At 32.8% G+C, this 57,671-nt stretch carries 58 protein-coding genes, 4 pseudogenes, 1 riboswitch and 1 other annotated feature (1 of these 64 only partly in view); of the genes and pseudogenes, 35 read left to right on the top strand and 27 right to left on the bottom strand.

Going from position 1 to position 57,671, the window contains the following annotated elements:
• On the bottom strand, positions 1 to 1,669 hold the 5' portion of the coding sequence (locus tag HMPREF2576_RS09290; protein WP_070856523.1) for a DUF2309 domain-containing protein. It extends 893 nt beyond the left edge of the window; only the first 1,669 of its 2,562 coding nucleotides appear in the window; the start codon lies at positions 1,667 to 1,669; the stop codon falls past the left edge of the window.
• Between the two features lie 17 nt (positions 1,670 to 1,686).
• On the bottom strand, positions 1,687 to 3,183 hold the full coding sequence (locus HMPREF2576_RS09285; protein WP_070856521.1) for an NADH dehydrogenase subunit 5: 1,497 nt from the start codon (positions 3,181 to 3,183) through the stop codon (positions 1,687 to 1,689).
• Positions 3,184 to 3,778: 595 nt separating this feature from the next.
• Here HMPREF2576_RS09285 and HMPREF2576_RS12690 point away from each other — a divergent pair.
• The 3 genes from HMPREF2576_RS12690 to HMPREF2576_RS11900 all read left to right on the top strand — a co-directional run bounded on the left by HMPREF2576_RS12690 (position 3,779) and on the right by HMPREF2576_RS11900 (position 4,517).
• Complete coding sequence (locus tag HMPREF2576_RS12690) at positions 3,779 to 3,847, top strand: alpha-1/alpha-2 family phenol-soluble modulin (RefSeq protein ID WP_096824640.1); 69 nt, start codon at positions 3,779 to 3,781, stop codon at positions 3,845 to 3,847.
• A gap of 90 nt (positions 3,848 to 3,937) precedes the next feature.
• Positions 3,938 to 4,009, top strand: coding sequence for a phenol-soluble modulin PSM-delta (locus HMPREF2576_RS12195; RefSeq protein WP_087587975.1), 72 nt, complete (start codon positions 3,938 to 3,940; stop codon positions 4,007 to 4,009).
• 244 nt (positions 4,010 to 4,253) lie between these two features.
• Positions 4,254 to 4,517 carry a hypothetical protein gene (locus HMPREF2576_RS11900; protein WP_001832458.1) on the top strand — a complete coding sequence of 88 codons (264 nt, stop codon included), beginning with the start codon at positions 4,254 to 4,256 and terminating at the stop codon, positions 4,515 to 4,517.
• Between the two features lie 238 nt (positions 4,518 to 4,755).
• On the opposite strand, the gene HMPREF2576_RS09280 is transcribed toward HMPREF2576_RS11900, so the two are convergent.
• The 4 genes and pseudogenes from HMPREF2576_RS09280 to HMPREF2576_RS09265 form a co-directional block, all read right to left on the bottom strand.
• The gene (locus HMPREF2576_RS09280) at positions 4,756 to 5,958 is read right to left on the bottom strand and encodes a GTP-binding protein (protein ID WP_001829405.1); all 1,203 of its coding nucleotides are present in this window, start codon (positions 5,956 to 5,958) and stop codon (positions 4,756 to 4,758) included.
• Between the two features lie 170 nt (positions 5,959 to 6,128).
• On the bottom strand, positions 6,129 to 6,512 hold the full coding sequence (locus HMPREF2576_RS09275) for a VOC family protein (RefSeq protein ID WP_001829355.1): 384 nt from the start codon (positions 6,510 to 6,512) through the stop codon (positions 6,129 to 6,131).
• A 514-nt stretch (positions 6,513 to 7,026) separates the two neighbouring features.
• Positions 7,027 to 8,055, bottom strand: a complete 1,029-nt coding sequence (locus HMPREF2576_RS09270; RefSeq protein WP_002500289.1) for a PTS sugar transporter subunit IIC — start codon at positions 8,053 to 8,055, stop codon at positions 7,027 to 7,029.
• A gap of 305 nt (positions 8,056 to 8,360) precedes the next feature.
• Positions 8,361 to 8,825: pseudogene (locus HMPREF2576_RS09265) on the bottom strand (flavodoxin family protein); the annotation flags it as partial.
• A gap of 560 nt (positions 8,826 to 9,385) precedes the next feature.
• On the opposite strand from HMPREF2576_RS09265, the gene HMPREF2576_RS09260 reads away from it, so the two are divergent.
• The 6 genes from HMPREF2576_RS09260 (at position 9,386) to HMPREF2576_RS09235 (ending at position 12,831) form a co-directional block, all read left to right on the top strand.
• Positions 9,386 to 10,003 carry a DUF4352 domain-containing protein gene (locus tag HMPREF2576_RS09260; protein WP_001829359.1) on the top strand — a complete coding sequence of 206 codons (618 nt, stop codon included), beginning with the start codon at positions 9,386 to 9,388 and terminating at the stop codon, positions 10,001 to 10,003.
• A gap of 109 nt (positions 10,004 to 10,112) precedes the next feature.
• Positions 10,113 to 10,667, top strand: coding sequence for a hypothetical protein (locus HMPREF2576_RS09255; RefSeq protein ID WP_001829365.1), 555 nt, complete (start codon positions 10,113 to 10,115; stop codon positions 10,665 to 10,667).
• 77 nt (positions 10,668 to 10,744) lie between these two features.
• A complete protein-coding gene (locus HMPREF2576_RS12685; protein WP_002437147.1) occupies positions 10,745 to 10,972 on the top strand; it encodes a hypothetical protein in 228 nt (75 codons plus the stop codon).
• A 155-nt stretch (positions 10,973 to 11,127) separates the two neighbouring features.
• Complete coding sequence (locus HMPREF2576_RS12680) at positions 11,128 to 11,376, top strand: hypothetical protein (RefSeq protein ID WP_001829342.1); 249 nt, start codon at positions 11,128 to 11,130, stop codon at positions 11,374 to 11,376.
• Complete coding sequence (locus HMPREF2576_RS12675; protein ID WP_001829376.1) at positions 11,339 to 11,923, top strand: tyrosine-type recombinase/integrase; 585 nt, start codon at positions 11,339 to 11,341, stop codon at positions 11,921 to 11,923. Before HMPREF2576_RS12680 ends, HMPREF2576_RS12675 begins: the two co-directional genes overlap by 38 nt.
• Before the next feature lie 2 nt (positions 11,924 to 11,925).
• Positions 11,926 to 12,831, top strand: coding sequence for an Abi family protein (locus tag HMPREF2576_RS09235; RefSeq protein WP_002437151.1), 906 nt, complete (start codon positions 11,926 to 11,928; stop codon positions 12,829 to 12,831).
• Between the two features lie 240 nt (positions 12,832 to 13,071).
• Here the strand turns inward: HMPREF2576_RS09235 and guaA are convergent, their stop codons facing one another.
• The 4 genes from guaA to xpt form a co-directional block, all read right to left on the bottom strand.
• Positions 13,072 to 14,613 (bottom strand): glutamine-hydrolyzing GMP synthase, encoded by a 1,542-nt coding sequence (gene guaA, locus HMPREF2576_RS09230; RefSeq protein WP_001829351.1) that lies wholly within the window; start codon positions 14,611 to 14,613, stop codon positions 13,072 to 13,074.
• A gap of 166 nt (positions 14,614 to 14,779) precedes the next feature.
• A complete protein-coding gene (guaB, locus tag HMPREF2576_RS09225) occupies positions 14,780 to 16,246 on the bottom strand; it encodes an IMP dehydrogenase (protein ID WP_001829407.1) in 1,467 nt (488 codons plus the stop codon).
• A gap of 37 nt (positions 16,247 to 16,283) precedes the next feature.
• Positions 16,284 to 17,552, bottom strand: coding sequence for a xanthine permease PbuX (gene pbuX, locus HMPREF2576_RS09220; RefSeq protein WP_002455896.1), 1,269 nt, complete (start codon positions 17,550 to 17,552; stop codon positions 16,284 to 16,286).
• Positions 17,552 to 18,130 (bottom strand): xanthine phosphoribosyltransferase, encoded by a 579-nt coding sequence (gene xpt, locus HMPREF2576_RS09215; protein ID WP_001829410.1) that lies wholly within the window; start codon positions 18,128 to 18,130, stop codon positions 17,552 to 17,554. Before xpt ends, pbuX begins: the two co-directional genes overlap by 1 nt.
• Positions 18,131 to 18,412: 282 nt before the next feature.
• A riboswitch (purine riboswitch) is annotated at positions 18,413 to 18,515 on the bottom strand.
• Positions 18,516 to 18,726: 211 nt separating this feature from the next.
• Between xpt and HMPREF2576_RS09210 the strand changes: the two genes are divergently transcribed.
• The 4 genes from HMPREF2576_RS09210 (at position 18,727) to HMPREF2576_RS09195 (ending at position 22,652) form a co-directional block, all read left to right on the top strand.
• Entirely contained in the window at positions 18,727 to 19,134 is a 408-nt protein-coding gene (locus HMPREF2576_RS09210) for a YflT domain-containing protein (RefSeq protein ID WP_001829411.1), read from the top strand.
• A 127-nt stretch (positions 19,135 to 19,261) separates the two neighbouring features.
• Entirely contained in the window at positions 19,262 to 19,927 is a 666-nt protein-coding gene (locus tag HMPREF2576_RS09205) for a hypothetical protein (protein WP_001829400.1), read from the top strand.
• 125 nt (positions 19,928 to 20,052) lie between these two features.
• Positions 20,053 to 20,955, top strand: a complete 903-nt coding sequence (locus HMPREF2576_RS09200; RefSeq protein WP_001829387.1) for a hypothetical protein — start codon at positions 20,053 to 20,055, stop codon at positions 20,953 to 20,955.
• A gap of 308 nt (positions 20,956 to 21,263) precedes the next feature.
• A complete protein-coding gene (locus tag HMPREF2576_RS09195) occupies positions 21,264 to 22,652 on the top strand; it encodes an L-cystine transporter (protein ID WP_001829358.1) in 1,389 nt (462 codons plus the stop codon).
• Positions 22,653 to 22,775: 123 nt separating this feature from the next.
• Here the strand turns inward: HMPREF2576_RS09195 and HMPREF2576_RS09190 are convergent, their stop codons facing one another.
• Positions 22,776 to 23,531, bottom strand: a complete 756-nt coding sequence (locus HMPREF2576_RS09190; protein WP_001829361.1) for an NADPH-dependent oxidoreductase — start codon at positions 23,529 to 23,531, stop codon at positions 22,776 to 22,778.
• Between the two features lie 140 nt (positions 23,532 to 23,671).
• Here HMPREF2576_RS09190 and HMPREF2576_RS09185 point away from each other — a divergent pair, with 140 nt between their 5' ends.
• From HMPREF2576_RS09185 to HMPREF2576_RS09165, 5 genes are all read left to right on the top strand, one after another.
• The gene (locus HMPREF2576_RS09185; RefSeq protein ID WP_002455900.1) at positions 23,672 to 24,451 is read left to right on the top strand and encodes a 2-keto-4-pentenoate hydratase; all 780 of its coding nucleotides are present in this window, start codon (positions 23,672 to 23,674) and stop codon (positions 24,449 to 24,451) included.
• Between the two features lie 444 nt (positions 24,452 to 24,895).
• Positions 24,896 to 25,465 carry an alkyl hydroperoxide reductase subunit C gene (gene ahpC / locus HMPREF2576_RS09180; protein ID WP_002455901.1) on the top strand — a complete coding sequence of 190 codons (570 nt, stop codon included), beginning with the start codon at positions 24,896 to 24,898 and terminating at the stop codon, positions 25,463 to 25,465.
• Between the two features lie 14 nt (positions 25,466 to 25,479).
• Positions 25,480 to 27,003: an alkyl hydroperoxide reductase subunit F gene (gene ahpF, locus HMPREF2576_RS09175; RefSeq protein ID WP_001829382.1), complete on the top strand. Its 1,524-nt coding sequence runs from the start codon at positions 25,480 to 25,482 to the stop codon at positions 27,001 to 27,003.
• 259 nt (positions 27,004 to 27,262) lie between these two features.
• On the top strand, positions 27,263 to 27,886 hold the full coding sequence (locus tag HMPREF2576_RS09170; protein WP_002437175.1) for an NDxxF motif lipoprotein: 624 nt from the start codon (positions 27,263 to 27,265) through the stop codon (positions 27,884 to 27,886).
• A gap of 219 nt (positions 27,887 to 28,105) precedes the next feature.
• On the top strand, positions 28,106 to 28,483 hold the full coding sequence (locus tag HMPREF2576_RS09165; RefSeq protein ID WP_002485221.1) for a hypothetical protein: 378 nt from the start codon (positions 28,106 to 28,108) through the stop codon (positions 28,481 to 28,483).
• 359 nt (positions 28,484 to 28,842) lie between these two features.
• Here the strand turns inward: HMPREF2576_RS09165 and HMPREF2576_RS09160 are convergent, their stop codons facing one another.
• Together HMPREF2576_RS09160 and HMPREF2576_RS09155 are read right to left on the bottom strand one after the other, a co-directional pair.
• On the bottom strand, positions 28,843 to 29,433 hold the full coding sequence (locus tag HMPREF2576_RS09160) for a histidine phosphatase family protein (RefSeq protein ID WP_002485681.1): 591 nt from the start codon (positions 29,431 to 29,433) through the stop codon (positions 28,843 to 28,845).
• A 20-nt stretch (positions 29,434 to 29,453) separates the two neighbouring features.
• On the bottom strand, positions 29,454 to 30,086 hold the full coding sequence (locus HMPREF2576_RS09155) for a LysE family translocator (protein WP_001830914.1): 633 nt from the start codon (positions 30,084 to 30,086) through the stop codon (positions 29,454 to 29,456).
• 162 nt (positions 30,087 to 30,248) lie between these two features.
• On the opposite strand from HMPREF2576_RS09155, the pseudogene HMPREF2576_RS12670 reads away from it, so the two are divergent.
• Positions 30,249 to 30,338 (top strand): annotated as a pseudogene (locus HMPREF2576_RS12670) (hypothetical protein); the annotation flags it as partial.
• Between the two features lie 219 nt (positions 30,339 to 30,557).
• Here HMPREF2576_RS12670 and HMPREF2576_RS09150 read toward each other — a convergent pair.
• Positions 30,558 to 30,812 carry a GlsB/YeaQ/YmgE family stress response membrane protein gene (locus HMPREF2576_RS09150; RefSeq protein WP_001832461.1) on the bottom strand — a complete coding sequence of 85 codons (255 nt, stop codon included), beginning with the start codon at positions 30,810 to 30,812 and terminating at the stop codon, positions 30,558 to 30,560.
• Positions 30,813 to 31,033: 221 nt separating this feature from the next.
• Between HMPREF2576_RS09150 and HMPREF2576_RS09145 the strand changes: the two genes are divergently transcribed.
• On the top strand, positions 31,034 to 31,294 hold the full coding sequence (locus HMPREF2576_RS09145; protein ID WP_001830921.1) for a hypothetical protein: 261 nt from the start codon (positions 31,034 to 31,036) through the stop codon (positions 31,292 to 31,294).
• A 113-nt stretch (positions 31,295 to 31,407) separates the two neighbouring features.
• Positions 31,408 to 31,580: pseudogene (locus tag HMPREF2576_RS12550) on the top strand (XRE family transcriptional regulator); the annotation flags it as partial.
• Positions 31,581 to 31,763: 183 nt separating this feature from the next.
• On the opposite strand, the gene rpsR reads toward HMPREF2576_RS12550, so the two are convergent.
• The 3 genes from rpsR to rpsF are packed head-to-tail and all read right to left on the bottom strand — an operon-like array spanning position 31,764 to position 32,879.
• Positions 31,764 to 32,006: a 30S ribosomal protein S18 gene (gene rpsR / locus HMPREF2576_RS09140; protein ID WP_001831354.1), complete on the bottom strand. Its 243-nt coding sequence runs from the start codon at positions 32,004 to 32,006 to the stop codon at positions 31,764 to 31,766.
• 44 nt (positions 32,007 to 32,050) lie between these two features.
• Positions 32,051 to 32,560 (bottom strand): single-stranded DNA-binding protein, encoded by a 510-nt coding sequence (ssb, locus tag HMPREF2576_RS09135; protein WP_001831333.1) that lies wholly within the window; start codon positions 32,558 to 32,560, stop codon positions 32,051 to 32,053.
• 22 nt (positions 32,561 to 32,582) lie between these two features.
• Positions 32,583 to 32,879: a 30S ribosomal protein S6 gene (gene rpsF, locus HMPREF2576_RS09130; protein WP_001831345.1), complete on the bottom strand. Its 297-nt coding sequence runs from the start codon at positions 32,877 to 32,879 to the stop codon at positions 32,583 to 32,585.
• A 384-nt stretch (positions 32,880 to 33,263) separates the two neighbouring features.
• Between rpsF and HMPREF2576_RS09125 the strand changes: the two genes are divergently transcribed.
• Together HMPREF2576_RS09125 and HMPREF2576_RS09120 are read left to right on the top strand one after the other, a co-directional pair.
• Positions 33,264 to 34,073, top strand: a complete 810-nt coding sequence (locus tag HMPREF2576_RS09125) for a GH25 family lysozyme (RefSeq protein WP_002470454.1) — start codon at positions 33,264 to 33,266, stop codon at positions 34,071 to 34,073.
• A gap of 73 nt (positions 34,074 to 34,146) precedes the next feature.
• Positions 34,147 to 34,338 carry a hypothetical protein gene (locus HMPREF2576_RS09120; RefSeq protein ID WP_001831355.1) on the top strand — a complete coding sequence of 64 codons (192 nt, stop codon included), beginning with the start codon at positions 34,147 to 34,149 and terminating at the stop codon, positions 34,336 to 34,338.
• A 232-nt stretch (positions 34,339 to 34,570) separates the two neighbouring features.
• Here HMPREF2576_RS09120 and ychF read toward each other — a convergent pair whose 3' ends face one another.
• From ychF to HMPREF2576_RS09100, 4 genes are all read right to left on the bottom strand, one after another.
• On the bottom strand, positions 34,571 to 35,668 hold the full coding sequence (ychF, locus tag HMPREF2576_RS09115; protein WP_001831336.1) for a redox-regulated ATPase YchF: 1,098 nt from the start codon (positions 35,666 to 35,668) through the stop codon (positions 34,571 to 34,573).
• A gap of 11 nt (positions 35,669 to 35,679) precedes the next feature.
• Positions 35,680 to 35,883 carry a DUF951 domain-containing protein gene (locus HMPREF2576_RS09110; RefSeq protein WP_001831361.1) on the bottom strand — a complete coding sequence of 68 codons (204 nt, stop codon included), beginning with the start codon at positions 35,881 to 35,883 and terminating at the stop codon, positions 35,680 to 35,682.
• 20 nt (positions 35,884 to 35,903) lie between these two features.
• Complete coding sequence (locus HMPREF2576_RS09105) at positions 35,904 to 36,779, bottom strand: mechanosensitive ion channel family protein (protein WP_001832526.1); 876 nt, start codon at positions 36,777 to 36,779, stop codon at positions 35,904 to 35,906.
• Between the two features lie 154 nt (positions 36,780 to 36,933).
• Positions 36,934 to 37,776 carry a ParB/RepB/Spo0J family partition protein gene (locus HMPREF2576_RS09100; RefSeq protein WP_002485220.1) on the bottom strand — a complete coding sequence of 281 codons (843 nt, stop codon included), beginning with the start codon at positions 37,774 to 37,776 and terminating at the stop codon, positions 36,934 to 36,936.
• A 266-nt stretch (positions 37,777 to 38,042) separates the two neighbouring features.
• Positions 38,043 to 38,439 (top strand) — a binding site (T-box leader).
• A 65-nt stretch (positions 38,440 to 38,504) separates the two neighbouring features.
• Between HMPREF2576_RS09100 and HMPREF2576_RS09095 the strand changes: the two genes are divergently transcribed.
• From HMPREF2576_RS09095 to HMPREF2576_RS09075, 5 genes are read left to right on the top strand one after another with little or no spacing between them, the layout of a single operon-like run.
• Positions 38,505 to 39,608 carry a PLP-dependent transferase gene (locus HMPREF2576_RS09095; RefSeq protein ID WP_002485214.1) on the top strand — a complete coding sequence of 368 codons (1,104 nt, stop codon included), beginning with the start codon at positions 38,505 to 38,507 and terminating at the stop codon, positions 39,606 to 39,608.
• Positions 39,605 to 40,780 carry a cystathionine beta-lyase MetC gene (gene metC, locus HMPREF2576_RS09090; protein WP_070856519.1) on the top strand — a complete coding sequence of 392 codons (1,176 nt, stop codon included), beginning with the start codon at positions 39,605 to 39,607 and terminating at the stop codon, positions 40,778 to 40,780. The genes HMPREF2576_RS09095 and metC overlap by 4 nt, the downstream gene beginning before the upstream one ends.
• Positions 40,734 to 42,572: a bifunctional homocysteine S-methyltransferase/methylenetetrahydrofolate reductase gene (locus HMPREF2576_RS09085; protein ID WP_002469161.1), complete on the top strand. Its 1,839-nt coding sequence runs from the start codon at positions 40,734 to 40,736 to the stop codon at positions 42,570 to 42,572. The genes metC and HMPREF2576_RS09085 overlap by 47 nt, the downstream gene beginning before the upstream one ends.
• A complete protein-coding gene (gene metE, locus HMPREF2576_RS09080) occupies positions 42,569 to 44,815 on the top strand; it encodes a 5-methyltetrahydropteroyltriglutamate--homocysteine S-methyltransferase (RefSeq protein WP_002437223.1) in 2,247 nt (748 codons plus the stop codon). Before HMPREF2576_RS09085 ends, metE begins: the two co-directional genes overlap by 4 nt.
• Positions 44,816 to 44,836: 21 nt before the next feature.
• Positions 44,837 to 45,580, top strand: a complete 744-nt coding sequence (locus HMPREF2576_RS09075) for a cyclase family protein (protein ID WP_002485222.1) — start codon at positions 44,837 to 44,839, stop codon at positions 45,578 to 45,580.
• 217 nt (positions 45,581 to 45,797) lie between these two features.
• On the opposite strand, the gene HMPREF2576_RS09070 is transcribed toward HMPREF2576_RS09075, so the two are convergent.
• The 3 genes from HMPREF2576_RS09070 to HMPREF2576_RS09060 form a co-directional block, all read right to left on the bottom strand.
• Positions 45,798 to 46,982 carry an acetyl-CoA C-acetyltransferase gene (locus tag HMPREF2576_RS09070; RefSeq protein WP_001831350.1) on the bottom strand — a complete coding sequence of 395 codons (1,185 nt, stop codon included), beginning with the start codon at positions 46,980 to 46,982 and terminating at the stop codon, positions 45,798 to 45,800.
• 15 nt (positions 46,983 to 46,997) lie between these two features.
• Positions 46,998 to 47,210, bottom strand: a complete 213-nt coding sequence (locus tag HMPREF2576_RS09065) for a hypothetical protein (protein ID WP_002456823.1) — start codon at positions 47,208 to 47,210, stop codon at positions 46,998 to 47,000.
• Between the two features lie 617 nt (positions 47,211 to 47,827).
• Positions 47,828 to 48,028 (bottom strand): sterile alpha motif-like domain-containing protein, encoded by a 201-nt coding sequence (locus HMPREF2576_RS09060; protein WP_002455913.1) that lies wholly within the window; start codon positions 48,026 to 48,028, stop codon positions 47,828 to 47,830.
• 285 nt (positions 48,029 to 48,313) lie between these two features.
• Between HMPREF2576_RS09060 and HMPREF2576_RS09055 the strand changes: the two genes are divergently transcribed.
• From HMPREF2576_RS09055 to HMPREF2576_RS09030, 6 genes are all read left to right on the top strand, one after another.
• On the top strand, positions 48,314 to 48,517 hold the full coding sequence (locus HMPREF2576_RS09055; RefSeq protein WP_001831346.1) for a helix-turn-helix transcriptional regulator: 204 nt from the start codon (positions 48,314 to 48,316) through the stop codon (positions 48,515 to 48,517).
• Positions 48,514 to 49,248, top strand: coding sequence for a DUF3169 family protein (locus tag HMPREF2576_RS09050; RefSeq protein ID WP_002469158.1), 735 nt, complete (start codon positions 48,514 to 48,516; stop codon positions 49,246 to 49,248). Before HMPREF2576_RS09055 ends, HMPREF2576_RS09050 begins: the two co-directional genes overlap by 4 nt.
• Before the next feature lie 27 nt (positions 49,249 to 49,275).
• The gene (locus HMPREF2576_RS09045) at positions 49,276 to 50,118 is read left to right on the top strand and encodes an ABC transporter ATP-binding protein (RefSeq protein WP_002437236.1); all 843 of its coding nucleotides are present in this window, start codon (positions 49,276 to 49,278) and stop codon (positions 50,116 to 50,118) included.
• A complete protein-coding gene (locus tag HMPREF2576_RS09040; protein ID WP_002455915.1) occupies positions 50,118 to 50,756 on the top strand; it encodes an ABC-2 transporter permease in 639 nt (212 codons plus the stop codon). Before HMPREF2576_RS09045 ends, HMPREF2576_RS09040 begins: the two co-directional genes overlap by 1 nt.
• Before the next feature lie 150 nt (positions 50,757 to 50,906).
• Positions 50,907 to 51,137 (top strand): epilancin biosynthesis-related protein ElxI1, encoded by a 231-nt coding sequence (locus HMPREF2576_RS09035; RefSeq protein ID WP_001831347.1) that lies wholly within the window; start codon positions 50,907 to 50,909, stop codon positions 51,135 to 51,137.
• A gap of 475 nt (positions 51,138 to 51,612) precedes the next feature.
• Entirely contained in the window at positions 51,613 to 52,077 is a 465-nt protein-coding gene (locus HMPREF2576_RS09030) for a bacillithiol transferase BstA (protein ID WP_001831338.1), read from the top strand.
• Between the two features lie 121 nt (positions 52,078 to 52,198).
• Here the strand turns inward: HMPREF2576_RS09030 and HMPREF2576_RS09025 are convergent.
• A pseudogene (locus HMPREF2576_RS09025) lies at positions 52,199 to 52,745 on the bottom strand (GNAT family N-acetyltransferase).
• A gap of 402 nt (positions 52,746 to 53,147) precedes the next feature.
• Here HMPREF2576_RS09025 and HMPREF2576_RS09020 point away from each other — a divergent pair.
• Complete coding sequence (locus HMPREF2576_RS09020; protein WP_070856517.1) at positions 53,148 to 54,653, top strand: glycosyltransferase family 4 protein; 1,506 nt, start codon at positions 53,148 to 53,150, stop codon at positions 54,651 to 54,653.
• Positions 54,654 to 54,728: 75 nt separating this feature from the next.
• Here the strand turns inward: HMPREF2576_RS09020 and HMPREF2576_RS09015 are convergent, their stop codons facing one another.
• Positions 54,729 to 56,363, bottom strand: a complete 1,635-nt coding sequence (locus HMPREF2576_RS09015; protein ID WP_002484808.1) for a hypothetical protein — start codon at positions 56,361 to 56,363, stop codon at positions 54,729 to 54,731.
• Positions 56,364 to 56,446: 83 nt separating this feature from the next.
• Positions 56,447 to 57,671 (bottom strand): LPXTG cell wall anchor domain-containing protein (locus tag HMPREF2576_RS12545; RefSeq protein ID WP_256313865.1); only part of this gene is annotated, 1,225 nt, incomplete at its 5' end.

The following is a 57,671-nucleotide window of genomic DNA, read 5'->3' as shown; positions in this document are numbered from 1 at the left end:
ATAGAACAATAAGTGGTGCAAAATCATCTGTTAAGTCCATTAATTGTAATGCTTTTTTGGAAAATTGAATCTGTTCTTCTAAAGTAAAGCCGATTGGTAGTTTTGAATACGCATCTTGCTCACGCTGAATAGTTAATTTACCTGTTGGTTTACGTAGCCATTTTTGTGAGAATCGATGAACAATACGTTTTGCTTTTTTAGGGAAAATTGTGTTAGCTATAGTCGCAATACTTAAAAAAGGACCACTTAATTCTGGTAAAAGCAAACTTGGCAACACGTTGTTTTTCATTAATTTAAAGTTGTAAAACATAGATGTAAGTGTATGTTGTTGTTGATTATAAATTTTCATTTCATGTTGATCAGCATATTCTTTAATACGATATGCAGGTTCTACCATCACTGGTAAAGATGGATGTGCAAATTGTTCATCAAGTACTTCTTTTTGAATTGGCAGACCAAAGAACCCAGCAATCCCTATTGTTTCAAAAGGCCCTTCACTTTCTAAATGTCTTCTAAACGGTTCGGATCGTACATCAATACAAAACGCAAGTTGTACTTTTGCTTGATCAGTATTTTCGGTTGGAACACGATAAATTTCATCAACCAATCGACGTTCATGCGTTTCTTCCCATGCATCTAACCATAACTTTTTAAAATAAAACGGGCTGAATCGTGTCCCCAATTCAATGTATGCTTGTTGCTTTTTAGATGATAGATTTAACCACTGCTCAACATTCATTTGTATGTTAAATAGCAAATAACGTATTTGCTCTAACTTTTTTTGAAAATATATAGATTTTTTTAATAATGTTGTATGGTGGTCATTTAAAAGTACCATCTCAATTGATAGACGAATCGCAACATAGTCTGTTAATAAGTAAGCATCATTACTTTGTGTCTGTGACCGATGATACATGATTCCTGCCCAACCTGGTAAAGATAATAAATGACTCTCAATATATGATTGTCGATGTTCTTCTTTTACTCCTAATTCTTGAAAGGCGTACTCTATTGCTTCGGTTGCTTGATTTGGCAAATGTGCTAAAGTAAGTCGTTGTTTTTTTGTGAATAATGGATCATGTTTAACTAAACGTTGCCAGGCATGATAGAATCCTTTTTCTCTTTTTGGCATAGTCCAACTTGATTGAAAGTCATCAACATATAATTTAGACCACTTAATCATATGAGCATTTAAAATATCAATAAGTCGTGTACCTTCCTTTGTGAAAACACTAGCACTTTGCGCTATCACATCTTCTTTTTTCTTATAATCCTTAAAATTAGTTTGTACCCATTTTTCCATTTTCTCGTTATCTTTTGTATTAAAGTAACCTTCTTCAATCGTTTTTAAATTTTTCGCTCTTTGAATATATGTGTTGATATCACTGTCAGATAGTGACCTATTATTATAATGCGCACGATTTTCATCCAACCGTTCTTCAAATACTTTTAAATCTATTTCTTTATTACTAATCGCTCTGTGAATAGTAGACGCATTAGGATAAATGTCAATATCCCTCACACTTTTTAACCAACGTGCCACTTGATCAAACGAAGCATCTTCTAGCCCCTCCCACGGATTACGGGCAGCAAATGTTGAAATCGGTGATAAAGGTGTAATTACACGTTTAGCCTGATTGACTAATTCATTGATATCTGATTGAAGCATAATTCTATCCTCCTTTATTAAAATCGTTTTAAATATGATGGATGACTTTCTATAGATTGGGTTTTAGCCTCTCCTACTTTAATAAGCCACAAGTATAACTTCGCAAATGCCTTTGATTCTCTTCGCCGTGATACCCATATGCTTAACATACTGCCGAAAACTATAATAGCAATCGATAGAATAATACTTATGAGTGGTGGTGAAACAATATGAATATCAACGTTACTTAATGTCGTGAAGAAATAATGATGCGTAATAATATAAACAATTGCTACAACAATAATCATACATACTCCGATGACTCTTCCGATGAGTCCATGACTAAAAGCAACTAATTGATTCCATGACACCATTAACGACCAAGCTAATATAAGAGCGCTTAATACATCATATGCATGTCTATCACTATTCAACCAAAATATTATCGCTATAAGAATAGCTAGTAGACGACCAAATACAAGCCAGCCATATGATTTTTTAACAGATGGAGGCGTAGGAATGTTAAATCTTTTAACAACAGAACCCGATTGTAGAAATAATGTCGCTTTAAACACACCATGCAATATTAAATGTACTATCGCCGCAGAATATGCCCCAAGCGCACATTGTACTAACATAAAACCCATTTGACTTATCGTAGAACCTACAAGTTGTCTCTTGTAATCAACATGCACAAGACTGATTCCAGAACCCAACAATACTGAAATACTTGCAATAATTAATAACAGTGAAATGGCTATTTCGTCATTAAATACCGGAGAAAAGCGTGTAAGAATAACGCCACCAGCATTAACAATACCAGCGTGCATAATAGCTGAAACTGGCGTAGGCGCAGCTACAGATTCAATAAGCCAGCCTTGAAATGGAAATTGTGCCGCCGGAATAATCACAGCTAAAACAATAAGTAAATTGATACAGAGACGCATTCCATAATTGATTGCATTATCATCTGACATATTCGAATGAATATACCAATCTCCTGTAGCGATATACAATAAAATGACAGCAATCAATAACGACAACCATGCCAATATAAATGACCAAGCTGAAATTCTTGCTGCTTCCCTAGGCACCTTCCATAATTTGTTAACTTTAATGAGCCGTGTTAACACAAATAATGTTGCACCCCAAAACATGGTCATTAACCTTAAGTCTCCACTTAACCATGCCAATGAAGCAAATGCAGTAATTAATGTAAAAAACGGAAAATATTTACGGTAATGCATGTCGCCAATTAAATAACGCATAGAAAACTTTTGAATGATAAAGCCTAAAGTCAAAATAAATGTCATCATTAACCAAGTAAGATGATCAACTATAAAAGGTCCAACATTCGCCCTTTTACCGAAAAATATTAATCCACTTAATCCCGCAATGATAGGTAAAACAAGTAAATATATATGAAATTTAATATATTGAATGGGAACTCGATGATTCAAAAATATTAATCCACTCAGTATAGCAATGACAAGTGTAATAAAAAACATAAACAAAATTAACTCTGAACTTAACATTGCGTATCCTCCATCTCAAAAAATATCTAAAACAATAATAAAAAGCCTACAATAGCTAACCTTTCATATATGTCATAATGAAAGAATTTAAACTATTGTAGGCTTCAATTTAACTCAAGTGTTTCGCACTTTTATCCTCAATATGTATATAAATCTTACGGAGTATAAATAAATCGTACACTTTATTTAAATAAGCTGCCTATATCATTTTGTAGTAAAGTAAGAACTCTTTCCCCTTTATCAATCAAGGTTATTCAACCTAAAATTGCTAAAGCAAGACTTAGTTATTACCTTTTCGAATAATACTATTAATATATTTTAAATGAGCAAGAGTGTCAATGGTTACGCTTCTCAAAATAAGACTCAATTAATCATATAATAATGATTATTGAAAGCTTAATTACTCAAAAATCCTTTTGTAAAGCTTATGTAAACAGTATAAAGACAAAATAACACTTAGGAATAACTCACTGTTGAGTGAAAAACATGAATCATTCACTTAAGACATTGATATTTTAATTTAGGGACTATGCACATATTTAATTCAAATTCCAGTTACACTATAGATAACAAATTAGTAAGGGAGGTCATTTAAATGGCAGATGTAATCGCTAAAATTGTTGAAATTGTTAAAGGCTTAATTGATCAATTTACTCAAAAATAATATTTAAAAGTTACGTATTTTATAAGTTAGCTTTTGAATATTCAACAACCATCTCTAAATACATTTCCCTTTTGAAAGGAGGTCATGAACATGAGCATCGTATCAACTATCATCGAAGTCGTTAAAACTATCGTAGACATCGTTAAAAAATTCAAAAAATAGTCTACATTCTACATAACCACCATCTTTTACGATGGTGGTTTTTTTATGTCTATTTATTTTCAGCTCGTTTAAACTCCTTTAAACATCCAACATTTACTTCTCTTCATTATTGGATAACTTTTCAAAATAAACTATTGTAATGAATATATTTTTACTTATAATGGTATACACAGTATCACGTTTGTTGAAAAAACGATGACTATTGATTCATTTGATAAATAACGACATCGAAAGGAAGGACAAAATGAAGAAGTGTTCAATTTCCAGTTTATTATCAATTATTGTCACACTCATTAGCATTTTTATATGTTTTACAACCATGTTTACGAACATCTATAACAACACTGACTTTAACTTTTGGTATTTCCCAGGAGCAATTATCTTTGTTATCTCAATTATTATTAATATCATAGCAATGTTTAAAGGTAATAAGACGTTAAACATCATCCTATTTTTTATTAACTTTTTTGCCTTACTTATCTTTACCACACCATTTGCAATCGTTTAAATGTTATTTTCAACTGCAAAATAGTTAGGCACGACTCATATCACACCTTCGGCCATAGAAATTTTTTGCAACTAATAACTGATTTTGAAAATACGTCGATATTAATATTTTAGATTTCATTATTTAAGCGGGCAAGCGTCTCTGAATTCAGAGGCACTTGCCTATTTTATTTTTCACGTGAAACAGCACAGTATATTCATTCATATTACATTTTCATTTAAAGTACAGAATCAAACAATTACATTCGTCGATCATAAGTCCATTGATACGGACTATCTAGTAATCGCCAATCTTCATCAATCTCACTACTATGAATTAAGCATGCATCTAATTCCCGGGAAATTTTTTCTTGATCTAAATCCGTACCAATAATTACAAATTGCGTTTGACGATCTCCATATTCGATATCCCAATCTTCTACTACATCTTGACGCGCCTCCAAAATAGCTTGCTGTTGACTTTCACTCATTGTTGCCACCCAGTATGTAACGGGGTGAATATTACAAGATGAACCAGCCTGTGATAACAAACACGCTACATCATTATACTGCGCTAACCATACAATCCCTTTTGTTCTTACAATATTTTCTGGCATTTGTTCTAGCCATTGATGAAATCTTTTTGCATGAAATGGTAATCGTCTAGTATAAGCAAATGATGTAATCCCATACTCTTCTGTTTCCGGCGTATGTGTCGCATGTCCTCCAGCTGTTAATTCTTTGATCCATCCAGCTGATTCACTTGCCTTCTCAAAATCAAATAATTGCGTATTAAGTACATCTGATAATTCCACTTTAGCATTTACTGTTTTAATAATTTTAGCTTCGGGTTGCAATGCACGTAATACATTTTCTAATTTTTCTAAAGCTTCGTCGCTAATCAAATCGATTTTATTGATAATCATCACATCACAAAATTCTACTTGATCAATGAGTAAGTCAGCAATAGTACGCTCATCTTCATCATCAACACTTTCATCACGGTCTGCCAATAAATCTTCACTACGAATATCATTAACAAAGCGATTCGCATCTACAACCGTCACCATTGTATCTAATCGACATATAGAGGTTAAATCAATACCTAATTCTTCATCTATGTATGAGAACGTTTGAGCTACTGGTACAGGCTCAGATATCCCAGTTGATTCAATTACAATTTGATCGATACCCCCTTTGTGAACTAAGCGCTCGACTTCTCGTAACAAATCGTCTCTTAAAGTACAACATATGCATCCATTAGAAAGTTCTACTAATTTCTCATCTGTTCTAGATAAGCCGCCACCTTGTGCTACTAAATCCTTATCAATATTAACTTCACTCATATCATTGACTATGACAGCAATGCGTCGCCCTTCTCTATTTTTTAATATATGATTAAGCAATGTCGTTTTGCCCGACCCTAAATATCCACTTAATACAGTTACAGGTATTTTCGCCATTTCAAGAACCCTCTCTTTTGTAAATAGTAATTATTACGTTTTACATTCTATAGAAAGTTCCTTCTTTTATCAATACTCAATTTTTTAAAAATTGAATAAACGTGATTAAATAAAAAAAGCTAGTTGGAATCATTATAAATTTCCAACTAACTAAGATTAAACTATTACAATTATATATGTTCATCTAAAAAGTAATTAAATACCCAAATGATACCATTGAGACGGTCTTTTACCTCTGCATGATAGGCATTAAAAAAAGTTTTATTGAGTTTCACTTTAGCATGACCACCATCATCAATTAACCTTTTATAGACACGCTCCAACTCTTCTAATGAATCACATTCAATAATAAGATGAGGATTTTTAGAAACGGGATGCTTATGAAACGTATCGGAGAAATGTACGAACGTTTCATCACCAATAATAAGTTGGGCATGATAAGTTCGACCATCTTTACCCATAAGTATTTCTGTTTGAGCATTAAATACATCTTTGTAATAACATAAAGATTTATCTACGTCCTTAACGTAAATAAATGGGCTTACATTTTTCATAATTTCCTCCTTTTTTTATTTATTAACACATTTAGACACACTTTCATCAATTTAAACTAATCATTTTCGGGATTATTGCAAATTAATACAATAAAACCACTCCTCAATGGAGTGGCTACTTTTCTATATTTTAGGTTCACCGTTGACTAGCACACTATTTAAAAAGTTGAGAAATTGTATTACGAATTGAATTGAATCGTTCATAATCTACATATCCTCTCAATACTTTTTTAACACTTTTATTATAAAACGTTTATGCTTCAACATACTAAATTTGCCTAACTGTATATTTTTCATACTCAAGTGTCAAATAAATGGTGTGATATTATTTTGTTCAACCACATTTCTCCTAATATTTAAGAGTTGCACGCATACATATTAACAAAAATATTTTCTCCAACTTTGAATAGAAAATATTCTGTTCATTTTATGTATTCACATAATCGTGAAATCATTTATGACTTTGATCAATTTTCAAATCGCCTAGTCCTAGCGCTCATCATTGTATACTCAGTTATGTCGTTGTGTCCCGTTCTAACATTTGCTTTTTAGTAATAATGGGGTACTTTTTGAAAACAATAGACCCTACAATACCAGCAATAGTTCCTATAATCGCCATAACCACACCATAGATAATCACTTTCGTTAAACTATTAAAACCAAACATCACTAAAAAACCTGCAATAGGTGTAGCAGTGCCAGTTGCATTATTAATCATACCTGACCAAGCAATTATAATACCGGCAATTGCCCCACCAAAGAAATTAGTGACATAAATAGGAATAGGATTAGCGGAAACAATATCAGCTTGAGAAAGCGGTTCGATTCCGACTGAAATGGTTGATTTACGGTCTCCCAATTTCAAACGATGGAACAATGCACTATTCATAAACGCGGAACTAAATGCGGCCATGGCACCTATGGCCATAGGCGCACCCGTTAAACCAAGCAATGCAGTGAGAGCCATTGAACTTAATGGAGCAGTACCTACTACTGTAATAATACCTCCCAATACAATTCCCATAATCAACGGATTAGTGTCAGTACTACTTTGTATAATATCCCCAATTTTAATTAACGTGTTATTAACCACTGGCGTCAATCCAGTAGCAATTAACCTAGCTATAGGTGCGAGAAGAATGATTGAACCAATTAAATCAATACCATCTGGCACATATTTCTCGGTATACTTCATCATGTAGCCTACAATATACCCAGCGAAAAATCCTGGCAACAAGTCCATACCTCCACAAGCTGCACCAATAACTAGTGCATAAACTGGAGATACTCCAATCGCTAATGCAGTTAATCCAGCCGCAGCCACACCACCTAAACCTCCAGCAGCATCTCCTAATTCTTCTAAGAATTTAATACCAAATACTTGTCCACCCACATATTTATTGAAAGCTTCAACTAAAAACGAAGCAATTGCCGCATTCGCTAAAGCACCCATCGCTTTCATCCCACTAGGTGCCTTATATGTAAATAGAGTAAAAACAACTAAAACTAAAATTAAAAATAATGTACCTATAAGCAAATCCATATCAAACACTCCCCATAACACTTATAATTTTCTGATTTTTTAGAAAACAACTATAAAATACATAGTACCAAAAAAATATACCTTTGAGGAGAATTTTTTAAAAAATAGAAAATATTTATTAAATTAAATAAAGTTAAATAGTAAAACATTGTAACAAGCTTCAACTTACTCTACCAATGGAGACTTTTATTAGAATTCCTCAAATTAATCCTCCACGACATATTAATGAAATGATTGAAACGATACACAATCGTGATTTTGATGAATTCAGTTCTCTAAAAAGAACAATTTAAATTTTTAATAAATCAATCATAAATATCACCTTTTTTCAAAGCAAGATTTGTATTTGCGAGTTCTTCCATAAATTGTGAGTCATTTAAAACATCGAATGGTTTATTACCTTCGCCTATTAAAAATCTAAAATGAGTAATATTCATAAATTCAAATATTAATTTAAATTGGTGGACTAAAGGTTGTGCTTTAATACGTGGACTGTCACCGCCTATGATTAAAATTAAGTACTTTTTTTGTGACATAATTTCTTTGAAGTTATCTATTTGCGTATCTCGCAATGATTCAGTCCATCTATCAATAAAGAGTTTTAAAGACGCACTCATGGAATACCAATAGAGAGGCGTTGAGAAAATTATAATATCTGATTTTAAAACTTTATTTAAAATTTTTTTATAATCATCATTATGAATGCTAGTTTCATTGCTATGACGATTATCATTAACCTTTTCAATGTTACTTTGGTATAAATTTATAAACTTTCCATCAATTAGAACATTTTATTATTATCAATAGGTTTTAAAAATCCAAAGTTAAGTAGTTGAACTAGACCTAAAAAGACATAAATAAAAAATCAAGATCATGCTAAGTGAGTTTATATCTGTTGAAGATAGTAAAATCTATATTAAAGAATTAAAAAATATATAATTATTCAATACTAGTTATGACAATTTAAACAAAAAAATTTTAAATGGTGTATTATTATAAGGGTAAGTTAAAATTATGATAACAGAAATTATCACTTCAATTTTCAATAGTATATTAAAGCAAGAAGAAATTTATTTAAATAATAATATTGAACAATTAAGTGAGTTCAGAAAAGACATTATCCTAAAATGAAAACCAATTAAAATTATTTGCCAATCATAACAGTATCCAATCTCTTAAAGATATAAGATAAAATAAAAGACACTTACACACGATAACTATTCATTAATGAAAGTTAATTCATCAATTAAGGTGGTGGTTCTATCGAACAATATCTAATACACCATAGAAAAATGAATATAAAAGGTAATATATATTAAGGAGAAAGCTAATGGAAGAAAAATTTAATAATAGCCAAGAAGAAAGACAGTTTCAACAATTTCAAGAATACCAAAAACGTCAAGAAGAAGAGAAAAAGAAAAAACGCAAAAAGGGTTGGCTTTTCGGTTGTGGTGGTTGTTTAGTTTTATTAATATTAATTATTGTTGGTGTAACTGCGTGTACTGGAACTTTTGTGAATGAAGTTGATAAAGAAATAAATGAAGAAGGTAAACTTGACAAAGACAAAGATACAAAAATCAAATCTATAGGTGAGACTACTGAAATAGATGGAGTGTCATTCACATTAGATAATGCTTCTTATACTGAAGAAAGAAACGAATTTGCAGATGTTCAAGCCGATAAAGTCATAAAGGTAGATATGACTGTTAAAAACAATTCTAAAGAAGAAATTCCAGTAGGTGGAGATATAAAAGTATACGTAGATGGAAAACAAGCTAAATCTTATCCTATTGATAATCAATTAATAGATTCATTATCACCAAACAGAGAAATTAGTGGATCTGAAGGTTTTGCAATAAATGGTAATCCAAAAAAAATCGAATTAGAATTTCAACCTTTAACATCATTCTCTAACAAACGTTATATTTATAATATTAAACCAGAATAATATAGGTATTCACCTGCCCTATTTTTTCCTTTCTCTAGGTTGAGAGATTAAAAAGTTTGAAATATGAAATAATTTATTAGTTATACGATCTTTTATGAGGAGAATATATATGAAAAGATTATTAGGTACATTAATTGCTGCTACACTAGTGTTAAGTGCTTGTAGCCAAAACGACACTAAGGAAGATGAAAATAAAAAGTCAGAAAATACTACTGAAAAGAAATCTGACGATAAAAAAGACAAAAAAACTAATGAGGATAAAAAGTCTGGAGAACAAAAGAAATCTCAAGAAAAAAAGAATAACAAGTCAATGCAAGAATCTGCTACAAATGAACAGGTTCAATCTCAACAACAAACTAATAACAATCAGCAACAATATAGTGATGAATATTTAGCAAACAATTCCGTTTCTAATGATGATCAATTATCATCTGAAGAACAGCAGAAATACAATGAAAATACTAACGAAAACAAACAGAATAGTCATGTTGACTTAAATTCATTACCTGCTACAGATTTTCGAACAGATTGGATGTCTGAATCTGGTCAAAAACAAGTGAATGATTTAGCAAACCAAAAAGATAGCGGTCAAATTTCACAATACGAATTTAATGATCGCGTATCTGATGTGATGAATAATGAAATAGATAATCAACAGCCATAATTGAAATATAGGGTAGCACGTCTACCCTTTTTATTTAGGGAGGGTAAACACGTGGCATAAGAAATTCACCTATAAACATGGTGAAACTAAAAATCGCTATTATGAGAAGTACAAAGACCCTCTCACAAACAAATGACGACGTGTTAGCGTGGTACTTAATAAAGAATGGTAAACAGTCACAAAAAGAGGCTCAGAAGCGCTTAAATGAGCTTATAGAGGCAAAATTAAACGATAAGACACCTACTACACTTAAGTCACTAACATTCCATGATCATTTGATGAGTGGTTTGAAAGATACAAATTAACTTCCGGATTTAAACAATCTACCGTTACAACGAAAAGTTATAAAATAGCGCACATCAAAAGAAATATTGATAAAAATATACTCGCTCAAAATACGAATGCTGATGTTTTACAAGACTTAATTAATTCTTCATTAACAGAGGGATTAAGTCATAAAGTGGTTAAAGATGATTTGAGTATTATAAAAAATATACTACGCTATACTCAAAAGAAATATAACATTACTGATAAATCTTACATAGATGATGTAATAGTACCTAAAAAAGCGACTACAATAGAAGAAGTTAAAGCAAAACGTGAGAACTATTTAGAAATGAATGAAGTTCATCTTATCGCTGAAGAGTTAAAACATATAGCAAATAATAAGCGTGCTAGTTATATATTTATTTACTGCTTATATCATTGAAATTCAAGCATTAAATGGTATGCGTATAGGAGAACTTTTAGCAATACAACCAGAAAACATTGATTTCAAAAACAAAAAACTTATCATTGATGGCACTATACATTGGCGTAAAGAGGGTAACAACCTCGGTTTTAAAGATACTACAAAAACAGCTTTATCTTATCGAACTATCTCTCTGACTACTCGAAGTTGTGATATTTTACGTAAAGTTATGTTAGAGAATAAGAAAGCATTTCAGTGGAAAAATATGTATGTAGATAGAGATTTTATATTTACTAATCATAAAGGAAACCCTATATCACTTACATCAATCAACAGAAACATACAAATTGCTGCAAAGAATGTAGGTATTAAAAAGCATATAACCAGCCATACTATGCGTCATAGTCACATATCATTATTATCGCAATTAGGTATATCACTGCGTGCAATTATGGATCGTGTAGGCCATACAGATCATAAGACTACCCTACAGATATACAGTCATGTTACTGAACAAATGGATAAAGATATGATGAGTAAGTTAGAGAAAGTAGGTATTAATTAAATATGAGTAGTACTCGTAAACCAAAATTAGATTATGAGGAACAAATTAAAAAGTTGAAATCATTAGGAATTCTATTCAATGAAATAACAGAAGAAGAAGCTAAAGAAATATTAAAAAATAACACTTATTTTTTTAAATTGATATCTTTTCGTAAAAATATAAAAAAGGATAGTAGTGGAAATTATAATTTTGAGTTTTCTGCACTTTCTGATTTTGCTACTTTAGATATGCGATTAAGATATACTTTATTACCTATGTGTTTGGATATAGAACATTCACTAAAAACAGATATTCTTAAAAAGATTACTGATGATGTAAACGAAGACGGATATACAATTGTTCAAGATTTTATAAACAATCATAATGGAGATTTAGAAAAAATCTTTTCTAGCGTGATTAAAAGAGATGGTACAGTTATACCGAGTTTTCAAAAATATTATGATGATCCTCCAATATGGGTATGCTTAGAATTAATGACTTTTGGCCAATTTTCAGCATTTGTAGAATTTTATTCTGAAAGAACAAATGACTCTGAGTTACGTAAGGCTGGTAAATTTATTAAATTTGCTAAAAACATTAGGAATAAATGTGCTCATAGCCAACCAATTTTATTAAATTTAAATCCACGCAAAAACTTTACCGTTGAAAGAGAATTAAAAAAGATAGGTAGAAAACAAAGACTGTCTGATAAAAACCTTAAAGTATTAGCAATAATTGATATTCTTGCATTATTAGTTTTACATTCTAAATATTGTAGTAAAGGTATAAAAGATAATCGAAAAAATGATTTATTAACTTTTAAACAACGTAAAAATAGATATTTTCATCATTATCGAAATGTTCCTTCTCTTTCATTTTTCTTTCTATCACTTAACAAAATGATTGACTATTATGTTCAAAACAATTAATATAATAAATAAGGAAAGAGGGACATCCCTCCAAGAGTTATTTCTATACTCTTGTTTTTTATGAAAGAATTTTCTATTCTTTCCGTTTTAAGAGGTTGACCGAGAGGTTGCCTCTTTTTTTATGCCTAAATCTCTTAAGTTTTAACACGTCGCCCTTTTTTTGCCCTTTTTCCAACTTATAAAATACAAAAACAACCCCCTCAAGCCTATGCCTAAGGGGTTTCATTATTCTATGCTATTTTATTCCCACTCAATTGTACTTGGTGGCTTAGAGGTAATGTCATAGACAACGCGATTAACGTGGTCCACCTCATTGACAATTCGACTTGAAATCTTTTGTAAGACTTCCCAATCAATTCTAGCAAAGTCACTAGTCATGCCATCGATGGATGTTACCGCACGAATACCTACAGTATGATCATACGTACGGTAGTCTCCCATGACACCGACCGATTGAATACCTGGAAGTACTGTAAAGTATTGCCAGATATCTCTTTCAAGACCTTCCTCACGAATCACTTCACGTAAAATCGCATCTGATTCACGAACAATTTCAAGCTTATCTTCAGTAATTTCTCCAAGTACACGGATACCTAATCCAGGTCCTGGGAACGGCTGTCTCCAAACTAAGTGTTCAGGTATACCTAATTCTATTCCTAATGCGCGCACTTCATCTTTGAATAATGTATTGATTGGTTCAATAAGTTCAAATTCCATGTCTTCAGGTAATCCACCTACATTATGGTGAGATTTAATTGTTTGAGCTGTCTTAGTACCTGATTCAATCACATCCGTATATAACGTACCTTGAGCTAAGAAATCTACATCTGTTAATTTCGCAGCTTCGTCATCAAAGACATATACAAACTCATTACCAATGATTTTACGTTTACGTTCTGGATCAGACACACCTTTTAGTTTACTCATGAAGCGTTCTTGAGCATTAACACGAATAATATTCATATCAAAACCTTCACCGAATTGCTCCATGACCATGTCACCTTCACCTTTACGTAATAGACCATGGTCCACAAAAATACATGTTAATTGCTCGCCGATTGCCTTATGTAAAAGTACAGCAACTACGGATGAATCTACTCCACCACTCATTGCACATAATACTTTACGATTACCTACTTGTTGACGGATTTTCTCAATTTCAATTTCAATGAAATTCTCCATCGTCCATTCACCTGTACAATTACAAACACGGCGGACGAAGTTTCTTAGTAAGTCGTTCCCATATTCAGTGTGACGTACTTCTGGATGGAATTGTACACCGTAAATGCGACGTTTTTTATCTTCAATAGCTGCATAATTAGTACTTGGACTATCTGCAATCACTTCAAATCCTTCAGGAATTTCAATTACTTTATCAGAATGACTCATCCATACTGTTTGTTCAGAAGGTAAGCCAAAGAAAAGTTCATCTGATTTAGCGTTAATTGTAGCTTTGCCATATTCACGCTCATTGGCACGCTCAACTTTACCACCTAAAAGCTTAGTCGTTAATTGCATACCATAACAAATACCTAAAACTGGAATACCTAAATTGTAAATTTCAGGGTCGATGGTAAATGACCCCTCTTCATACACTGAATTTGGACCACCTGAAAGAATGATACCTTTAGGATTCATTCGTTTAATTTCTTCAATAGAAATTTCGTGATCATGTAATTCACTATAAACGCCCATCTCACGGATACGACGCGTAATTAACTGGTTATATTGGCTACCAAAGTCTAAAACAAGAATCAGCTCTTGCTCTTTCGCCATTTCCATAGTCATGAATCTCCTTTATTGTTTGATTTTATGTAAAAGTAAGAGAAACGCGCCTATCAATGCTCTAAATGATAGCTTTAAGTATTGTAACGTATCATTAAGCATTGTTGTTTTAAGAATTAAGCACGTTCCTACAAATGATTAATTCATCACCCAAAGTTTAACACTAGAAAGAATAGTTTGGTGATTCTTTCGTAATTTGAACATTGTGAGGATGACTTTCAGCTAAACCAGCTGGTCCCATACGTGTAAATTGTGCTTCTTCACGTAATTTTTTTAGGTTTTCTGAACCAGTATAACCCATACCAGCTCTAACGCCACCCATAAGTTGATAAATTGTATCTTGTAATGGTCCTTTATAAGCTGTACGACCTTCAATACCTTCAGGAACAAATTTTCTTGGCGTCTTATCTTCTTGGAAGTAACGATCATTTGAACCTTTTTCCATAGCACCTAAAGATCCCATACCGCGATAAACTTTATATTGTCTACCTTGGAATACTTCAGTTGCACCAGGACTTTCTTCTGTACCAGCTAACAAACTACCTAACATAACCGCATGACCACCAGCAGCTAATGCTTTGATAATATCACCTGAGAACTTAATACCACCATCAGCAATAATAGCCTTACCATGCTTACGGGCTTCTGTAGCACAATCATAAACTGCTGTAATTTGAGGCACACCTACACCTGCAACAACACGTGTTGTGCAAATTGAGCCTGGACCAATACCTACTTTAACAACATCGGCACCCGCTTCAAATAAAGCACGTGTTGCCTCTGCAGTCGCTACGTTACCAGCGACAACAGTAATTTCAGGATATGTTTCCTTGATGTGTTTAACTTGATTAATAACGCCTTTAGAATGACCATGAGCTGTATCAATAATTAATGCATCTACGCCAGCTTCAACTAGTTTTTGTGCACGAATTTCAGTATCTTTAGACGTACCGATTGCTGCCGCAGCTAACAATCTGCCATGTTCATCTTTAGCTGCATATGGGAATTCAAGTACTTTTTCAATATCTTTAATAGTGATTAATCCTTCTAAACGACCATTTTCTACTAATGGAAGTTTCTCAATCTTATGTTTTTGAAGAATAGCCTCGGCTTCATCTAAAGTCGTACCAACTGGAGCTGTTATTAAATTATCTTTCGTCATTACATCTGATATTTTAATTGAAAAATCTTCAATAAAACGTAAATCACGATTTGTTAAAATCCCAATCAACTTGCGATCCTCTTGATTATCGACAATGGGTACACCAGAGATACGGTATTTACCCATTAATGCTTCAGCCTCATACACACTTTCTTCCGGTGTTAAGAAGAACGGGTTAGAAATAACACCATTTTCTGAACGTTTAACCTTTTGTACCTCATCAGCTTGCTCTTCGACGCCCATATTCTTATGAATAACACCTAAACCGCCTTGTCGAGCCATAGCAATTGCCATTTTTGATTCAGTTACTGTATCCATACCTGCTGAGATAACAGGAATGTTTAACTTGATCTTATCTGATAATTTGACACTTAAGTCAACATCGCTTGGTAAAACATCTGATGCAGCTGGAATGAGTAACACGTCGTCGAATGTTAAAGATTCTTTAGCAAATTTATTTTCCCACATTAAAAACAGCCTCCAATTTTATTTATACTTAGTTACATTATTTCACATTTTCTTCAGTTTGTTTATACTTTATACCATTAAAAAAGAAATTTAAGATGATTGCAGAAATTGCGCCAAGCACTATACCATTTTGAGTTAACCAAGCAAATTGTTCTCCTAATCCTTTAAATGCTTGAGGTACTGCACTAATACCAGCACCTAACCCTACTGAAATTGCAATAATTAATAAATTATTTTGATTTTGGAAATTAATGTTACCCAAAATACTAACGCCGTATGCCATAACCATTCCAAACATTGCTATCATTGCCCCACCTAAAACCGGCAATGGAATAATATTAGCTAAAGCACCTAATTTAGGTATACAACCGCAAATTAGTAAAAGAATAACCATTCCATATATCACATTGTTCTTTTTAGCTCCTGATAAAGAAACAAGACCTACATTTTGGGAATATGCAGTGTAAGGGAACGCATTAAATATTGAACCTAAAATGATTGCTAGACCTTCCGCAGTGTACCCTTTTCGAAAATCTTTTCTTTCTAGTTTTCTACCAGTAATTTCACTCAGTGCATGATAGACACCAGTAGATTCAATTAAACTTACAACTGCAACAATGAAAAATACAAGTATTGAGCTGACATCAAATCCGAAGCCAGAAAATCTGAATGGCACAGGGAAACCAAACCAATGTGCATCACCCACTTGTTTGATATCAACCATTCCAAATATACCAGCTAAAGCAGTACCTATTGCTAATCCTATAAGTATCGCAATTGATTTCAAGAAGCCCTTTGTAAATCTTTGCAAAATAAGAATAATGAGTAGTGTAACACCACCTAATATTAAATTCTTAGTATCGCCATAGTTTTTCGCTCCTTCACCACCTGCCAAGTAATTCATTGCAACTGGCATTAAATTGATTCCAATAATTGTCACAACACTTCCTGTTACAACAGGTGGAAAGAATTTAACTAAATAAGAGAAAAAAGGTGCAATTAAAACAACTAAGATACCGGATATTAAAAGCGAACCATATAAAACATCAAGTCCTTTCGTTTGACCGATGAGTATCATAGGTGCAACGGCAGTAAACGTACATCCTAGTACAATCGGTAATCCAGTCCCTGTGACTTTATTTGCTTGAAGAAATGTCGCTACCCCGCACATAAATATATCAACAGTAACTAGATAAGCAATTTCTTCAGCTGAAAATTTTAAGCTTGTCCCCACAATAATAGGAACAAGAATAGCCCCTGCATACATCGCTAACAAATGTTGCACACTTAATATGAAATTTTTCATTACGCTTCACCTAAAAGAGTTACCTTATTGCCTTTTAATGAAGCTACCTTACAAAGTGAAGATACATATAAGCCTGCATCTTCTAAACGTTGGCGACCATTTTGGAAACTTTTTTCAACCACAATACCCACGCCAACTGTCGTCGCATTTGCTTGTTTTACAATGTCATTAAGACCTAGCGAAGCATCACCATTAGCTAAAAAGTCATCAATGATAAGTACTTTATCGTCTGCACCTAAAAATTCTTCAGATACAATGACTGTACTCGTTTTATTTTTTGTAAATGAATGAATATCCGTGCTATAAAAGCCATCTTTCAAAGTACTAGGTTTAGCTTTTTTAGCAAATAGACAAGGAACATCAAAATGAAAAGAAGCCATAATAGCAGGCGCAATACCAGAAGCTTCAATAGTTAAAATTTTAGTAATACCAGCGTCTTTGAAAGACTCATAAAATGTTTTACCTACATCATTCATCAACTTTGCATCAATTTGATGATTTAAAAATCCATCTACCTTCAAAATTTTCTCATCGATGACAACGCCATCTTCTTTGACTTTTCGTCCTAACGACTCCACTCAAAAAACCTCCTCAAGTAAATTCAAATTCGATTCCTAGATACAAAAAAACCTCAAACTACCATTAATAGTTTCAGGATCTATGAGTGAACGTGCAATACTTTGCCTTAAAGCAAATTAAGAAGAAGATACGCATACGTAATCCTAAAAACGCTTATTAAATTTGATAAAACTTAAACAATTGCACTCAATTTATACAGGCTTATGTGTATCCTCATTTGTTACCAGTTATACCAAATGCGTTTCACTTTTATGTTGCTTTAGCGATTTAAACTGCTCTTAATGTATTGGATTGTTACTCATAGTCGTGTCGTTTATGGCGACACGGTAGAAACTTCTAAAGCCATATTCTCTAGATTATATGAGTCATATAAATTATTTTATGATAATAGCAAATTTTTGTTGTATTTTCAATATAATTAAAGAGATGTTCACGATTCAAAAAGCATCAAAATTCAGTGTAAGCGTTATATTAAAGGATGAATTATCATTGAAATGTTTTAATACAAAATTATATAATTATCTGTGTAATAGTTTTATTAAATTAGACTAGGGTATAACCATGTAAGACAACATTTTTAAAAGGGGCGATAATCATGGCAAAAATTACTGTAGTGAATAACCAAGATGAATTATATAAAGTCATCAATCAAAAAAAATCTGAAGGTTATTTAGAGACAGAATTAGCTGTTATCAGTAAAAGTAAGTTGCACTTAGATGATTTACACAACTCTCAAATCTCGTTAATGGCTACAAGTGGCTCATTTAGTGACCGTATGTCTCGTTTACTTACAGGTGAAGATGGAGAAGAAACAGTATTATCTCGTTATGATTTAACTGACAATGAACTAGAAGGATATAAACAAGATATTTTAAACGATAAAATGCTCGTTGTTGCTAACAGTGACCGTTCTTCTCATGATGAAGTTGAAGATAATAATGCTGCATATAAAGAAGTGGATATTACTCATTATGCCGCAGAGTCTGAAGGGCCTAAAGCATAATTTTATTTCTAAATTATAAAAGCATTGCACCATAATGTTTGTGTCGTCGAGCAGACATTATGGTTTTTTTTATCATTAAATAAAGCTAATTCGCTACGAATGAATAATATTAGGGAGAGGATATAACATGGAATTTAAAGTGATAGAATCAGCTAAAGATCCATTATTTAACGAGGCACTCAAATTATATGATGATAAATTGGATATTGGTTTAGATGAAGATAGTAAAATTTTTAAACGCTCACTTGAAAATAATAAAACAGAAAATGATTACGCCTTTATCGTTGGAATTGAAAACCAGACTGTAGTTAGCTTAGCAACTGCACATTACGAAGCAACAACCAATTCTGCATTTTTAATTTACTTAATCGCAAAAGAAAGCCCCAATCATGATGAAAGAATGTCCTTAACTTTAGAGGCAATAGAAAAACAATTAAACCTTTTATCACAAGAAGTTCATAATAGAGATATTAATTTCATCATGTTAGAAGTTCCAAAAGAACCCTCGACTGCTAACATCGATGACAAGCTCAGAAATGCACTAGAACATCGTCGTCAATTCCTCTTTGAAAATCAATTTGAAAAGCAGGACGACATTGACTATATTCATCCAAACCAAAACCAAGAGGAAACGCCACAAAAAGTAGATTTATTTATTAAAGCTAACATTGAATTAACAAAGGACATTTATGGTACAAGTGTCAAATCTAATTATATTCTTAAATATGTTTTTGCAAATGGCATTTCAAGAGAAATTATTTACCCTCTCCTAAAAGAAATGAATTTAAGATAGTCTGTCTAAAACACCTTGAAATCAATATTAATAAAAGGTAAACTATCATATGAGGTAAGACTGACGTTTCACTGACCGAAGACAAACGTCACCATACATAATTAAAATATGAAGGGACTTTTTCAATGTTAACTAAAGAATTTGCTCAACGTGTAGAACTAAGTGAAAAGCAGGTCCGAAAAATTGTACAACATTTAGAGGAACGAGGCTATCACCTTAGTAAAACAGAATATCGTGGTCGTGAAGCCACAGACTTTAAAGAAGATGACATCGAATTATTTACAGATATCGCTAACAAAGTTAAACAAACAAATAGTTATGATTTAGCATTTGAAGAGCTTGAAAAGGAAAAAGACTTTTTACAAGTCATTGTTAAAGACGAGGATAGCCAATTACCAACTGATCAAAATGTAGCACAACTCGTTGAAGATTTACGTTCTGAAATTCAAAAAATGCGAGAAGAACGTCAAATGTTAGGGCAAATGATTAACCAAGTTCATCAGCAACAACAGGAACTCAAAGAATTACAGACTGATATTACAACAAAATTAGATTCGAATGCCCAATCTTTAAAATCAATCCAAAATTCTCAAGAGGCTATTCAGTCAGCACAAGAACAACAATCTAAAGACATCGCTAAAGCTAACGAATTAAAAGATAGTGAATTACGCAGTCATTTTGATTCAATGTCAAATAGCGCTTCAATATCTCAGAGCAACGTCGCAAGTCAAAGCACTACAGCAAGTTTGAGCCAATCTGAATCAGCAAATGATTCAATGAGTTCATCTCTGTCCGAGTCTAACTCAATAACATCCGAAAGTAATACAAATAGCAAATCGGAAATTGAATCAAAAAGTACGTCTACAAGCGAGTTCTTGTCAGAATCAGGAAGTGTATCTAACTCAGAAAAATCTGAGTCAATTTCTCATTCTCAATCAACATCAGCTACACCTTCTTCTCAATCGACTTACCAACAACAACCTAAAGAAGAGAAGAAAGGTTTCTTTGCACGTCTATTTAACTTATAAATGATTTGTATTCATAGCTGACTCATGTTTATTCATAATATTAAATAAAAACGCGTGCAATCATGTCTTCTTATAGCATGATTGCACGCGTCTTTTTTATTAATATAAACCTCTTTACGTCCTCTTTGCTCACTTTTCTGATAAACATAAACTTCTCATTTTTCATTGTTCTAATAATCACCTTCACTCTATTCAACTTTAAATGAATCTGAAAACTATAAATCAACAACTTGAATTTCTTCTTAACCCCCTTTATTCTTATTACATATGTCGGAATACTAAAAATTAAAAAGGAGCTATATATCGATATGGAAATACTTTTTACAGTAATTAATGTCATCGTGTTACTTGTTTTCCTAATAATGTTAAATATTATGGCAAGAAAACACGTCTCATTCCCTAAACGTGTCTTTACCGCTTTAGCAATAGGTATCGTATTTGGCATTGTATTACACCTCATATATGGTGCAGAGTCTAAAACTCTCGAACAATCAACAGACTGGTTTAGTATTGTCGGAGATGGTTATGTTGCACTATTACAAATGATTGTCATGCCACTAATATTCATTTCAATTGTTGCCGCTTTTAGCAAAATACAAATTGGTGAAAAATTCGCTAAGATCGGTTCTTATATTTTTATGTTTTTAATTGGTACTGTAGCCATCGCAGCTATCGTTGGAATTTTTTACGCTTTAATCTTTGGTCTAGATGCATCGTCTATTGATTTAGGTAGTGCAGAACATTCACGTGGTACAGAAATTTCAAAACAAGCCAAAGATTTAACTGCAAACACTTTACCACAACAAATTCTCGAAGTATTCCCAAGCAATCCATTTTTAGATTTCACAGGACAACGTACAACTTCGACAATTGCAGTTGTTATTTTTGCAACGTTTGTGGGCTTTGCTTATCTTAGAGTTGCAAGAAAACAGCCGGAACATGGAAGCTTACTTAAACGTGGTATAGAAGCAATCTATTCTATCGTTATGGCTATCGTAACTTTTGTTTTGCGATTAACGCCTTATGGCATTTTAGCTATTATGGCTTCTACTCTTGCGACAAGTGATTTTTCTGCAATTTGGACGTTAGGTAAATTCTTAATTGCTTCATACGCAGCTCTAATCACAATGTATATTATCCATTTAATTATACTGAGTGTCTTAGGTATCAATCCCGTTAAATACGTGAAAAAGACAATAGAAGTACTAATCTTTGCATTTACTTCACGTTCAAGTGCAGGTGCATTACCATTAAATGTTCAAACGCAAACAAAACGTTTAGGTGTACCTGAGGGAATTGCAAACTTCTCTGCAACTTTTGGTTTATCCATAGGGCAAAATGGCTGTGCAGGAATCTATCCTGCTATGCTAGCAGTTATGGTGGCACCAGTAGCAAATGTAGAAATTGACTTCCAATTTGTTGTTACACTTATTGCTGTTGTTATTATAAGTTCATTTGGCGTTGCAGGTGTAGGTGGCGGGGCAACATTCGCATCAATACTCGTATTATCTACACTTAATCTACCAGTTGCTCTCGCAGGGGTACTGATATCTATCGAACCTCTCATCGATATGGGTCGTACAGCACTTAACGTTAATGACTCAATGCTAGCTGGAACAGGTACCGCACGCTTAACGAATCATTGGGACAAAAAAACATTTGACTCAAATGATTACGGCGATTTATCTGCAAATTAAATGTAAGAAAAGTGGTCATTGATTATTACGACATACAATTATAAAAAGAGCGGGGCAACATTCGTGTTGAAAATATCGCCCCACACCCTAGCCTGAGACATGTATTTCTGTCTCAGGTTCTTTTTATCTTTGAATAAATCCTGCTTTTTTCAATTCATCTAACATATCTAAACGTGTTTTACGTCCTAGAAATGTTTCTATTTGTTGTGACCAATTTTCTGTACGCACACCGTTAGTACGTTCTTTATAATATTCACTCACTACTTGGTCGTATGCTTCCAATTCTTTACGTTGTTGATGCTGATTTGCATCATACTGGTCTTTATGAAAAATATGTTTAAATGGCAAGCGCGGTTTAGGTGACCCATTTTCTTCATCAGAAGGTTCACCTACTGCCATACCAAATAACGGAAACGTATAATCAGGTAAATTTAAAATTTCACGCACTCGCGCAACATCATTACGCAATGACCCTAAATAAACAATTCCATACCCCATATCTTCGGCAGCAACTGCCATGTTTTGCGCAACTAATGCAACATCTATTGTACCTACTAATAGTCCTTCTGCAGAACCATATGATGTCTCCATATTTGACGCCGCAACTTCATCTACTAAATGATGACGATAATAATCTAAAACAAATACAAATAAATAACCATTATCTAAAACATAAGGCTGACCTGACACTTCCTTTAAACGCGCTTTAATGCTTGGATCTTCAACACCAATAATAGAATAAGTTTGAAGATAACTGGATGTAGAAGCACTCTGTCCCGCCTCTACTAATTTTTCTACCGTTTCAGAACCAAGTGGTTGATTCTTAAATTTTCTAACTGAATGATGTTGTTTCATCAACTCATAAACATAATCTGACACTATACCCACTCCTATCAAAATTTACATTATTAATTATTTTATACCCTAAATGAAGTATATTTAAATCAATTTGCACACTTCACATTTAAAAGTTATCATAATAGTATAAATTTTCAGATAATTTAGGGGAGGGGTACAATATGACACTAACAAATAAAGAAGTTGCTAAAGTTTTATTTAAAGCTTATAGATATAAAAAACCCATCGATTTCATTAGTGAGAACTATCAATTAAACGAAGAAGAAGCATATCATGTACAAGAAGAACTAATTGACCAATTAACTTTCAAAGACCGTTCGACTGTTACAGGGTATAAAGTTAGTATGACTAGCAAGGCAACGCAAGCAATTGCTAACACTAACGAACCTGCATATGGAACACTCTTATCTAACCAAATTGTTAATGATGGTGCCTCAGTCTCTCTTTCAGAATTATTTTCACCATTACTAGAACCAGAAATTATCTTTATAGTGCAGGAAGACTTACCTTATGATGCTGATTTAGAAACAATTAGATATCATACCCGTATCGCGCCAGGCATTGAAATTCCAGATGCAAGATATAAAAATTGGTTTCCAAATTTTACTTTATCAGATTTAATATCAGATAATACCGCAACAGGACTTGTCGTAGTAGGTGACCCTGTAGACGGACTTGATAACGATGCATTTGCTAATGTACATTTAAATTTATATAAAGATGATAAATGCATTGCCACAGGAGAATCATCCGAAGTACTCGGAAATCCTTTAAACGCTATTCATTGGCTAATTAAAAAACTACACACGCACGGTAAACAACTTAAAAAAGGAGATATCATTTCATCTGGAACTTTTATATCTCCACTAAAATTAGAATATGGCACGTACCGTGCTGAATATAGTGGTATCGGTAAGGTATCATTTTCGGTTAATAAATAAAGTAAGTTTAATAGGGTTATTTTCACAGAAAGTCATAACAACTTGTGGAATTAACTCTATCTGCTTTATACAGATGCTAAAAAGGGAAATCCATGTATGATACATGTTATTATATATATGAAGTAGTAATAAAATTACACTTCATTATCAATAAAATAACCATAGTTGAGAATGACAATTGAATTTCAAAGTCATACACATTTGAAAATTTCAGTTTCACATTGGATTTTCAACTTTTTTTACTCGTTATTCTTTAATTAATGAGGGATTTAAAACGGCTTAATTATAGCTTTTTTATACTTTCATAGATTTTAAGAACTTCTAAAGTTGACTATTCAATGCCAAGATGTAATAATACTAAACAAGAGATTAGAATTATTATAAACAAACAATTATTTTTAAGTAATTCTAATTAACACTTAACTTTTCAGGAGGAATTTATCTATGTCTTTAATTAACAAAGAAATTTTACCTTTCACAGCACAAGCTTATGATCCAAAAAAAGATGAGTTTAAAGAAGTTACTCAAGAAGATTTTAAAGGTTCTTGGAACGTTGTATGTTTCTATCCTGCTGACTTCTCATTCGTATGCCCTACTGAATTAGAAGATTTACAAAATCAATACGCTAAATTACAAGAATTAGGTGTTAACGTGTACTCAGTATCAACAGATACACACTTCGTACACAAAGCTTGGCATGACCATTCTGATGCAATCAGCAAACTAGAATACAGCATGATTGGTGATCCTTCTCAAACAATCACTCGCAATTTCGATGTGTTGGATGAAGAATCTGGTCTAGCACAACGTGGTACTTTCATTATCGACCCTGATGGTGTGGTACAAGCAGCAGAAATCAATGCTGACGGAATCGGACGTGACGCAAGTACATTAGTTAACAAAATTAAAGCCGCTCAATATGTACGTCAACATCCAGGTGAAGTTTGCCCAGCTAAATGGGAAGAAGGTTCAGAATCATTACAACCTGGTTTAGACTTAGTAGGTAAAATCTAAGGAGGCATTAAAATATGCTTAATGCTGATTTAAAGCAACAATTACAACAATTACTTGAGCTTATGGAAGGCGACGTTGAATTCGTTGCCAGCCTAGGCTCTGATGATAAATCAAACGAACTCAAAGAATTATTAAATGAGATTGCTGAGATGTCAGCACACATAACAATAACTGAAAAATCTTTAAAACGTACACCAAGTTTTTCAGTTAATCGCCCTGGTGAAGAAACAGGTATTACATTCGCTGGCATACCTTTAGGCCATGAATTCAACTCTTTAGTATTAGCTATACTACAAGTGAGTGGTCGCGCACCTAAAGAAAAGCAATCCATTATCGATCAAATTAAAGGGCTCGAAGGTCCATTTCATTTCGAAACCTTTGTAAGTCTTACTTGTCAAAAGTGTCCTGACGTCGTTCAAGCATTAAACCTAATGAGTGTTATTAATCCTAACATTACTCATACTATGATTGATGGCGCTGTTTTCCGTGAAGAATCTGAAAACATTATGGCAGTTCCTGCCGTCTTCTTAGATGGTCAAGAATTTGGTAATGGACGCATGACAGTTCAAGATATTTTAACTAAATTAGGAAGCACGCAAGATGCCTCTGAATTCAACGATAAAGATCCTTATGACGTGTTAATCGTTGGTGGCGGACCTGCAAGTGGTAGTGCTGCAATTTATACAGCACGTAAAGGGCTACGTACAGGTATTGTCGCTGATCGAATTGGTGGTCAAGTTAATGATACTGCTGGTATCGAGAACTTCATCACTGTTAAAGAAACGACAGGTTCAGAGTTCTCATCAAATCTTGCAGAACATATTGCACAATATGATATTGATACAATGACTGGTATTCGTGCTACAAATATCGAAAAAACAGATTCAGCTATTCGCGTAACTTTAGAAAATGATGCTGTTTTAGAAAGTAAAACTGTCATCATTTCCACAGGTGCAAGTTGGCGTAAACTAAACATCCCAGGCGAAGACCGTCTAATCAATAAAGGCGTGGCTTTCTGCCCTCACTGTGACGGACCTTTATTTGAAAATAAAGATGTTGCTGTCATCGGTGGTGGTAACTCTGGTGTAGAAGCAGCTATTGATTTAGCCGGCATCGTTAAACACGTAACATTATTTGAATACGCTTCTGAATTAAAAGCTGATAGCGTATTACAAGAACGTTTACGTTCACTACCTAATGTTGATATTAAAACGAGTGCTAAAACAACAGAAGTAATTGGTGACGATTACGTTACAGGTATTAGCTATGAAGATATGACTACCGGAGAGTCACAAGTAGTTAATTTAGATGGAATTTTTGTACAGATTGGATTAGTTCCTAATACATCTTGGTTGCAAAATGCTGTCGAATTAAATGAACGTGGCGAGGTTATGATTAATCGCGATAACGCAACAAACGTTCCTGGTATCTTTGCCGCTGGTGACGTTACCGATCAAAAAAATAAGCAAATTATTATTTCTATGGGTGCTGGTGCTAATGCCGCACTTAATGCATTCGATTATATAATTAGAAATTAATTTTTAAAACGTTATTTATCATAAATATTTTAACTTCACAGAGTTCCCATGTTGGAGCTCTGTTTTTTATTATAAAAAACCTATTGAAACAGGTATATCATTCATATAATCCGCCATAATTTAGTCATATCTTAGTCATATCTAACAGTAAATGTAGTTCTAAAATATTCAAATATTTTTCGATAAATGATACTCTAATAGATGTATAAATTTAAAACACTGTTTAATGATAGAGACGTAAAAGGAGTTACTCAATTCTATGAAAAAGAGAGTCATTACATACTTGATACTAGCGTTGTCTTTAACACTTGCAGCATGCTCAAATACGAACGATAACAATAATCAAGAGCATCACAGCAACGCTCATGCACCTAAAAACGCTAAAACTTTAAAGGAAAAAGATATCTTTTCTTCAAACAAAAAGGGACAAAAAATTAGCGAAAAAGAGATGAAGCAAGCTTTAGAAAAATATTTACAAGCGAATAGCGATGTACTTGATAATAAGTATGTCATGCAACATAAATTAGATAAACAAAGTGATAGTAATCCTAAAATCACAGAATCACAAGCTGATCGTCTTAGCAAGTTATCCAATTTAGCAGTTAAGAACGATTTACATTTCAAAAAATTTATAAAAAACAATCACATCCCTGAAGAATATAAAGATCCAACAGATCGCATAATTAATTATTTTCACGCTTTAAATAGTACCATTTCAAATGTAGATGAAGACATTGAGAAATTAAACTACCAACCACAAAATTCAATTAACGTTGTTGATGTACCCACAAAATATTCAGGTGATGTAAATAAAAAACAACAAGATAAAATTACTACTTTCCTTAAGAAAAAAGGAATAGACACAGAAGTATTTAATAAATAAAACAAAATGTTTTTTCTATATCACATTATTTTACTTGCCCAAAAAAGATGTTGTACTAACATCTTTTTTGGGCTTGTTTTTGATATTCGAGTTAATTTCATCACCCCATCTTTTTGAAACATGCCTTCGCTATTTTGACAATTCAATATATTTATTACACAATAAAATTAATATAGCATATATATTTTTTCTAAATAAAAAGAAATGAGGAAAATCATTATGAAGATACGTTTAACATTTATTATCTTAGCAATACTATCCACCATCGGCTTAGTACTTGTTTTAGCAAAATATCCAACAGGCCCACACACAATCAACTATAACGAACCTTATACAGTACTCATAGCCATTACGACAATAGTTATAATGGCTTTACCAGCACTCATATTAGGTATATTTAATCATCTTACATGTAGAATCATATCGGCGATATTACAAATAAGTGCACTGATGATGTGGGGGTTTTTAGTAATCATTAGCTTAATTATGGGACAAATTGTCATTATCCTTATGGCTTCCTTAACGATACTTGCATTACTTGTTAGTTCTATTGTCACACTTTCAGTGCACCCATCTACTTCAGATAAAATAAATTAATCAAATAAAGGGGCAAGAAAGGTAGAATTTACAGTGAAATTCTTTTTGTTGGGGCCCCATCCCCAACTTGCTTTGCTTGTTGAATTTCTCAGTGAAATTCTCTTTGTTGGGGCCCCATCCTCTTGTAAAAAATGGTTTGATATGTGTGTATATTTTTAATTCTATCATTTGACTGATTGTATGTTATGAAAGCCTGGGACATCGATAATCTATGCCCCAGGCTTCACTCACAATCCTATATTATATATAACAATATTGCTACGGTTTGTTTATAGACCTCAATCATACCTTTTGATAGAGAATTAATATCAATTTAGCCAGCAATTACAATTTTACAACTCAAATGATTATATATGTATTCAAAACTTCATTTCTTTTTTAATTAAATATGGATAGCAATTATGAATTTCCGTCGCTAAGGCTTCTTCCTTAGTTATCATTTTAAAATAGACGAAAAAACATCTAATTACAACTTGGTGCGCAACTATCACTACACGTTTCTGCTGTTGATTAAGCTCATTTTCAATGAAAGTAACCACTCTATCATAGACATCTTGATAACTTTCTCCTTGTGGTGCTTTTTGCGAAAAGCTATGTCTAAAGTATTTATAATTAGGATCACGGAAATATTTTTCGAACCGTTTGTCTTTACAAACTTCTTCTTTATTTTCCCCTTCAAAAACACCTAACGAACGCTCTCTTAACGTCTTTGTATATATTGTTGGAATATCATAAGGAAATAGCTCCTCATACGTTTGCCTTGTTCTTTTTAAATCTGATAAATATATATTGTCAATGTATTTATTTTTAAAATAAACAGATAGTTCTTTAGCGCTTTTTATACCCCTTTCCGTCAAAGGGACGTCTAACTGTCCACAAAAATATAGATACCCGTGTTTATTATCATAATTGGACTGTGACTCACCATGCCTCACTAAATAAATTTCCATTCTGTCTCCTCATTTCTGACTTAGCTGCTTTTACTTAATAATAAATTAATAGATAAGCCAATTAAAACAAACCCTACAATATAATCAAATATAGCTTTGAATCTCGGTCTGCTGAATAATAATTTAATATATTGAAAGATGAATACACAAAATAAAAACCATAAGCATATAACTACAACAACTGAAAAAGCAAATAACGCAACTTCAGATTTCATATGTATATTACCGTTAGAAAGAAACTGAGGGAATATACTAACATAAAATAATAAAGCTTTAGGGTTAAGACTTGTACTTAAAAAACCTTGTCTAAAAGAAGTGATATAACTCACATTTCTGACATCAGCTAAAGCTTGTTTACTAAAATCAACAGAACTGTGCGCACTCAAAATACTTTTGATTCCGAGATAAATAAGATAACAAGCACCCAATATTTTTATTGTTAAAAAAACAAAGTGTAAACTCGTAAGTATGTATATAATTCCAAAAATAGCTAATGAAGAGTATAAAATATGCCCCGTAGTAATACCAAATGCGGCCATAAAACCATTCATTTTACTTGAATTAATAGTGTTTTTCATTACAATAATGAAATCTGGCCCAGGTACTATAATAATCAATAATGTAATAATGATAAATGTAATTAAACCGTCCATAAGAAACCTCCTCGTTGTCGTTTTACAATTCATTATTACATATCACCAATGGCGAATGAAACCGAACAGATGCCTTTAAATCAAAGTAATAATTTTCTCAATTTTGTTGGAAATTTTAAAAATCAAAACCTTTAATGTTGTCAGATAAATAGCAATCTGATAATATTAAATTGTAGTTATTTAGTAACTACAAAGTCTTTTATATTCATGAACATAATACTCCTGGATGGCGTAACCCAGCGCCATCCTTTTTTATGTTTTATAACATGAAAAAAGCACCCACACCATTTTTATTGGTTTGGATGCTTTGATAACTATAATTAATGTAACTCAAACGATTAGACATCATCAACATCTATCATTGAGTTACGTGCGTATAGATAAACACACATGCTTTAATTGTGTTAATTGATTACTTTCAAATAATCAAGCAACACATTTTCTACCTAAATTAATCTTAATCTATACTTATTATTTTTTTCTTAGTGCTTTTAAAATTAATGAAATAATAAAGATTAAAATAATTGAACCTAATAATGCTGGAAAGATGTGAATTTTACCTAATTGTGGTCCCCATTCACCTAAAATCATAGTACCAACCCATGATCCTACAATACCAGCAATAATATTTCCTAGAATACCTCCTGGTACGTCTTTACCTAAAATTAAACCTGCGATCCATCCAATGATACCGCCGACAATAATCATACCTATTAATCCAAACATAATTGATTGTCTCCTTTACTTATATATTTTATTCACTAGTATGAGATACCCCATGTCAAAAATGATTAAACGTTTTGTAGGAATTTTTATTTTACTGATACAAGCTATTTTGTTTTTATTTTTTCAATATTTATTAATATCAACCTCAATCCTATTATGTTAAGCTATTAAAGATGACTAAAATGAACTATTTATAAAAATATTTAAAGTAGGTATTTTACATGCAACATAAAAATAAATTTCAACGTATTAACCAAATTATACAAGTTATAGGTTTCCTTTCATTTTTAGCAATTCTCACTATCATTACACTTAACTTTTTTATAAAAGGACACTTACAAGGTCATTTTGAAATAGGTTTTAATATTCAAAGTAATCAAGTCTATGTAGTAACGACACTAATCATAGTTACAATCATCTGTACTATATTATCAGCTATTCTAAACATGCTTTCTAATAAAAAACAAAATTACAAACATTAAATGTTAATGATGGTGCTACAACTTCAAAGTATAACCCCATAGGTATACTAATTGATAAAATGACATCTTGATGTCAACGTAGATACTTTCATCATGAATAGAAGATGTGGCACATAAATTTACATATTTTATATAACTTAAGAACTAAAAGACATATAGAGATTGAAGAATTAACTACTCAACTTAACAAGAAAAATGGCACGCATAACAAACCTCTTCAAATTTGGGAATGGTAAACTATTATCATCAATCAATATTTAAAGATGTTATGCACCTAACCATTTTTCAACGCATAATCTTAACTCATTTTGGGATTCAATCTCATAACATTACTGAAATATCGTCGAAGGATATGTATCTAAAAATCTAGCTTTCAAATTCACTGCTTTTTCTGCCCTTTTTAAATATTCCAAAACACAAAAACAACCCCGTAAGCCTATACTTACGGGGTTTTACAATAAATAATATATTATTGTTCTTCTTTAACATATGGTAATAAAGCCATATGACGAGCACGTTTGATAGCTGTAGTCAACATACGTTGATATTTCGCTGAAGTGCCTGTTACACGACGTGGTAAAATTTTACCACGTTCTGAGATAAAACGTTTTAATAATTCAGTGTCTTTATAGTCGATGTGTGTAATACCATTTGCTGTGAAATAGCATACTTTTTTACGACGACGTCCGCCTCTTCTTGGTCCACCTGCCATGGTTAACTGCCTCCTTTGACTCATTTTATTTTATTCGTTCATTATTAGAATGGTAAATCATCATCACTGATATCAATCGGTCCATTAGCATTTGCAAACGGATTATCCGACTGATTTGAGTTTGATGAATTATTGTTGTTGTAAGATGTATTTTGTCCTGATTGCTGACCACCAAATCCTTGACCGTAGTCTTGGAAATTATTGTTCTGTGAACGTTGGCCACCATGTTGTGCATTTTTAGGTTCAAGGAACTGAACACTATCACATACGACTTCAGTAACAAAAATACGACGACCTTCTTGATTTTCATAACTACGTGATTGTATGCGACCATCAACGCCAGCTAAACTACCTTTAGACAAGTAGTTATTTACATTTTCTGCTTGTCTACGGAAGACTACACAGTTAATAAAGTCAGCTTCGCGTTCCCCTTGAGCATTCGTGAAAGTACGATTAACTGCTAGAGTAAATGTCGCTACACTTACGCCTGAGGGTGTGGTTCTGTATTCTGGATCTTTCGTTAGACGACCTACTAATACAACTCGATTTAACATTTAAACGCCCCCATCTAAATTATTACTTATCTTGGTCTTCACGAATAACGATGTAACGAATGATATCATCATTAATCTTAGCTAAACGTTGGAATTCGTCAGTTGATTTATTGTTATCAGTTTTAATACGTACGATGTTATAGAAACCTTCTTTGAAATCATTGATTTCATAAGCTAGGCGACGTTTACCCCAGTCTTTTTCTTCTAAAACTTCTGATCCTTCTGAAGCTAAGATACCATTGAAACGTTCAACTAACGCTTTTTTAGCATCCTCTTCAATGTTAGGACGTACGATATACATAATTTCATATGTTCTCATAGTTTATTTGCACCTCCTTGTGGTCTATACGGCTTATCAATATTTAATGTGATAAGCAAGGAATAATTTTCATTACTCACAGAAAAAAATTATAGCATAGAGCTTTACTTTTTACAATCAATTTCAGATGAATCTTACCCTTAAATATTGATGAGCATTATTTATTTTTGAAAATATCAATACATATTATTGGTTTAAGACTCCTCTGAGACTGCCCTCGTTGTTCAAACGCAATCATCCTATTTATGTTATACATTACTTTATATTCAAATTATATTAATGTTACCTAATAGATAGTTGATACTTCATTTTAGTTATAATAACATCAAAATTATATTTCATATAATTGCACTTAATACTAAATTCATTATAAAGGAGTCGTTTATGTTAAAGAAATTTTCTTACTCAATCATTTCACTTTCAATTTTCGCTACTAGCCTTAATTTTATAGATACTCAAGCACAAGCGTCTTCATCTTCTGTAAGCGAAAAAGGTACAATGGGGTATGGCTATCAACAATACTTAAAAGACCATCCTAAAAAGCAACCTCATAAAACACAAAATCGTTCTACTTTCTCTGCTGAATCTAATATTACTGAAACAAATAATGGTGAAAGAGTCTTAGATATTTCTGAATGGCAAGGACTTTTAACTAATGAACAAATAAAACAACTAAAGAAAAATTATGATTTTATTATTTTAAGAGCACAGTACGGTTCAGAATACGTTGATAAGACTTTTGAAAAAAATGCAGAATTATTAGAACAAAATAAAATGAAATACGGCGTGTACTCTTATAGCATGTACGAAAGTCCAAAAGATGCACGTTATGAAGCTAAAACTTTATCTCAACGTGCTCCCAAAGCCGCCTTTTACATTAATGATTATGAAGAACAAACCGTTAAATCCGGAGATGATGAAACAGCGACACAAGCATGGGCAAACGAAATGAGAAAACTTGCCGGAAACAAGAAGATCCTTTTTTATTCATATGAAAATTTCATGTTAAATCATGCATCAAATGCTGTCAGTTCATATGATGGCTACTGGTTAGCAGCATATCAAGCTGAGGAACCAAAACGAGAGAAAGTGCTATGGCAATATACAAATAGTTACTACTCTCCTGAATTAAATCAAAATGTCGATGCAAATTATATTGACGAAAATGTGAATTCGTCTTGGTTCACTTCATAAATACGAACACATACGAACAAAAACACTTCACTTTAACGAACGTTTGTTCTAAAATACATATGAGGTGTTTTTCATGAGATTAAATTTAGATTGGAATAAAGATTTCCAAGAGTTTCAAGATATCTTAAATAGTGGCATTCACCCAGAATGGCTATACTGCGCTAAAGCAAATTTAGTTCTCGAACCCGCATACACTGGTGAAGGCAAACAATTTTTTAGTACACAAGACATCATTAAAGCAAGCAAAATCATTCCATTTTTTTAAGAATTTGGAATCCTTACATAAGAGCAATGAAAGTTTGATGAAAAGCTTCATTGCTCTATTAATAAATAATTCTATTTCCTAACTACAAATGATCGCATCATTAATAATTATCATTGTAGTATGTTGACTAATTTATCTCCTAATTTTCAATTTTATTATCAAAAAAACACCCTAAAACTAGAATTTGCTTCTAATTTTAGAGTGCCTCATTAATATAAATACATGCTTTAAGTTAAACATTAAAACGGAAATGAACAATATCCCCATCTTGCATGATGTAATCTTTACCTTCTAAACGTTGTCTTCCCGCTTCTTTAGCACCATTTTCGCCACCATGTTGTACATAATCTTCATAGCTTGTTACCTCTGCACGAATAAAACCACGTTCAAAATCGGTATGAATAATTCCAGCACATTGTGGTGCGGTCATTCCTTGTTTAAATGTCCAAGCGCGCACTTCTTGCACACCGGCAGTAAAGTAAGTAGATAAACCTAACAAATCATATGTTGTTCTAATGAGTCTGTCTAAACCTGGTTCTTCAATGCCTAAATCTTCTAAGAACATTTCTTTATCTTCATCATCTAATGTAGCGATTTCTTCCTCAATTTTTGCACTAATAACGATAACTTCTGAATCTTCGTTTGCTGCATATTCACGAATTGCTTTCACTTTATCATTATCTTTATCTCCAATTTCATCTTCGCCAACATTAGCAATGTATAACATTTTCTTAGATGTTAATAACTGAGCTTGATTAACCCACTTTTGATCATCCTCATTGAAATCAATACTGCGTACTGGTTTACCGTCTTCTAACGCTTCTTTAATTTGTGTTAATATACGTAATTCCATCTCAGCTGTTTTATCTTTTTGACGAGCCATCTTCTCTATTTTCGGTAAACGTTTTTCAACAGATTCTAAATCTGCTAAAACAAGTTCCATATTAATGACTTCTATGTCATCAAGCGGATTAACACGCCCTGATACATGTGTTACATTCTCATCGTCAAACGCACGAACCACCTGACATATAGCATCTACTTCACGAATATGTGAAAGGAATTTATTTCCTAAACCTTCGCCCTTAGATGCACCTTTAACAATACCTGCAATATCAGTAAACTCAAAAGTTGTAGGAATTGTTTTTTTAGGTTGAACCATTTCTTCTAATTTTATTAAACGTGAATCTGGCACTTCAACGATACCAACATTGGGATCAATCGTTGCGAAGGGATAGTTTGCTGCTAATGCGCCAGCTTTAGTAATTGCATTAAATAGGGTAGACTTACCTACGTTAGGCAAACCTACGATACCTGCTGTTAAAGCCATTATTCATTCTCCTAACTTTCTTTGTCTTGATGAGATTCAAGAACTTTTTTCATTTTCTTATTAAACACTTGCCGTGGAATCATAACACTGCGCTGACAATGTTCACATTTAATACGAATATCAGCACCCATTCTAATAATCTTAAAACGATTTGTTCCACATGCATGTGGTTTTTTCATTTCTACTATATCATTTATTCCATACTTTGACGTCATGAAATGACCTCCAATGATGATTAGCTTTTTTCTTCATTATAATTTGAAATGACTGGTTGTGGCATGCGAATACCTTCTTGTCTAAACATTTTTTGAGCTTCCTTACGAATAATACGAGCGCCTGAAAATCCTTCACCAGGAATTGTTTCCGCTGAAATTCGTATAGTAACCTTATTAGATTCTATCGCATCAATGCCATCAACAACTGGATCGCTGACAAATAAGTAATATTTACTACGTAAAGAAACAAATAAACGATTGAGTTTCTTTTCAACTTGATCTATATTTTCATCAACTGATACTGGTAGTTCTACAATAGCAGTCCCATTTGTAATTGAAAAGTTCGTAATTTCCCCCATGCTACCATTAGGTAAAATAGTCAGTTCTCCCGAAATTGTATTAATTCGCGTTGATCTTAAACCAATAGATTTCACAGTACCTTCTGCTACCGTAGTTCCTGAACTATTGATTTTAACATAGTCACCCACATCAAATTGATTTTCAAAGATAATAAAGAAACCTGTAATAATATCTTTTACTATTGTTTGCGCACCGAAACCAACTGCAATACCTACAACTCCAGCACTAGCGATGATACCTTCGACGCTAATACCAAACTTACTTAAAATTGTTGTGATAACAACAAACCATACGATATATTTTACTATGTTTTGTACAAGAGAAATCAGTGTTTTTGAACGTTTTTTATTTCCTTTTTTGCTTTTATTTTGAATTTTAAATGCTTGCTCAATAATCTTATTCAAAATTGCTATAACAACAATTGCTACAAGGATATAAATTAAAATCATTATTACTTTAGTAATTAAATTTTCATATGTTTCAACCTTTGTTAAAGGTTCGAACAATGAAGATAAAATATGTTTAAGTTGATTCATATAAAATATGCCCTCCCTTTCATTTTTTTCATAATTCATTTATTATAACTTAATTTATTCATTTAGATAATACGTCTATGGTTTTAAAATACTATCCTTTTGAGGTATATTTATAAAACTATGTATATGCTTCCTATTTATAAAGGCTAATTTTTTAATATTCCTTATAATCTTTATTAAGTTGACGAATCAAGCGTTTGAATTCTGCTTCAGATTTAAATTCAAATGTGATTTTTCCGACATTTTTAGATGTCGAAATATCTACTTTCGCACCATATTGCTTTTTTAAAAATCTTTCCTGCTGTTGAATCATTTTAGGTTTACTTCCCTTAGTCTCTTTGTCGACTTTCCTTGACATGTCTTTACTGACTAAACCATTGACGTACTCCTCTAAATACCTTACACTCCAAGACTCCTGAGCGGCTTGTTTTGCCGTCTTTTTTATTTTACTGGCGTCTTTCAAAGTTAATAACGTACGCCCATGAGCACTTGATAACGCTCCTTGTTGAACCATTTGAGCAACATTTTTAGGTAACTGTAATAACCTAAGCATATTGGCAATATAAGGACGTGACTTACCTAATCGTCTCGCAACTTCTTGTTGGGTAATGTTCAAATCTGTCATCATTTTTTTATAACTTTCTGCTTCTTCAATGGCATTTAAATCTTCTCTCTGTAAATTTTCAATAATTGCCAATTCCATCATATCTTCATCAGATAGTTCTTTAATAATAGCTGGCACTTCTGTTAATCCCGCCAACTTAGATGCTCTAAATCGTCGCTCACCCACAACAATATAGTAACCTTGAACAGTTTGACGTAATACAATAGGCTGTAATATACCATGTTGTTGAATTGATGAAGCTAAATCATTGAGTCGTTCTTCTTCAAACGTCTTACGTGGCTGATAAGGATTAGGTCTAATTAATTCTAGTGCAATAAATTGCACACTATCATCATTATTCATTTTCAACCTCTGATCATCTGTATATGCCATCTCTTTTCCACATCTTTCTATCTTAATTTAAGTATCTCTAATGAATAATCAATCCTCATTGATTCATTACTTATTTTAAAAAAGTTCAATCCAATAATACAAGCCTTTCAAATTAATACTAATGGCTTAATATGAAGCTTATTACGTCACATATTTTCAGATGTATTTCTGATAATAAATTAATTGTTAAATCAAAATTTTCAGAAAAATCATTGACAAATAAATTCAAACTATGTAATCTATGTATTAACAATTTAAAAAACATTTTACACACTGTAAAAAGGAAAGTAAAACTTACACTGCTTATACAGAGAGTCTTCACACGCTGAGAGAAGGCATTGAAAGAAAGTTTGAAAATGGCCTTGGAGTGTTGATGCCAATATGAGGTATCAACGGGTTCGCCCGTTATAGCGATACAGTATTAACATTGATGTTAAATGGCGTACTGGAAATTTTATACGTCACAATTTATCGTTAATACTCATTTATTCACATATGGATTAAATGAGTTTTTGTTTTATTTAATGATGTTACGATAAGAAGATTGTGTATCAGCTATTTTCAGTATACTGTTTTAACACTATGGCGTACTGATTGAGGTTACTTTAGTAATAAAGTAGCAAACAAAGGTGGTACCGCGAAGTTTAAGCTTTCGTCCTTTACATCCGAATTATTCGGGTCTAAAGGACGGAAGCTTTTTTATTTTTACTGAATAGGAGGAGCTAGCTATGAAGGATACAGATTTAGCTCAAATTGCTTTAACACAAGATCACACTGGCGCAATTGTCAATCCAATATATTTATCTACTGCATATCAGCATCCTCACCTAGGTGAATCAACAGGCTATGATTATACACGAACTAAAAATCCAACAAGAACAGCCTTTGAAGAAGCTTTTGCACAACTTGAAAAAGGCATTGCTTCATTTGCTACTTCCAGTGGTATGGCGGCGATTCAGTTAATATGTAATATATTCAAACCAGGTGATGAAATTCTCGTTGCATTTGACCTATATGGTGGAACATTTCGGTTATTCGATTTTTACGAAAAACAATATGGTTTGAAGTTTAAATATGTAGACTTTTTAAATTATGAAGAAGTGGAAAAAAACATCACTCCACAAACTAGAGCATTATTTATTGAACCAATCTCAAATCCACAAATGATTGAAATTGATGTAGAACCATATTATATCCTTAGCAAAAAACATCAACTATTAACAATTATCGACAACACTTTTTTAACACCTTATCTTTCGACACCACTCGAAGAAGGTGCAGATATCGTTCTGCATTCAGCAACAAAATATATTGGCGGACATAACGATGTGTTAGCTGGAGTTGTAACTGTTAAGGATGCTCAATTAGCTGAACAATTGAATCAATTCCATAATATGATTGGAGCAACTCTATCACCTCTTGATAGTTATCTTTTACAAAGAGGTCTAAAGACATTACATCTTCGCATAGAGCGTTCCCAAGAAAATGCTCAAAAACTTGCACAACGATGTCGCCAGTCAGATTCAATTGATGAAGTTTTATATAGTGGACGAACAGGCATGCTTAGTTTAAGACTGAACCAAGCATATAGCGTCGCTAAATTTTTAGAAAATTTAGAAATTTGTATATTTGCAGAAAGCTTAGGTGGTACAGAAACATTTATCACCTTCCCTTATACACAAACACACGTTGATATGCCAGATGAGGAAAAAGACAAACGTGGAATTGATGAATATCTCATCAGATTGTCCGTAGGTATAGAAGACTATAACGATATAGAAGCTGACATAATTCAAGCATTAGAGAATTCTAAAGTAGGAGTGATTTCATGAGTTTATCTAAAGAAACAGAAGTAATATTCGATGTGCGTAGAGGTAAAGACTACGACTCAGCTAACCCGCCACTTTACGATTCATCTACATTCCATCAAAAAGTGTTAGGCGGTGAGACTCAATATGATTATGCACGAAGTGGTAACCCTAACCGAACTTTACTTGAAGAGAAACTTGCACGTTTAGAAGGTGGTAAATATGCATTTGCTTATGCTTCAGGCATTGCTGCAATTTCAGCCGTTTTACTCACATTAAACGCAGGGGATCATGTTATTTTACCTGATGATGTTTACGGGGGCACATTTAGATTAACTGAACAAATACTCAATCGATTCAATATTGAATTTACTACAGTTAACGCTACACATATAGATCATATCACTGAAGCTATTCAATCAAACACAAAACTCATCTATGTAGAGACGCCTTCAAATCCACTTTTCAAAATTACAGATATTCATGCTGTAGCAACGCTAGCAAAGGAACATAAGATACTATTAGCTGTTGATAATACGTTTATGACACCTTTGGGTCAATCACCTTTAGCACTAGGCGCTGACATAGTTATTCATAGTGCAACTAAATTTCTAGGTGGACATAGCGATTTAATTGCAGGTGCAGCAATTACTAATAATAGAGAGGTTGCAAATGCATTGTACTTATTACAGAACGGCACGGGCACAGCCCTTTCTGCATATGATAGTTGGGCACTTGCAAAACATCTTAAAACATTACCAGTTCGTTTTAAACAATCTGTTCATAATGCTGAACGTCTTGTTCAATTTTTGAGTCAAAGAGAGGAGATTTCTGAGGTGTATTACCCAGGAAATAATCCTACACATCTCAAGCAAACTTCAACTGGAGGTGCAGTGATAGGTTTCCGACTTAAAGATGAATCTAAAGCACAAAAGTTCGTCGATTCTCTTACTTTACCACTTGTATCAGTGAGTCTCGGTGGTGTAGAAACTATCCTATCACATCCCGCAACAATGTCTCATGCAGCAGTGCCAGAAGATGTGAGACGTGAACGTGGCATCACTTTCGGGTTATTCCGTTTAAGTGTAGGTCTTGAGAATCCAGAAGAACTCATCGCAGATTTTAACTACGCTTTAAAGGAGGCTTTCAATGAGTCATTTACTGAACCAATTAAAGAGCAACGTTTTAGTAGCTGATGGCGCTATTGGAACAATATTCTACTCGGAAGGTCTTGATACTTGTCCGGAAGCCTACAATCTTACTCATCCAGATAAGGTCGAGCGGATTCATCGTTCTTATATCGAAGCTGGTGCAGACGTCATTCAAACGAATACGTATGGTGCTAACTTTGAAAAATTAAAGTCCTTTGGTCTTGAACATAAAGTTAAAGAAATTCACCAAGCTGCAGTTCAAATTGCTAAACATGCAGCAAATGAGGACACAATTATACTTGGAACGGTAGGTGGATTCAGAGGCGTCCGGCAAGAGGATATCAGTCTTTCAACAATTCAATATCATACAGAACTTCAAATCGATACATTAATTGATGAAGGTGTAGATGCCCTTCTATTTGAAACTTATTACGATTTAGATGAATTAACTCGCATCGTCACTGCTACACGACAAAAATACGATATTCCAATCATCGCTCAACTCACCGCTTCAAATACGAATTACTTAGTTGATGGCACTGAAATTAATGCGGCATTGAAATACGTAGTTGAATGTGGCGCCAATGTAGTTGGATTAAATTGTCACCATGGCCCACACCATATGCAACGATCATTTTCACATATAGAACTTCCTAAACATGCGTATTTATCGTGTTATCCAAACGCTAGTTTATTAGATATCGAGAATAGTGAATTCAAATATAGTGATAATGCTCAATATTTCGGAGATATAGCTCAAGAATTAATTAATGAGGGAGTCAGATTGATAGGTGGTTGTTGTGGTACAACACCTGAACATATTCGCTATATTAAATCAGCAGTTAAACATTTAAAACCCGTTAAAGATAAAAAGGTAATCCCTATTAATAAAGCTTCATCTCAAAAGCAAACGCGAGTTCTTAAACAAAACCTTACTTCTAAAGTTAAAAATGGCCCAACAGTCATCGTAGAACTTGATACACCTAAACATTTGGATACTGATACATTTTTCGATAATGTAGGAAAATTAGATGAAGCTGGCATAGATGCTGTTACATTGGCGGATAATTCATTAGCTACCGTAAGAGTGAGTAACATCGCAGCGGCAAGTTTAATTAAACAACGCTACGATATTGAGCCTCTTGTACATGTAACATGTCGTGACCGTAATTTAATAGGATTACAGTCTCATCTCCTAGGTTTATCACTCATTGGTGTCAATGAAATACTAGCTATTACCGGAGATCCTTCTAAAGTAGGCCATTTGCCTGGAGCTACAAATGTCTATGACGTGAACTCAAAAGGCCTTACAGAACTTGCACTAAGATTTAACAAAGGTATTAACACTGACGGCGATGCGCTGAAAAAACATACTAACTTTAACATCGCTGGTGCGTTTGATCCTAACGTACGAAAATTAGATGGAGCCATTAAACGACTTGAAAAGAAAGTAGCAAGTGGCATGAGTTATTTCATAACTCAACCCGTTTATAGTAAAGAAAAAATTATTCAAGTATATGAAGAAACAAAACATTTAAATACACCTTTCTTCATAGGTATCATGCCAATCGCAAGTTATAACAACGCACTTTTCTTACATAATGAAGTGCCTGGCATCAAAATGTCAGACGATGTACTTAACCAATTCAAAGCTGTTAAAGATGATAAAGAAAAGACTAAAGAATTAAGTTTAAGACTTTCCAAAGAACTCATTGATACAGTACATGAATACTTCAACGGTCTGTACATTATTACACCTTTCCAAAAGGTAGATTATTCATTGGAACTCGCAGCATACTCTAAATCAATCACTGCCAACAAGGAGGCAATATTATGACAACAATTAAAACTTCAAACTTAGGATTCCCAAGATTAGGTAGAAAAAGAGAATGGAAAAAAGCAATCGAAAATTATTGGGCACATAAAATTGACAAAGCAGAATTAGATCAAACACTGACTGATTTACACAAAGAAAATCTTTTACTTCAGAAAAATTATCATCTTGATAGCATTCCAGTTGGGGATTTCTCTTTATATGATCATATTTTAGATACGTCTTTATTGTTCAATATTATCCCTGAACGTTTCCAAGGACGCGAAGTCAATGATGATTTATTATTTGATATTGCTCGTGGTAACAAAGAGCATGTTGCAAGTGCACTTATTAAATGGTTTAACACCAACTATCACTACATTGTACCTGAATGGGACAACGTAGAACCTAAAGTTGAAAAAAATACGTTATTAGAACGTTTTAAATATGCACAATCAATTAATGTAAATGCGCATCCTGTAATTGTTGGTCCTATCACATTTGTAAAATTATCAAAAGGTGGTCATCAATCGTTCGAGGAAAAAGTTGAAACATTACTTCCTTTATATAAAGAAGTTTTACAGTCACTTGTAGATGCAGGTGCTGAGTATATTCAAATTGACGAGCCTATTCTAGTGACTGATGACAGCGAAAGTTATGAAGACATTACTAGAAAAGCATACGACTATTTCGCAAATGAAGGTTTAGGAAAATATCTCGTCATTCAAACTTACTTTGAACGTGTTCACTTAAAATTCTTAAGTTCATTACCAGTGGGCGGTTTAGGATTAGATTTGGTACACGATAACGGCTATAACTTAAAACAAATTGAAGATGGTGATTTCGATCAAAGTAAAGCACTTTATGCAGGAATCATTGATGGCAGAAATGTATGGGCGGCTGATATTGAAGCAAAAAAACAATTAATCGAAACATTACAACAACACACACAACAGTTAGTCATTCAACCTTCATCATCACTTCTACATGTTCCAGTATCACTAGATGATGAAACACTTGATGAATCTATTGCAGAAGGATTAAGTTTTGCTACTGAAAAGTTAGACGAATTAGATGCATTGCGTCGCTTATTCAATGATAATGACCTGTCAAAATATGAACATTACAAAGCACGTTATGAACGCTTCCAAAGCCAATCATTTAAAAATCTTGAATACGATTTTGAAAGTGTACCGACACATCGTAAATCACCATTTGCTAAACGCAAGCAATTACAAAACCAACGTCTAAATTTACCAGATTTACCTACGACTACGATTGGTTCATTCCCTCAAACTCGTGAAGTCCGTAAATTTAGAGCAGATTGGAAAAATAATCGCATTACAGATGCTGAGTATCAAGAATTTTTACAAAATGAAATCGCTCGTTGGATTAAAATCCAAGAAGATATTGGTTTAGACGTACTTGTACACGGTGAGTTTGAGCGTAACGACATGGTTGAATTTTTTGGGGAAAAACTTCAAGGTTTCCTAGTAACAAAATTCGGTTGGGTACAGTCTTACGGTTCTCGTGCAGTTAAACCACCAGTTATATATGGAGATGTGAAGTGGACTGCCCCACTTACTGTAAAAGAAACAGTATACGCGCAAAGCTTAACTGACAAACCAGTAAAAGGTATGCTTACAGGTCCAGTTACTATTTTAAACTGGTCATTTGAACGCGTAGACGTACCTAGAAAGGTTGTTCAAGATCAAATTGCCTTAGCCATTGATGAAGAAGTGTTAGCTTTAGAAGAAGCAGGTATCAAAGTCATTCAAGTTGACGAACCAGCGTTGCGTGAAGGCTTACCTCTACGCTCTGAATATCACGAACAATATTTAGAAGATGCTGTACATTCATTTAAATTAGCGACATCATCTGTGCATGATGAAACACAAATTCATACACATATGTGCTATTCTCAATTTGGACAAATCATTCATGCTATCCATGATTTAGATGCAGATGTTATTTCTATTGAAACTTCTCGTAGTCACGGAGACTTAATTCAAGATTTCGAAGATATTAATTATGATTTAGGAATTGGATTAGGTGTTTACGATATTCACAGTCCACGTATTCCAACCGAAGAAGAGATTACTACTGCAATTAATCGTTCATTACAACAAATTGATCGTTCTCTATTCTGGGTTAACCCAGACTGTGGTCTAAAAACACGTAAAGAAAATGAAGTGAAAGATGCATTAACAGTGTTAGTCAATGCAGTTAAAAAGAAACGTCAAGAATCTGAATCAACAACAGCATAATACGAGCTAGAGGTGAGGCAAATGTCACAGTATCCACTTTGGAATCAATTAAATACTTTAAAAGAGGCTCAGTGGGTCGATTTAACACATACTTTCGACCCAAATATCCCTCGTTTTAGCGAATTTGAAAAAGGTGAAGTCTCAACGCTATTCAATGTTAAAGATCATGGGTTTTATGTACAACGTTGGAGTATCGTAACTCAATATGGAACACACATTGATGCTCCAATCCATTTCGTTGAAAATAGAAGATATTTAGAAGAATTAGATTTAAAAGAACTTGTTTTACCATTAATTGTTTTAGATTATTCTAAAGAAGCTGCAAAAAATTCAGATTTTATCGTATCACGTAAACATTTAGAAGATTGGGAACAACAACACGGTCGCATTGAAGCAGGTACTTTTGTCGCATTACGTACTGATTGGTCAAAACGTTGGCCAGATATAGAAAAATTTGAAAATAAAGATGTAGATGGCCATCAACATCTTCCAGGTTGGGGCCTTGATGCATTAAAATTTCTCATTGAAGAACGTGGTGTTAAATCCATAGGTCACGAAACATTTGATACTGATGCCTCAATTGATACAGCTAAAAATGGTGATATTGTTGGCGAAAGATATATCTTAGGTCAAGACACATTCCAAGTCGAATTACTTACCAATTTAGATCAATTACCTACCAGAGGTGCAATTATCTATGCAATCAGCCCAAAACCAAAAGATGCACCAGGCTTTCCAGTTCGTGCATTCGCAATAAAACCTTAATTGATGTCTTTCATCTAGCGTTCTCAACCACGTGGTGGTTCAAGTGGTGCACAACCGCTATGATATGATTCCATCAATGTTCATCATCATAATATTTGAATAGCAATGAACTCTTTCTAACTAAGTAAAAAGCTATAAACGAAGTTTTTAAAACGACTTCGTTTATAGCTTTTTTAATACACACTTTTATGATATAAAAACCGTGCTCCACTAAATGTTAAACTTCATATTTAGATACAACCGTAGCGATACCTTGACCGCCACCGATACATAAAGATGCCACACCTGTTGGCTTAGCATCACTTAATTGATGTAATAATGAAACTAAAGTACGCGCACCCGAAGCCCCTATCGGATGTCCTAGTGCAATCGCACCACCATTAACATTGACTTTATCTTGCGGTAATTGCAACTCACGGTTTACAGCAATTGATTGCGCTGCAAAAGCTTCGTTTAATTCAAAAATATCAACATCATTTATCACTTTATTAGAACGTTTTAAAGCTTTATGTATCGCTTCAACTGGACCAATACCCATAATTGAAGGCGCCACACCACTCGCACCAAAACTATCTAATACAGCTATAGGTTGTAAGCCCAATGCTTTCGCTTTGTCCTCCGTCATAACGAGCATAGCAGCAGCACCGTCATTGATACCGGATGCATTACCAGCAGTTACTGATCCATCTTTTTTAAATGCTGGACGGAGTTGTGCTAACTTATCAATTGTCGTTTGAGGTCTAATGCCTTCATCTTGAGAAATAATTAGGGGGTCGCCTTTACGTTGTGGTACCTCTACAGGTACAATTTCAGCATCAAATACACCAGCTTGTTGTGCACGTGATGCTTTTTGTTGAGAATCGAATGCAAATTGATCTTGTTCTTTACGACTAATCTGATACTGTTCAACTAGATTTTCGGCTGTGATACCCATATGGTAATCATTAAACTTATCAGTTAAACCATCAGCTATCATACTATCTTCTAAAGTTTGATTTCCCATTTTAAAACCGAAACGACTATTTTTAAGAAGCATTGGAGATTGAGACATACTTTCCATGCCTCCAGCGATAACAATCTCATTATCTCCCGCTACAATAGATTGATAGGCAAGTTGAATCGCTTTTAATCCAGAACCGCAAACTTTATTTACAGTAAAAGAAGGTACCGCTTCTGGCACACCACCATGAATCGCAGCAATACGAGCAGGATTTTGTCCTTGACCTGCCTGTAATACGTTTCCTAGAATAACTTCATTGATTTCATTAGGATCTATTTGACTATGTTCTAAAATTTGACGAATAACTGTTGCACCTAGTTCATAGGCAGGTATATCCTTAAATACACCACCAAACACGCCTATAGGTGTTCGATATGCTTCAGCTAATACTATGCGTGACATGTCATATTCATCTCCTTAATATAACTTATACTTTTCTAAAAATGAGGGAAGAAGCAAACCTTCTTTTCTTATTGTCATTATATTTGGATATTCAAATCTATTATTTAAGAGTTTATCTCTTACCTTCATTGTATTTAAATGAGTATTACATACTTTAATTGCAGTAAACACATTCCACATTATATTACCAAATTTACATAGAAAAATTCCATTATGATCTATCATCATCAAATGCATCACTTTCTTTCTAAGCAATGATCAATTTTAATTTCATAATCACTCTCACTTCACTAAATATAGTTAATCCATTGTTGTAAAAAAAGAGGAAACCATAAAAGAAATACTCATGTCTATACAAACGGGGTAGTCTAACCGTCCCACTTAACACAAGTCATCTTTATAAGATTTCCTTAACATCTACTATTATATCTACGATGATTTACATTTCTAAATTTTATTATGCAATCAGTACTTACTTTCCTTTATATTTGTCACCCATGCTTCATAATAGAAGCAAGTAATCTAAACTTACCTTTCCTATCAATTCACTGGTAAAGTGTTTTTTAGAATCACCAAAATCATTGATAATAGATTAAGAAGCCATATTTAATCGTCTTGATGTCCCATAGACTTTTATGAATAAGTATAAAACAATCGCCATTGTTAAAAAACAGTTGAGACATATCATCTATTATTTTGATTATTTATTCAAAACACGAAATCATTGATTTATTTGCACTATTTTTCCGAAAATGAATCCTATCAACGTATATGTATAAAAATTACATTAAAAGATTTTGACTAAAACCCTGATTTATTCAACAACCTTTTAATATAGATGAAAGTTATTTATTTTGATACTGCTTAATCGCATCTTGTATCGTATCGTGTAAACTAGGTTCTTGTAACCAATGTTGGAACTTTTCCATAATTTCCTTTGGAGTCGTAATGTTTTCAGGAAAATTAATATCTTTCATACCTTCAAACAAATCTCCAAAATGACTTTTTTCACCTTCAAAATTCTTCATAAAACGATAAAAGCTCAATACCCTAACCTCCTATATTTTGCAACAATAGGTATATATTACCAAAATGAAGGCATTTACAAAATACATTTGTTTAAATTTAAGTAAAAAATTAATAGTTGAGGTCTTATTTATATGTTAAAAGTATTTCTTTTTTAAAAACTAATAAATTTTATTAAAACTTGTATTACTAAAAATCAATTTTATACAATCCCTAAAAAGTCTATTATTTTTGTCATTTTGACTAATATACTTGTCATAATGACAAATATATTATATAGTTTATATGTAAGGAAGTGATACAATTTGCGCAATAGACTTAAAGAATTACGAGCCCGTGATGGATATAACCAAACAGAGCTTGCTAAAAAAGCTGGAATATCACGACAAACGGTGTCTTTAATAGAACGCAACGATTTTACACCATCTATATTAACCGCAATAAAAATTGCAAGAATCTTTGGTGAACCTGTTGAAGATATCTTTATTATGGAGGAGGAAGACTTTTGAAAATAAAAAGGTATGCACTTCTATGTTTATTAGGAGGATTAGTTGGAGGCATCATCGGATACATCATAGGAGCTATTAACTGGGAGAAGTTATTTAATTATGCACAGTTCGCTAACTTTAAAGTTGTGCTTTATACAACCATCGTAGCATCATTAATAAATATTATACTTACTGTGTATTTATTTATAGTCCAAAACGCGTCACTTCACTATAAAGCTAAAATTGACGCAAATATTTCAGATGATTTAGCAGATACATATGAAAATAAATCATACATCAAATCATTGAAAGTAAGATTTATTTACACAATGCAATTAATTGTCGCTTTTATTGCAATTTTAATACCCGTCATAGGAAATGCATCTGAGAATCACATCGCTCTAATAATGATTCCTTTCATTATTACAATCATTTCATCCATAATGATTGGGATATTTTATAGAAAATTTGATGCTCGATACCCTAAATTAGGAGAGAAACGTTACACTGAAAAAGCATTTAATATTATGGACGAAGGAGAGCGATACATCACACTCGTTTCCTTGTATAAAGTGCACCAGCAGAATATTGTATTACTTTTTATAGGAATTATGACCCTGGGGATATTCTCAATAACTACAGGCATGAATCAATCACTAGGCATAATTTTGTTTATCATTTTATTTATCTATAATTCATTGGGATATTTACTGAAAGTCAGTAATTTTTATAAATCAGAACAGAAATCCTAAAACTAATTTAAAGAAAAGGAGTAAATTATGGAAAACTTATTAGAAGTTCAGCAACTCAATAAATCATATAAGAATTCAGAATTCCAGCTTACTGACATCACATTCTCTGTTAAACCTGGCGAGGTAGTGGGTTTAATTGGGAAAAATGGTTCAGGTAAGTCTACCCTCATTAATACACTTGTAGGAAATAGACATAAAGATAATGGTTCACTGAAATTCTTCGATAAAGAGGTGACAGAGAACGACTTCAAATATAAAGAACATTTAGGTGTAGTTTTTGATGATTTACGTGTTCCAGATAAATTAACTCTACAATCTATCAATAAAGTTTTTACTGAAATATATGATGCTTGGAACAGCGATACATTCTTTTCTTTAATCAAAGCATTTGAACTACCAACAAATAATCAAATTAAGACATTCTCAAGAGGAATGCGTATGAAAGCAGCTTTAACAATTGCTTTAAGCCATGATGCTAAATTATTAATCTTAGATGAAGCTACAGCAGGTATGGACGTATCAGGACGTGAACATGTGTTAGAAATTCTAGAGGATTATTTAGGAGACGATCGTGCCATATTAATTTCATCACATATTTCTGAAGATATTGAACAGCTAGCTACTCAGCTCGTTTTTATGCGTGATGGTCGAATTATTTTAAAAGAAAGTAAAGAAGTTTTATTGAGCCAATACGGCATCATCGATCAACCAGTTGAGCATTTCAATATTTCAAATGAGTATCTAATCGCAACGCGCAGACGTAATGATCGACAAATCAGTTTAGTGAATAACTATCAAAAAGTACCTGATGCACAACCACTAAAGACAATCGATGATGCAACTAAAATTATTATGCGAGGTGAAGTATAATGAAAGGTCTTACTCTTAGTATATTTTATACAGCTAAAAAATCATTTTTCATCTACTTAGTAGTCGGAATTATTGCTGCAGTCGTTTTCTCATTTTTAAATCCAACGATGAACAGCTTTCTTGCTATCATTTTTTTAATATCTCCTATTACGGATAACTTCAAACGTGAAAAGGACTCAAGATGGATGAATTACATATCCACACTTCCTGTTAGAAGAGCTGATTATGTTAAAAGTTATTATACTATTTTTCTCTTGTGTGCATTAGTTGGGATACTTGCAGGTGTACCTAGTGTCGGTCTAATCACACAAAGTTTAAGTATGGTATTCATTTCACTATGTGTTGCCATTGGTGGCGCAGGGACTTTCTCCATTATGTTTCCTCTAACATTCAAATTCGGTTCTGAAAATTCAAATGTCATTGTGATGACTACAACATTTGCTGTCATTATTATCTATTTCTTATTCTATATCGCATCAATGATATTGAGTAATCAAACAGGAAGTGGCTCTATGATTACAATGCTGAGCAACACACAAAGCTATGTTGTATATTCCATTTATGGAATACTTGGATTGATTTCAATTATTATCTCTTATATTTTATCGATTAAAATTTTTAACAAACAAGAACTATAATATTAAAAACCCCCTAAATTTTCGGTAATTGAAAATTCAGGGGGTTATTTATATCTTTTAAGTTTTTAATAATTTATTTGCATTTAAAGATAATTATTTATTAATATATTTATAAATAGTTAATTAAAAATGGGATAAAGGAGTACTTTAATGACATTATTAACTAAAGTTTTAGATACTTTAACAGGCATATGTGTTGCTTTATTGTTTACCAAGTATTTTGTAAATTATGCAAATGATATGTTTGACTGGCACTTAAGATGGTATTTCCTAGAAAATGTACCTCATTTAGCGCTCATTTTGTTTATTCTAGTATTTATCTTTGCTGTTCCTTCTGAAATGATTAAAGATAAAAATAAGAAAAAGCATAATGATTCATAATCAATAGGTATATAATCATCATATTTTAAGTGTCACTGGTTCAATAGAACCCAACTTATCGAATTAGATGATAAATAAATATATCTCGTAGGAGTTTAAAAAGAAAAAGGCACGCTTTTCCTATACTAATCTCGAACTACTTTATAAACATTCGTTACTCAATCTAAAACTTTGTTCTTCATTTCTATCAAAAAGGCCTACTGCATTTGAACTAAATTTCGAGTTATTAGTTGAATTATCAATTAATTCGTATATCAATGTCTCTAATAAACTCTAGATTCATCTTACTTCTCAGTTTTTACAACTAATACACTGATATGTTTATATATGTATTAAAGGAACAGATTAAAAAAGAGAAGACCCATATACATTAAATTTAAACTAAAACTTGTGATAACTTTTATCTTTAATGCATATGCTAGCTTTTTAATGGGTATTTTTAGTAATACCATCGATATAAGAAAGGGGGAATATGATGAGTAATATCACAGTTTATAATGTCATTGAATTGGGCGTAAACAATCTTTTAGCCGATTATGACAATTGGAATGTTGAAGAAGTATTAGATAAAGAAACTCAACATTTCCCAAACACTTTACATTGGCAATATGGTCATGTATTAACAATCTTTGAACAAGCATTATCATTGGGCAATCAACATGTCGTAGATGTTGAAAAATATAATAAATTGTTTGGATATGGTTCAAATCCTAGAGACTGGAAGGGACAAGATGTACCTGCTATCAACGAAATCAAACAACACATTCAAACATTACCAGAACGTGCTAAAAAATTAACACACGAGCAGTTAGCTCAAAAATTAGACCAACCTATCGCAGGTTGTAACACACTTGATGAATTATTAATGTTAAATGCTATCCATGTGCCATTACACACCGGTAAAATTGAAGAAATGACACGTGTACTTCGTGAAAAATAAGCATAATATATTTAAGCGTCTGGATTATCATCCCCAGACGCTTTTAAAATGTTTAGAGAATTATCAAATTTTATTTGAATGCTTTCGCTAAAACAAAGATAAACATATCTTTCGAGGAGTTTTATCTAGTATACGTACATTCTTCCCTCAACAAGCTAAAAACATAACTATCTGAGAATTCCCCTTGTAATCGTTCATTACTTCTCAATATACCTTTGCGTGAACCCAAGTCTAATTGGTATAGCTCTGCTTTTCTTATTTTTAGTAGACATTCGTATTTCTATACGATTAATATCATACACTTCATATACATAGCGAATTAACGCTTTAGTACATTTAGTCATAATACCTTTCTTTTGAAAGTCTTCAGCTAAATAATAACCAATTGAAGTTGTTTTATTAACTAAATCTAAGTAATGCAATCCTATGACTCCAATCAATTCTTTATTACTCCATATTCCACAATGAAATCCATTACCATCGATAAATTGTTGCAACGCCGAATGGATAAAGTGTTTACTATCTTCAACTTTCTTCGTATGTTCAACAAAAGGCAGAAATTCAGCTAAATAGTCACGATTGCTATCTACTAATTTAAATAACTGTTCGGCTTCTCGTTCTTCTAATATTTTTAATTTAATATTTTTATTTATTTGATAACTAAACATACAAAATCATCCTTTCTTAGAATTTTCTGTCATTTTAGTATACGCGAGTATAGGATTATGTCATAAAACTTGATTACTAGAATTCGATATTCTTTAAGTTACAAGTGTGTATGTAGTATTTCTCTTGCTTCTATTGTCTTATACTTACAACCAATATTAGAGTGAAAAAGCTTAACTTAAGATAGATAATCATCAACAACACAAACGTTAAAAACACTGAGAAAACTTTTTTAAAATATACTTCTCAATATTGATTAGTAAAATCCAAAATATGAATAATAAGTAGACATTAAACAATCTTTATTTTATTCTATAAATAATATAAAATAAATTATTAGATTAATACATTATTTTTTTATTTCTAATTTAAGTTGAAATCGTATGTAATCGGAGGAAACCATAATGATATATTCTATCGGTAAGAATTTAGATAATAAATTAACAGGTATAGAACAAGCTATGATCAATAGATTAAAGCTATTTAAAGATAATTTAGTCCCAAATAAACTCATATTCACATCTTGGTCACCACGTTTATATATGCATGCACATTCGTTAAACATCGATTCAAAAGATATTTTCAGTCTTTACGATTTTCTACAAGATAGTATTAACTTTGAGAAAAAACATATTGATTGGATAAATTATTGGCAAAATATATGTAATTATACCTTAAAATTCGTTGAAAATACGAATGATATTAAAATATACGATAACGACACATATAAAATGTATGTGCATTTTGTTGATTCAAATTATCAAACTTTAGACTATATTAACCATTTTGATATACAACAACGTAAAATTCGAAGAGATTTTTACGATACAAGAGGCTTTTTAAGTTGTAGTAGAATTTTAACCTCTCAACAAAAAGTCGTGATGGAACAATTTTTTACACCTACACAAAAAGTTAAATTTCAAAAATATTACAACCCTGAGCACGAACATCCTACGGTACAATCTATCATTTATAATACTTCACGAGGCGTTCGTTTTTTCAACGATGAAAATGAACTTTTAGCGTTTGCAATTAATGCGCTATATCATTTAGGAGACGTATTTTTATGTGATAAAAACATCGTTACAGGGCCAATCATTGATCAAACTGATACTAAAATACCAGTTCTCGCCGTTTTCCACAGTACCCACGTAAAAAATATCAATGATATATATCATTCTGAAATCAAACAAGCGTATAAACCTGTTTTAGATAACTTATCCCGATATTCAGGAATCATAGTATCTACTGAACAACAAAAAACAGATTTATCTGTAAAAATTAATAACGTTATTCCCATTTACGTTATACCTGCAAGTTATATTGATACAAATGAATCTCATCATAGTAGTGACAATAAACTATTGCCTAACAAAATGATTTCTATCGGCCGTTATTCTCCTGAAAAGCAATTAGATCATCAAATAGAACTAATGTCTAAGCTAGTTCCAGCATTTCCAAATTTACAGTTACATTTATTTGGGTTTGGTAAAGAAGAAACACATTATCGTAAATTAATAGCTCAATATCATTTAGAAAATCACGTGTTTTTACGTGGCTTCATTTATGATTTAAATCAAGAAATAGAGACCGCCTATTTATCTTTATTGACAAGTAAAATGGAAGGGTTCAATTTAGGTGTACTTGAAACGATTGCTAAAGGCGTACCTACAGTAAGTTATGATACCAAATACGGACCTTCTGAGTTAATTGTTAATCATAAAAATGGCTTTTTAATTGAACAAGATAATAAAGAACAACTCTATCACAGCGTTAAAAAGTTATTACTCGATTCTAACTTAAGAGAACAATTTTCTAAGGAAAGTATTAAACATGCCCAAATATTTAATGACAAAAATGTTTTTGATACATGGCTCACTGTTTTCAGAACGTTAAAAGTTAATTTATAATCGCCAATTTATTAAGATATATAAGGGTGAAGAGAAGTGTGAAACATCATACATCATCTTCACCTTTAATTTATTCTATAATATTTCATCTTTAATCTGTGCCTTTTGATATTGAACATAGCCTGATATATAATGTTCGATATCATCAATCCGAACTCGATACCCATGGTGTTTTATGAAGAAACTACCAAGAATTCGCTTTGGATTTTTGAAGTACATTGCAATTTCAGGATAGAAAAATCCTACTCGTTGATATTCTGCTCTTGTATGAATCACATTGATTAATTTTTCTTCATCAATCAACTGAGTCACAAGCTCTTGACGATGTGTAGCTTTTGCTTTTTGAATAAGCTTATAGGTTGCCATTAACATTTCTAAAAATGTTGGGAATGTTGTTTCACGTTGTTCAATATATTCCAAATAGGTGTTCACATTCTTAATCCCAAATTCAAAATATTTATCTTGCGGACACAATTGAACTAACTCGTTCGTGCAATACCCAAGCCAATGATCATGGTATTGCCAATACTCTTTTTCAATAAATCGATCCATTAACTTCTTCACAACTTCCAACCATTTATCATTATGATCTTGGTGATATAAGCGTAATAATGCTAAAGCTGCTTCACCATCATAATAAATAATTCTAAATGATTCTTTCACAGTTAAATCCGGATAATTTAAAATATGAGTTGTTTCGTATGTATCTTGATTAATCATTGATAAAATTCCTCGAGCAACTTTTTGTGCCACGCATAAGTATTGCTTATTGGGGTTATGCTTTAAATATTCACAAACCGCAAATATAAAGGCAGCATTTTGTCCTAATTTTATTTCGTTAATATCTTTTGTATCATCAAAGATATATCCAACACCTTCATTATCATAGAAATAATTCTCAATAACGTAGTTAATTGCCTTTTCGACTATAGTTAAATCTTCTCCTAAATAATCTAAACCCTCTATTAATGCATAAGTTGAAGAAGCATGTCTTAATATATTATAGAAATTGATTTCTTTATCAAAATGTGGAAAATAACCATATTGATATCTTCCAGTATCTGATAGCATATTTCCTAGGAAATATGTACCACTTTCAATTAATTGGTCTATTTCTTTATGTAAATAATCGACCTTTCTTAATCCTTTTTTATAACCTTCATCGTGTAATTCATATATCTTTTGTTCGTCTAAGATAAAACCTTTAGTTTTGAACTTAATGACTTCTTTGTTTTCATAAAAATCATAAGCAAACTTTTTCTTATGGTTCGTATACTTTCTTAAATAGTTATTTATATTTTGTTCAGATAGAATAAGCTTCGTTTTCCCATCTGTTTTCACTGGTTTAATAAATGCATTAGTGTTTATTTCTTCAGGTAAAAATGATAAATTCCAGTATTGATCTAAAGCTATACCAAAATCAATATAATTTCTTCTAGTTTGCGTTAATTCATCTTTAACATCTTTAAATAAAGTAACTTCTTCTTCAGTAACAATGTCTATTTTTACCCATGAAGGAAACGCTCCTGTTTTCTGTCTAAACTTTTGAATTTCTTTAGTAATATCCCTTCTAAGGTAATTAGGCTTTTTTAATAATTTAACTTTGGCTTTTATATTAGATTTTCCAAGGCTTAAAAAAGCATATTCTTTTATTTCTATTGTTTTTTCAACATGATTAATCAATCTTTCTATATGATTTTCCATACTCATCTTTTTCTCCTTTCAATTTAATATGATTTCAAACCAGGCCATATAGACCTGGCTTGAAATAACTTATGAATGAATCAATAGTGCTATTTTTCTTTATTATCTTTTTTACGACGTCTTCCTAATAATAATGCTCCTAAACCTGCAAATAAAGTTCCAAGTAATGTGCCTTTAGAATCATGATCTTCATTTGCTCCTGTATCAGGTAATTTATCTTTTGCATTTTTATCAGAATCCGAGTCGCTGTCTGAATCGGAGTCACTATCTGAGTCCGAGTCACTGTCTGAATCGGAATCGCTGTCTGAGTCCGAATCACTGTCTGAATCCGAGTCACTATCGGAATCCGAATCGCTGTCTGAGTCGGAATCACTATCTGAATCGGAGTCGCTGTCTGAGTCCGAATCACTGTCTGAATCCGAGTCACTATCGGAATCCGAATCGCTATCGGAATCCGAGTCACTGTCTGAATCGGAGTCACTATCTGAGTCCGAATCACTGTCTGAATCTGAGTCGCTATCTGAATCTGAGTCACTGTCTGAGTCTGAGTCACTATCGGAATCCGAGTCACTGTCTGAATCGGAATCACTATCTGAATCTGAGTCGCTGTCTGAATCTGAATCGCTGTCGGAGTCTGAATCGCTATCGGAATCCGAATCGCTATCGGAATCGGAATCACTATCTGCGTCTGAGTCACTATCTGAGTCAGAATCGCTGTCTGCGTCGGAATCACTATCTGAATCCGAGTCGCTATCGGAATCTGAGTCACTGTCTGAGTCTGAGTCACTATCAGAATCTGAATCGCTATCGGAATCGGAATCACTATCTGCGTCTGAGTCACTATCTGAGTCAGAATCGCTGTCTGCGTCGGAATCACTATCTGAATCCGAGTCACTATCTGAGTCTGAGTCACTGTCTGCGTCGGAATCACTATCTGAATCCGAGTCGCTATCGGAATCTGAGTCACTGTCTGAGTCTGAGTCACTATCAGAATCTGAATCGCTATCGGAATCGGAATCACTATCTGCGTCTGAGTCACTATCTGAGTCAGAATCGCTGTCTGCGTCGGAATCACTATCTGAATCCGAGTCGCTATCGGAATCTGAGTCACTGTCTGAGTCAGAATCACTATCTGAATCCGAGTCGCTATCGGAATCTGAGTCACTGTCTGAGTCTGAGTCACTATCAGAATCTGAATCGCTATCGGAATCGGAATCACTATCTGCGTCTGAGTCACTATCTGAGTCGGAATCACTATCTGAATCCGAGTCGCTGTCTGCATCCGAATCGCTATCGGAATCGGAATCACTATCT

The organism is Staphylococcus sp. HMSC063F05, assembly GCF_001837075.1.
In the GTDB taxonomy this organism is placed as follows: Bacteria; Bacillota; Bacilli; order Staphylococcales; family Staphylococcaceae; genus Staphylococcus; species Staphylococcus epidermidis.
Note: the sequence above shows the minus strand (reverse complement) of the source record. Positions and strands in the feature narration are given on the sequence as shown.

Coding starts and splice junctions, on each gene's coding strand:
- HMPREF2576_RS09285 (WP_070856521.1), bottom strand. CDS start 3,183: ATGTTAAGTTCAGAGTTAATTTTGTTTATGTTTTTTATTACACTTGTC.
- HMPREF2576_RS11900 (WP_001832458.1), top strand. CDS start 4,254: ATGAAGAAGTGTTCAATTTCCAGTTTATTATCAATTATTGTCACACTC.
- HMPREF2576_RS09280 (WP_001829405.1), bottom strand. CDS start 5,958: ATGGCGAAAATACCTGTAACTGTATTAAGTGGATATTTAGGGTCGGGC.
- HMPREF2576_RS09275 (WP_001829355.1), bottom strand. CDS start 6,512: ATGAAAAATGTAAGCCCATTTATTTACGTTAAGGACGTAGATAAATCT.
- HMPREF2576_RS09270 (WP_002500289.1), bottom strand. CDS start 8,055: ATGGATTTGCTTATAGGTACATTATTTTTAATTTTAGTTTTAGTTGTT.
- HMPREF2576_RS09260 (WP_001829359.1), top strand. CDS start 9,386: ATGGAAGAAAAATTTAATAATAGCCAAGAAGAAAGACAGTTTCAACAA.
- HMPREF2576_RS09255 (WP_001829365.1), top strand. CDS start 10,113: ATGAAAAGATTATTAGGTACATTAATTGCTGCTACACTAGTGTTAAGT.
- HMPREF2576_RS12685 (WP_002437147.1), top strand. CDS start 10,745: ATGGTGAAACTAAAAATCGCTATTATGAGAAGTACAAAGACCCTCTCA.
- HMPREF2576_RS09235 (WP_002437151.1), top strand. CDS start 11,926: ATGAGTAGTACTCGTAAACCAAAATTAGATTATGAGGAACAAATTAAA.
- guaA (WP_001829351.1), bottom strand. CDS start 14,613: ATGGAAATGGCGAAAGAGCAAGAGCTGATTCTTGTTTTAGACTTTGGT.
- guaB (WP_001829407.1), bottom strand. CDS start 16,246: ATGTGGGAAAATAAATTTGCTAAAGAATCTTTAACATTCGACGACGTG.
- pbuX (WP_002455896.1), bottom strand. CDS start 17,552: ATGAAAAATTTCATATTAAGTGTGCAACATTTGTTAGCGATGTATGCA.
- HMPREF2576_RS09210 (WP_001829411.1), top strand. CDS start 18,727: ATGGCAAAAATTACTGTAGTGAATAACCAAGATGAATTATATAAAGTC.
- HMPREF2576_RS09205 (WP_001829400.1), top strand. CDS start 19,262: ATGGAATTTAAAGTGATAGAATCAGCTAAAGATCCATTATTTAACGAG.
- HMPREF2576_RS09200 (WP_001829387.1), top strand. CDS start 20,053: ATGTTAACTAAAGAATTTGCTCAACGTGTAGAACTAAGTGAAAAGCAG.
- HMPREF2576_RS09195 (WP_001829358.1), top strand. CDS start 21,264: ATGGAAATACTTTTTACAGTAATTAATGTCATCGTGTTACTTGTTTTC.
- HMPREF2576_RS09185 (WP_002455900.1), top strand. CDS start 23,672: ATGACACTAACAAATAAAGAAGTTGCTAAAGTTTTATTTAAAGCTTAT.
- ahpC (WP_002455901.1), top strand. CDS start 24,896: ATGTCTTTAATTAACAAAGAAATTTTACCTTTCACAGCACAAGCTTAT.
- ahpF (WP_001829382.1), top strand. CDS start 25,480: ATGCTTAATGCTGATTTAAAGCAACAATTACAACAATTACTTGAGCTT.
- HMPREF2576_RS09170 (WP_002437175.1), top strand. CDS start 27,263: ATGAAAAAGAGAGTCATTACATACTTGATACTAGCGTTGTCTTTAACA.
- HMPREF2576_RS09165 (WP_002485221.1), top strand. CDS start 28,106: ATGAAGATACGTTTAACATTTATTATCTTAGCAATACTATCCACCATC.
- HMPREF2576_RS09160 (WP_002485681.1), bottom strand. CDS start 29,433: ATGGAAATTTATTTAGTGAGGCATGGTGAGTCACAGTCCAATTATGAT.
- HMPREF2576_RS09155 (WP_001830914.1), bottom strand. CDS start 30,086: ATGGACGGTTTAATTACATTTATCATTATTACATTATTGATTATTATA.
- HMPREF2576_RS09150 (WP_001832461.1), bottom strand. CDS start 30,812: ATGTTTGGATTAATAGGTATGATTATTGTCGGCGGTATCATTGGATGG.
- HMPREF2576_RS09145 (WP_001830921.1), top strand. CDS start 31,034: ATGCAACATAAAAATAAATTTCAACGTATTAACCAAATTATACAAGTT.
- rpsR (WP_001831354.1), bottom strand. CDS start 32,006: ATGGCAGGTGGACCAAGAAGAGGCGGACGTCGTCGTAAAAAAGTATGC.
- ssb (WP_001831333.1), bottom strand. CDS start 32,560: ATGTTAAATCGAGTTGTATTAGTAGGTCGTCTAACGAAAGATCCAGAA.
- rpsF (WP_001831345.1), bottom strand. CDS start 32,879: ATGAGAACATATGAAATTATGTATATCGTACGTCCTAACATTGAAGAG.
- HMPREF2576_RS09125 (WP_002470454.1), top strand. CDS start 33,264: ATGTTAAAGAAATTTTCTTACTCAATCATTTCACTTTCAATTTTCGCT.
- HMPREF2576_RS09120 (WP_001831355.1), top strand. CDS start 34,147: ATGAGATTAAATTTAGATTGGAATAAAGATTTCCAAGAGTTTCAAGAT.
- ychF (WP_001831336.1), bottom strand. CDS start 35,668: ATGGCTTTAACAGCAGGTATCGTAGGTTTGCCTAACGTAGGTAAGTCT.
- HMPREF2576_RS09110 (WP_001831361.1), bottom strand. CDS start 35,883: ATGACGTCAAAGTATGGAATAAATGATATAGTAGAAATGAAAAAACCA.
- HMPREF2576_RS09105 (WP_001832526.1), bottom strand. CDS start 36,779: ATGAATCAACTTAAACATATTTTATCTTCATTGTTCGAACCTTTAACA.
- HMPREF2576_RS09100 (WP_002485220.1), bottom strand. CDS start 37,776: ATGGCATATACAGATGATCAGAGGTTGAAAATGAATAATGATGATAGT.
- HMPREF2576_RS09095 (WP_002485214.1), top strand. CDS start 38,505: ATGAAGGATACAGATTTAGCTCAAATTGCTTTAACACAAGATCACACT.
- metC (WP_070856519.1), top strand. CDS start 39,605: ATGAGTTTATCTAAAGAAACAGAAGTAATATTCGATGTGCGTAGAGGT.
- HMPREF2576_RS09085 (WP_002469161.1), top strand. CDS start 40,734: ATGAGTCATTTACTGAACCAATTAAAGAGCAACGTTTTAGTAGCTGAT.
- metE (WP_002437223.1), top strand. CDS start 42,569: ATGACAACAATTAAAACTTCAAACTTAGGATTCCCAAGATTAGGTAGA.
- HMPREF2576_RS09075 (WP_002485222.1), top strand. CDS start 44,837: ATGTCACAGTATCCACTTTGGAATCAATTAAATACTTTAAAAGAGGCT.
- HMPREF2576_RS09070 (WP_001831350.1), bottom strand. CDS start 46,982: ATGTCACGCATAGTATTAGCTGAAGCATATCGAACACCTATAGGCGTG.
- HMPREF2576_RS09065 (WP_002456823.1), bottom strand. CDS start 47,210: ATGATGATAGATCATAATGGAATTTTTCTATGTAAATTTGGTAATATA.
- HMPREF2576_RS09045 (WP_002437236.1), top strand. CDS start 49,276: ATGGAAAACTTATTAGAAGTTCAGCAACTCAATAAATCATATAAGAAT.
- HMPREF2576_RS09040 (WP_002455915.1), top strand. CDS start 50,118: ATGAAAGGTCTTACTCTTAGTATATTTTATACAGCTAAAAAATCATTT.
- HMPREF2576_RS09035 (WP_001831347.1), top strand. CDS start 50,907: ATGACATTATTAACTAAAGTTTTAGATACTTTAACAGGCATATGTGTT.
- HMPREF2576_RS09030 (WP_001831338.1), top strand. CDS start 51,613: ATGAGTAATATCACAGTTTATAATGTCATTGAATTGGGCGTAAACAAT.
- HMPREF2576_RS09020 (WP_070856517.1), top strand. CDS start 53,148: ATGATATATTCTATCGGTAAGAATTTAGATAATAAATTAACAGGTATA.
- HMPREF2576_RS09015 (WP_002484808.1), bottom strand. CDS start 56,363: ATGAGTATGGAAAATCATATAGAAAGATTGATTAATCATGTTGAAAAA.